Source organism: Bacteroidales bacterium (genome assembly GCA_014860585.1).
Lineage (GTDB): Bacteria > Bacteroidota > Bacteroidia > Bacteroidales > 4484-276 > RZYY01.
Genome location: JACZJL010000010.1, coordinates 1 through 57,671 on the forward strand (window position 1 = coordinate 1; position 57,671 = coordinate 57,671).

Here is a 57,671-nt window from a genome sequence, read left to right on the forward strand (position 1 = left end):
TTTGCTTTTCCGGCGAGAAGCAAAAAGAACCAACCTGGTCATTTTGAATTCAAACCTTGATAATCGAAACACAGGCAGGAGCCTGCAGAAATAGATGCAACTTAGGCTGGAGCCTAAGCTGAACGCGGGTTCGGACGAGGCTCTGCCTCGTCCGGTCTATCATGGCAGGCTCCAGCCTGCCAGGGAAAAACAATTCCAGCAATTTCCTGTGTTCAAAAATGTCTGAGACCTGACAGGTTTCAAAAACCTGTCAGGTCTGCCGACAACCTTAGTAGAGCTGGCCGACCCCAAAAGTTATCAAACCTTATTACCTTATTTTCAATGGATTGAGCCCTGACAGGACTATTCAATTGGTCAAGCCGCCGCGTAAGTCCGAACCGATTATTAACTTTGCGTCCCGCTGCAAACCACTCATGTGGTGACTTTTTCACTACATCCTGTCTTTCAGTGTCTTTGGGTTTCGTTTATGGTGTAAAACGCCGAGAATATGAACATGAAAGGTGGTGAGATCAATGCGATAATAAATACTGTAAGGAAACTTCCTCATCACCAATCTGAAAGTATTCTCGAAATTCTTTTCTGCTGCCAGGGGGAATTGACTGATGCGCAAGAATGTTTTTTCAACTTCAAGGATAAATTCAACGCCAAGTCCTTGTTTGTGCAACTCATACCAGATAAAGGTCTCGTCGAGATCATCCTCCGCCGAATCGAGCAGAACGTATTCGAATTGGCTCATGCCTGAATGTATTTCGATCTGATTTCTTCCCACCTTTTAAATTTAGCATCTCCACGATCAATTCGATCAAGTCTCTGCCTGAGGATTTTTTTATGATCTTCAGGTATATCCAACCTTTCGTTTTCACTGGCGATATCAGTCCATAATAATTGGATCAGATCAAACTTTTCAGCCCATGTCAACTTTTGGAGTGATTCAATTTGTTGTTTTTCCATAGGGTCATCAATTGATTTTGCAAAAGCAAAAATACAAAAACTGGATAATCCGTGTTTAAACCTTCTGTAAATACTCACCATAAGCGCGACCACATAAAGATAATATTTGAAAATGAATCAAACTGCAGATGTTTCACCGGGTTGCTAATCTTAAGACATTCATCAGCCAGCCCGAGGATTTCACTGATCAGGGATAGTGAATTTCAATGTATTACCATTTCTACTAAGGTTTGGGTAGGGGATAAGGTTTTGCTTTTCCGGTGGGAAACAAAAAGAATCAGCCAGGTCATTTTGAATTCAAACCCCTTGATAATCAGAAACGCAGGCTGGAGCCTGCAGAAATAGATGCAGCTTAGGCTGGAGCCTAAGCTGAACGTGTGTTCGGACGAGGCTCTGCCTCGTCCGGTCTATCATGGCAGGCTCCAGCCTGCCAGGGAAAAGCAATTCCGGCAATTTCCAGTTTTCAAAAATGGCTGCATAGGTTCAGAAAACCTTATCCCTAAAAAACAACCTTAGTAGATCAGCCCGATCCCAAAAGATTAAAACCTTATTACCTTATTTTCAACGGGTTAAGCCCTGACAGTCCCGCACGTGCCGGACTGTCAGGGCTTTCCAACTCCACCAGATAATCAGAAACGCAGGCATGAGCTTAAGCTGAACACGGAGCGCAAAAGTAACAGATTTGCAACTTCAGGAAAAAATGGAAAGAAAATGGGATTGATTAATAAGTCCAGAATTTGCGAATCGAATCGCAAAAAAAGGGTTATTTTTGCGAATGAAATCGCAAAACCTGGAGTTTTATGATAAAACGAATATTAAAAATTAGCATCGAAAAGGAGCTATTTGGAGGAAAAGCGCTGATAATAATGGGCGCACGACAAACAGGGAAAACAACGCTATTGAACGAAATTTTCGCAAATCGTGAAAAAGTTATCTGGTTCAATGCTGATGAGCCCGATGTAGTCGCGCTGTTTGAAAATCCAAATTCGGTAAGGTTGAAGTCAATATTTGGAGATAACAGAATCGTAGTCATTGATGAAGCTCAGAGAATAGAAAATGTTGGGCTGAAATTCAAACTGATAACCGATACCTTGCAGGACATTCAGTTAGTAGCCACAGGCTCTTCATCATTTGATCTGTCAAACAAGATAAATGAACCCCTAACCGGGCGAAAGTGGGAACACAAACTATTTCCTGTTTCCACGCAGGAGATGATCAATCATCACGGACTTCTCGATGAGATGAGAAAACTGCCTGATCGTCTTATTTATGGTTTCTATCCGGAGGTGCTCACCTCACCGGGAAAAGAGCGCAAAGTATTGAAAGAAATAACGGATAGCTACCTCTACAAGGACCTCCTTAAACTTGATGGGATAAACAAATCCGATAAGTTGATCAAGTTACTTCAGGCATTGGCTTATCAGGTTGGTAGTGAGGTTTCTTACAATGAACTGGGCAGTATAATCAACCTGGACAATGAGACCGTAGAAAAGTACATCACTATTCTTGAAAAAGCATATGTGATCTTCCGGCTGGGTGTATTCTCGCGAAATTTGCGCAGTGAGCTCAAGCGTACCCGGAAAGTTTATTTTTATGACAATGGAATAAGGAACGCGATCATTGCCAACTTTGCCTTGCCCGAGCTTCGACAGGACATTGGCGCACTGTGGGAAAATTTCATCATCAGCGAGAGAATGAAATATCTGCATTACAACGAGGTTTGGAGCAACTGCTATTTCTGGCGCACACAGGATCAACAGGAAATTGATTTTATTGAAGAACGGGATGGGGTGCTTCATGCAGCCGAATTCAAATGGAATGCAAAGAAAATCCCACGTTTGTCGAAGACCTTTACCAATGCTTATCCCAATCACACTTTCAGGGTCATCACACCGGAGAATTACGAAAGTTTTGTCAGCAATGTTGGCTATGATCAGTGATTTTGAAAATTGAAGATGTACGCACTCCTTTTACTGATTACACGAAAGGATAAGAGACGAGGCGCTGCCTCATTTGATTGATCGGGTTACCCGTGAGTTCTGTCTGAAGATCACCGGATTTTCAGTTTTAGTTTTTGTGCGCAAGCTATTCACGGGGTGACTTCCGGAATTAAATTGAGATCTGACTAAAGCACATTCAGCCGGTCGGCATCCAATTTCAGAAAGATAAACAGCAGGATGGTGAAAGACCAGAGTGATGAACCCCCATAACTGAAAAAGGGCAAAGGAATCCCAATGACCGGGAATAGACCGAGGGTCATGGCAATGTTAACCACAAAATGAAAAAAGAGAATGGAGAAAACGCTGTAGCCATATATTTTACTGAAGACCGAACGCTGTCGCTCAGCCAGCCTGATCAGCCGGATGAGCAATACCGCAAATAAAACCACTACAGCAAGACTGCCAATAAAGCCCCACTCTTCGCCAACAGTACAAAAGATAAAGTCGGTACTTTGCTCAGGCACAAAATTATATTTGGTTTGGGTTCCTTTTAGAAATCCTTTGCCCCAAAAACCCCCCGAACCAATTGCAATCAGCGATTGGTGAACATTATAGCCGGCGCCAAGTAAATCAGTTTCGAGGCCAATAAGCACTTTCACGCGGGTTTGCTGATGGGGTTTCATTAACTGATGAAAACCGTAATCCACACTCAAAACAAATGCTGTGGATGCCAGAAACATCAAAATGATCATCACAATATTTTTCGGTGTGCGGTTGATCAGGAAAAGTGCCACGATCATCAAAACTGCCAGTAATCCGATCAGGATCAGGTTTTGAATTAATAAGGTCAGGAAAAACAATACCAGCACTCCAACCCCTATAAACAGGAAAGTTCCCGGCATCCCCTGCCGGTAAAAAACCAGGAAAAAGGCAACAAAAACCAGGGCGGTTCCTGTGTCATTCTGCAATTCGATCATCAGCAAAGGAATGGCAATGATGACAAAGGCTTTGAGTAACTGCCTGAACTCTTTAAGGTCAAGGCTTAATGTGCTCAGGTATTTTGCCAATGCCAGGCCGGTGGCAAATTTCATAAACTCGGCAGGTTGCAGACCAATACTGCCAATTTGTAACCAGGATTTTGAACCGGCGACCTCCTTCCCAAAAACCAGCACTGCAACCAATACAAGTAAAATAAATCCATAGATGGCATAAGAGAACACCGAGTAGAATTTTGCATCAATAATCAGGATGATCATGGCCAGCAAGATCGAAGTGGCTATCCAGATCATCTGCTTGCCATAGCTTTGAGAAATGTCGAGGATGCTTTGGTGCTCTTCGTTGTAAACTGCAGCATAGATATTTAACCAACCGAAGATGATCATCACAAGATAGATCGTCACTGTTGGCCAGTCAAGGTTCTGTATTAAGTTATTTCTTGATCTCACCTGTACAATAGATTTGCTTCAATTATCCGGGCTTCATAAGGAGGCTTTTCAAAATCACGTTGAATGTACTTTTTCATCATCAGCGTAGCAATCGGAGCGGCAAAAGTAGCTCCAAAACCGCCATTCTCGACCACGACGGCAATAGCAATCTTGGGATTGTCAACCGGGGCAAATGCCATAAACAACGAGTGGTTCTCTCCATGAGGATTTTGCACAGTACCGGTTTTCCCGCACATCGATAAATTCTCATCTGCATACCATCTGCCTGTTCCGTGGTCCCCGGCATAAACGCGACGCATACCTTCAACTACGATGTCATAATGCCTCGGGTCGACCATGGTGATCCGCTTTTCGGGTTTAAGAATTTCAGACACTCCATTTCTTTTTATTGTTTTGACCAGGTGGGGGTCGCAGTAATAACCCCGATTGGCAATAATGGCTGCCATGTTGGCCAATTGAAGCGGAGTAACCAGGATTTCACCCTGCCCGATGGATAATGATCGTATGGTCATCGAACGCCACCTGTTTTTCCCGAAATATTTGTCATAGTATTCAGAACTGGGAACATTCCCTGAGCGCTCAACAAGCAGGTCGCTCTGAAATGTTCTTCCCAGGTTAAAACTCAGCAGGTATTCACGCCATTTTTCAAAGGCTTTTTGTGTTGAGCCAAATTTGGGATTGTCAATTACAGCTTTAAAAACACTCCAAAAATAGGGATTACAGGATTGTTCTATGGCTTCAAGTAACGAAAGCGGTGAATAATGATTATGGCTGCACTTAATGGGCACGGCGCCAACGCCACCGCAGGGAAATCTTGAATTTACGTTAATAACCCCTTCCTGAAGAGCGATAAGAGTTCCTGTTGGTTTGAATGTTGAACCGGGAGGATATTGCGCCAGCAGTGCGCGGTTGAAGAGTGGTTTTAATGTGTCCGCTTCGAGCAGGGGGTAGTTTTGATTTCGAATACGGCCAACCAGCAGGTTGGGATCGTAGGAGGGGCTGGAAATTAAGGCGAGGATTTCACCTGTTGCCGGTTCGATGGCAACAATGCTTCCCCGTTTGTTTTTCATCAGCAGCTCTCCATATTCCTGCAAGACAAGGTCAACAGTCATGACAAGGTCATTACCCGAAATGGCGGATGTATCGTAACGTCCTTCAAGGTAGCTCCCTTTTTCACGGTTAAAAACATCCACCATCTTTATTTTTAGCCCCTTTTGTCCCCGTAACTCCGTCTCATAAGCTTTTTCTATCCCGCTCTTCCCTATGTAGTCCCCAATTTTGTAGTAAGGATTCTTTTCAATTTCCCAGGGACTTACCTCGCCAATGTAACCCAGGGAATGCGCGGCCGTGGAGTGCGGATATTTCCTCAAGGTTCGTGATTGTACATAAAAACCGGAATATTTGTAAAGCTTTTCCTCGATATAGCCGTAGCTCTCCTTTGGAATTTGAGGTTCAAAAACGGATGATTTATGGGTGGAGAAGTTGCGTGCACGATCCATTTTAAATATGAAATCTTCCTTAGAAATGCCTACAAGACGGCAAAACTCAAGCGTATCAATTTTCCTTACCAGTCGGGGAATTACCATCAGATCGTAGGCGGCTTCGTTGTAGATCAGCAACTCACCATTGCGGTCATAAACCAGTCCACGGGCAGGATATTGGGTCATATAACGCAACACATTGTTATTGGCCGACAACACATATTTTTCGTCGATCAACTGTACATAAAACAGCCTGATGATAAATAGTATGCTGACCACCAATACAATGCCTGTTAATATGATTTTCCTGTTCTCGTAGGATTTATATTTCATCGCCTGATTATAGAAAACGTTGCAAAATTAGGTAATCCCGTGGATTATTGCGGTTACAGGAGAAGGATAATTATCAACAACCGGAGGATAAATTAATCCGGGTTTTTAACAATGATTAGCGGCGTTTCGACGGTATTGCTGTAATTGCCGGCACGGTCAACCATGTAAATTTTGTATTGTACCGTATCAAACGTTTTGGTTGAGCGGGGATCGTAAAGCGGTTTGATGGTATCTTCGATTTCACCTTTTATCCAGCCGGTATAGCCTGGGGGGGCAAGTCTGTAAAACCGGTTGTTGAAAAAGATGGTATCATACTGTCCCGTTACCGCGTTATAGCGGGTGCCGGGCTTCAGCACACCATTTTCCATCTGGTAATATGTTACAAAGAAATTGTAGGAAGATGTATCCAAACCTGCTATACCCAGGTCACCGTCTCCATCGGTATAGCTCAGCAATAAAACACCGGCGGAGTCATATCCCGAAGGATGCACCAACGTTGTAAACCGCTCGTATTTTAACGAAGGAATGTCAGGATATTCCTGCTTTTGGAGACACGAAACCATCATAGCAAAGATAAGCAGTGGCAATATCAACCTGCTGGTTGTCGTTTTCAACCAGCGATCTGGGTTTCTTAATGTATTAAAATGAATATTCAACATCTGAGCACGAAGATTTTTTCGATTACTTCTCCCGGGAGTTTCAACGAAACCGCGCTTGAATTATTTCGTTATCAGTATCAAACCAACAAGGTTTACCGTACTTTTACTGACCAATTGCGCATTCGCCCCGGGGATGTAAAAACGGTTGAACAGATTCCTTTTTTGCCGGTAGAATTTTTTAAAACCCAGGTAGTTTATTCCGGAAACAAAATGCCACAACATTGGTTCGAAAGCAGCGGCACCAGTGGGATGATACCCAGTAAGCATTATTATAGCGATTTGTCTCTTTACGAAGAAAGTTTCATGGGGGCTTTCCGTGAGTTTTATGGAAATGCAGATGAATATTGCATCCTGGCGCTGCTTCCTTCGTATCTCGAACGACAAGGTTCCTCATTGGTTTATATGGCCGGAAAACTGATTGAAAGCAGCCGACACCCTGAAAGTGGCTTTTATTTGGAAAATAGGGATGAATTGGCCAAGACTATTGTTCGCCTTGACAATGAAGGACAAAAAATCATGCTGATCGGAGTGAGTTATGCTTTACTCGATTTAATCGAAAATCATAAATTTCATCTCAAAAATACAATTATTGTTGAAACGGGTGGAATGAAAGGCCGAAAACGAGAGCTAGTCCGTGAAGAATTACACCAGCTTTTATGTTCCGGTTTTGGTGTCGGGAAAATTCATGCTGAATACGGGATGACAGAACTTTTTTCGCAGGCCTGGTCAAAGGGTGAAGGCAGTTTTGTCGGCCCGTCATGGCTCAGGGTGCTCATTCGTGATGTGAATGATCCGCTAACCATCATTGGAAAAAATGCAGTCGGTGGAATCAATATCATTGACCTGGCTAATCTTGGTTCCTGCTGTTTTATTGCCACACAGGACCTGGGGCGCCTCCACGAGGATGGCTCCTTTGAAGTGCTCGGTCGGTTCGATCAGGCCGAATTACGTGGATGCAACCTGCTCGTTGCTCATTAACTTCTTACGCTGCCTATCTAAAAAAACTTTGAACAAAACAAACGATATTCTGCTGATTTACTATTGGTTTTATTAATTTTGCCACCCAATCCTAAACGCTTTATGAGCAATACTGAAAAACCACGCAACACTGGTGGTGAAAAGAAAAACAAACACGGCGACTTTTCGAAATTTGTGAAAAAAAAAGTTGCTCCGTCACGGTCGAAAACTACCGGTAAACTCATCAGTAAGCGCTTCCGGGATGATGAAGAAGAACGCAAATCAGCTGTCAAAGGGAAGGTTAAAAGAACTACCCGTCCAGGGCAGGTCGAGAAAAGATCGGAGGTGCGAAAACCAAAAACTGCACAACCTGCCGAAAGTGGCATGGTAAGATTGAATAAGTTTATTGCCAACGCAGGTGTTTGCTCACGTCGCGAGGCCGACAACCTGATCATCTCCGGGGCAGTGAAAGTAAATGATAAGGTGGTTTCTGAAGTAGGAACCAAGGTAAGCCTGAGCGACAAAGTGCAAATTGGCGAACAAACCCTTAAATCGGAAAAACTGCGCTATGTATTGCTGAATAAACCAAAAGGTTACATCACAACTACCGACGATCCGGATAAGCGAAATACAGTGATGATGCTGGTTGAAAAAGCCTGCAAAGAACGTATTTACCCGGTTGGCCGCCTCGACCGAAACACTACCGGGCTATTGCTTTTTACCAATGATGGGGATCTGGCGAAAAAATTGACCCATCCACGAAGTAAAATAAGTAAAACCTACCACGTTTACCTTGATAAATCGCTTACGAGAAATGACATGAAGAAACTCGAAGAAGGTATTGAGCTCGAAGATGGTTTTATAAAAGCAGATGGCGTTAGTTACGTTGGCAATGGCGCTGATAAAAAAGACATCGGCGTAGAATTGCATTCTGGTAAAAACAGGATCGTAAGACGTATGTTTGAGTCTTTGGGCTACGAAGTGACGAAACTCGACCGGGTGCTTTTTGCCGGGCTTACAAAAAAAGATATTCCCCGCGGTCGTTACAGGTTACTTACACCTCAGGAAATCGGGTTTCTTAAAATGTTGTAAATAATAAAATAAATCCCTGAAAATTGCTTTAACTTATATCAAAGTATTTATTAATGAAAAAAGAAATTTACCAGATTCAGGTATCATTAATAGGTTCAAAGCCAAAGATTTGGAGGCGTTTGCTTGTTCCATCCAACATTTTATTATCCGATCTCCACAAGGTGATTCAAACGGCAATGGGCTGGGAAAACGCCCATTTGCACCAATTTATGCAAGGTAAAAAGCACTACACCGCACCCATCAAAGACGACCCTTTTTGGGATAACCTGGATACTGTTGATTATAAAAAAGTAAGGCTGCACGACCTTTTGCAGGTTGAAAAAGATGCTATTGTGTATGAATACGATTTTGGCGACAGCTGGGAGCACAGCGTTTTGCTCGAGAAAACCTTACCAATGGATCAGGTACTCAAGCACCCTGTATGTTTAGCAGGAAAAATGCGCTGCCCCCCCGAAGATTCTGGTGGCATTTTTGGTTATACTGATTTAATCGAAAAACTTAAAGATCCTAAAAGTGACGGTTATAAAAATGCTGCGGACTGGTTGGGTACCGAATATGATCCGGATTATTTCGATAAAGATGAAGTAAACCTGTTGCTCAAAAGTAAAAACTACGGGTGCTACTAAAAAAAACGGCAGAGACCATTCCCTGCCGTTTTTATTCAATTGACCTCTAATTTATTCTGATGATTTTCCCGATCACATCGAGATTGTTTCCGGAAACCTTAAGGAAGTAGATACCGGTATTTTGCCTTGTACCACTATCATTGGTACCATTCCACCTGAATACATAATCACCACGCTCAAGATGGCTTTGATGGACATTTTTCACCAGGCGACCACCCAGATCAAAAATTGAAATCGAGTAAATCCCCGGGTTTTCGACCGTAAAAGAGATGGTTGTATTCCCTGATGTCGGATTTGGAAACACATGGAGTTGGACAGCATCAACAATTTCTGTAACCCCTGTAGTAACATCAAAAACCATGTTTGCCGAAGGTTCAGACTCCTGCCCTGCTTTATCTATAGTGGTTACATAGAAAAGCGTATAATCAGTGTTTTCGGTCAGGTAGAAAACCTGGGTACCAATGGTTTCGGTGAGCAGTTCAAAACCACTTCCCTCGTTGATATACACCCTGAAATGATCAAAGTCATTGATATCAGGCTGGTTCCACTCCATGTTGATCAGGATTGGTGCAGTCGGGCTGTTCCAGTGAATACTCAGTTCGTCCGGTGGCGGAGGTACATTATTATCAGCGCCAAACGTAATGGGTCCGTATGTTAATGGATAGAATATCTGCTGATTAAGTGCAGGCCAGTACCCGTCGAATCCTGTTGTAAATAAAAATAAACCACTTTGGTCCATTTCATTGGGATTCAATTTCCACACTTCGTCATCACCCATCGGAATTACGAGTTCCATCACAACGTAACCGGTTGCATCGGAGGCAGCAACCTGCGGGTCAGTTAGATTCAAATTCTGGCCAACACCGCCAGTGTTATAAATTGGCCGGTAAGTGATTACGTTTCCTGCGGCAAAATACCTTGCCCAGTAGTTTCCTTCAGTATCATCTCCGGTTGGAGGATAAGTACCATCATTATTATCATCAATATAAAGAGCTACAGTGAAGTTGTCAAGCAAAACTGGTTTGTTTTCATCCATACAGGCAACATACAATTCGGTCATTTCCTCATTTGCTTTGAAAAACATGGTGACGCTGCCCATTGGGTTGGGATTATTATCATAAGTACCAAAAAAGTCGGAGGCATCCATCATAAACGCATCGTCCCATTCACCTGTCGATAATGTGCCGTCAATGGTGGGTGTAGAACCGGTGTAGGCACTGATTTCATTAACCACAAATCCTGAAGCCATCCAGCCTTCTGCTATGTTGGAGTAGGGGCTTTGCGCTCCCTGATCAAGCATTGCTGTGACTGCATAATAATACGTAGTGAGCGGTTTAACATCCACATCTTCAAATTCCAGCAGGTTGTTGCCAACAGTTGCGAGAGGTGTTTCGGGGAACTGAACCTCCGGATTGGATTTCCGGTAAATATTGAACCCGGATGTGCCAGAAGGGTTTTCGTGATTCCAGCTCAGTGTAACACTGTAGCTTTCACCGTGTGTGGCATACAGGCTTGTTGGCGGATTTCCGGTGGGTAAAAGTGTGAAATCCAAATCGGTAGTGCCCCCTTCTGTAACTGCAACATTGGTTTGCTCAACAGGGTAGTAACCTACTTTTGAAGCTACGACAGTATAATTGCCGGCAGGCACAAACCTGATTTCATAATTTCCATCAACATCAGTGTAGCCAAAGTAATCTTCGATCCCCTGAACCTGGATCTTGACATTTTCAGAGGTTGTTGCCCCATTAAGTACAACTGTCCCGGCTATGGTTCCTCCACCCGGGTCTGTGTTAATATTGTAAAGCAATCCGCCGCTGCCCATCACACGGGCATGAACTGCCTTGCCGGTAACACTGCAATAAGTTCCATCGGGCGAAAGATCAACGGAATTTAAAGACCCGGGGGTGGTTATTGTAAAGAGCGGATTGCTGCTCTCTTTGCGAAATAAAAAAAAGTCTGGTTTTGCATTGTTCAAAGGTCCCCATCCGGCGGCGGCAATCAGCGAACCATCACCAGAAACAGAAATAGAAGAAATTTCGTCCCCGGTGTGCTCGTAAACCCATAAAGGAATATTCGAATAGGTATTAAAAAGATACATTTCGCCATCGAAATCAGAAGCAAGAAAAACCAATGTGCCAACGGCAACCGTTGAACCATCAGCCGAAACATCCACACCAATAACCCATGCTGAGGTGCCTCCGCCGCCAACTTTGAAATTCCATTTTTCGTAGTATGATCCTGTGTTTTCATCAAATTCGTGCAAATAGGCATATCCGCCGTAATCCCCCGAAATAATTATTTTTCCGTCATGACTGAAAGCCGGAGGATTTTGGTTGCGATAAAATGCATCGAAAATGATTTCCCCGTTGGCGCCATTTAGAATCCACATTCGATTGGCGCCAGGGTACTGGCAGAAAGCCAGTTTTGAGCAGTCCCCTGAAATGGCAAAAGCAACACCGGTTCCGATGAAATCGGTTGACCAAATGGGATCATTTTCTCCCACATTGTATGCACTTACGCTGGCTTTGTCCTGCCCTGCGGGTGCGTTTTCAGCAACAAAAACCTGTGAACCATCTGCTTTGATTTTGACATGGGTTACCGAACCCGGGCTGGTTTTTTCCCAAACAAGGGCTTGTGTTGCAGTAGCATAAACCCTTACCAGGTTGCTGAAACCAACCACCAAAAATGCACCATCCGGCGTCATATCAATGGGGAATTCAAAGTCTGCCGTGACGGGGGATTCCCACACAGGTGCTGAGGAATTGCCATACAGCGATACCCGTATATTGTTGAGCCACCAGGCCACATAAGTCAATTCCTCGTCTTTCGAAACCTTCACCGCCGAACCAATAGAAGCCGGATCGGTGAATTGCCAGTTGATGCCCGGCGCTTTTGCATTTCCCCCGACGATAAACGAATGGTCAACGTCCGGTAACTTTGTGACTGTTTCCGTTTGAACCTGTTGGCCAAACTGTGGATCAGTCGTTGTTTTTTGTAAAGTGTAGCTCTGCGAATAGCCTTCGAATGCTATCAGTATCATTGCTACCATTAAACCTCTGTAAATTTTACGCATGATAATTATAGATTAAGTAGTTAAAGAAAAAGTGTTTATCAGTTTATTGTTTAACGATTTTTCCGTGAACTGTTTGTCCGGAATCAGCAACAATTTGGTAAAAGTATAACCCGCTGGATAGAAATGAGGTTTCAATATTTATAGCTGAATTGTGAAAACCTGAGGATAAAACCAAATTTCCTTTACTGTCATAAATGCTAATTGTCGCAATTTCAATTTCAGCTGAGAAGTTCACGTAATCATTAAAAGGATTCGGATAAACTTCAACCGGACCTGCATGATTCGGATTCCCGGAATGAATGGCTGTGGTAACCGCACCCAGCGTTCCATCAGGCTGAATATTCTGGGCAAAAATATCTCCGCTATCATTGCGCCTGTCTTCCCAAACGGTTACCCATTGGCCCCAGAAATAACCTGTCATTACATTGTGGAGTTTTTCACTTTGATAAGTTGATAAGTTGATAAACTGAGCCGGCCACACATAATCTCCTGCAGCGTCAAGCATCACGGCCTGCATTTTTGAGTCAACGCTGTTGCCAAAGTCGGCAGCCTGATAAATGCAAATGGCTTTATCGTTATGTCCGTCTGCCATAAAAAGCCCATAATCATTATTGCCCAGGGGAATCAACTGTTTACCTTCATCCGTCCAAAGCCGGTTTCCTGCAAGATCAAATTTTTGGGCATAGAATCCCCTATCATTTTGATTCAAATCCTGTTCGCTGAAAAAGCAAATTATTTCCTGAGTCTGATTAAGAAATGCCGGAACCGGGTAAAAATGGTTGCGGTTTGTCGAAACTGACATCAATGCTCCGGCGGGAGGCATGGTGATCTGTCCGTCGAAGGTCATGCGTTGAATATAACAGTGAAAGTGTGTTCCGCTGTGATTCCTGTACCACGTAAAAATAATCCCGCCTTCATCGTCCCGGCAGGTTTCAAGATAATACACAGGTCCTGAAGCTACAGGAGCATAGATTACAGTTTCCGATGCCCACATAAAACTTCCGTCAACATCCAGCTTTTGAGCATAAAGCCCACGGTTGGGTGCGTAAAAAGGGCCGGTTTCCCTGTACCAGGTAAAAAATACATGGTCACCATCGGCCGGGAAAACGTTGGGCGAAGTATAACTGACGCCGGATTGCAAAAGGATAATACCCTCATCACCCCATAATTTTTGGCCATCTGGTGAAATTTTCTGCAGTCGAACTTCAGATGGCCCGGAAGGCGCACTTTGCCAGGCAAATACAGCATTTCCTTCTTCGGTGACACACACTTTCGGGCTTGGGTCAAAATTGCTGTTGTTAGCCAGTAAAATGCCGCTTGCGCCCCACATGTGTTCCCCTTCCGGCGAAATTCGGTAAGCAACCGGATTGGGGTTGCCCGTGCGTATGTCCATAAAAGTTATGATCGCATGACCTGTTGGGTCAATGGCCATATCATAATCAGTGATCCATGTTTCCTGAGGCTCGCTACTTACCAGGATGCCATTATCTCCCCATAATGCGTTTCCTGTATCATCAAGGCATTGAAGCCTTACGTTATAGCTTCCGGTCTCGGTTGTGAACCAGCAAATGTAAACAGAGCCGTCAGTATGCGTTACGATTTTTGGCAAAGCCTGCTCACCTGTCTTTGATGCTATACTGTTATTCTCTAACGGGTTGGAAGTCCATTGGGCTTTGCTGGGGCTGATAAAGAGATGTACCAGCAGTGTTAGGGTCAGGGTTAACTGTTTCATAATTTCAAATGATTTGTGATTGATAACTCCTTAAATTAAAGGGTTAAAGATACAATTCTTTTAAAAAATGGCAATGTCTTAATTAATTTGTCAGAAATTTTATTTAGCCTTCTTTATTCATAAACTTAGTGAATCTTTGTGTCTTTGATCCTTTGTGGCAACTTTTTCTTTTTGCCACTAAGACACCAAGACTCTAAGAATCAAAAAATTAAAGAATTTCATGAATTTTCCATGTTAAAACTATCGACTACTTTTGCACCAGAAAATAAATCAGCAAACAGTGATCATAGTATTTCAAAAAGCCAGGAACACAATGTTAATCCTGGCATTTCTTTGTTTTTCAAATTTCGTGTTCACCCAGCAGTCGGTTACTCTGATGACCTACAACCTGCTTAAGTTTAGCGAAAACAGTTCGGATAGGTTACCCTGCTTTAAAACAGTGCTCGACAGCCTTCAACCAGATATTCTCATTGTACAGGAAATCTTTTCACAGGGCGCCATTGATCTTTTTCATTCTAATGCGCTGGATACATCCTATCAAAAAGGTATTTTTATCGACGGTCCTGACAGTGATAATGGTGTTTTTTACAAACACGACCGGTTTACTTTCGTAAGCAATACACCAATCCCAACGGCACTGCGCAACATCAGCGAGTTCAAATTGGTTTTTCAGCCCACGGGGGATACCCTTCGTATTTATTCGGTTCACCTCAAAGCGAGTTCAGGATCAGCCAGCGAAACACAGCGATTGCAGGAAGTTATGGCACTCAGAAACATCACCAACTCGCTCCCGGCCGGCAGCAATTTTGTTGTCTGTGGTGACTTTAACATGTATAAATCTTCAGAACCAGCCTACCAGGCACTGATCTACAATAACCAGGAGTCTGAAGGGCATTTCATTGATCCCATCAGCCTGACCGGAACATGGAATAAAGCAGAACATGCCCGTTTTCACACACAAAGCACACGAACACGTCAATTTGGAGGCGGTGCTTCTGGTGGTCTCGATGATCGGTTCGATATGATTCTTTTCTCAAGTGCTATCGAACAACCTGGTGGGGTTCATTATATGCCTAATTCCACATGGGCTGTTGGAAACGATGGTTTTCATTACAACGACAGCGTTAACAAACAGCCAAACAGCAGCGTTTCACAGGTCCTTGCCGATGCGTTGCACTGCGCTTCAGACCATCTTCCGGTGATTGCCAGGTTTTTTTTTGGAGGCACTGTAATTAATTTATCTGTTTCGCTTGAAGAAGGGTGGAATTCCATTTCAACATTTTTCGAGCCTTACAACACTGAGATCCCGTTCATTGTTGCCCCTTTGGGCGCCAACTTTATTGCTCTCCATGATATTGAAGGGCTGGTTTATCCTGAAGGAGGTACGAATTCAATAGAAAATTGGAATTACCATCTTGGTTATGCTTTGAAAGTGAGTGAATCAGCTACATTGATCATTCAGGGCTATCTGCCTGATAATGCATGGGTACAAATTAATGAAGGATGGAACATGATCCCCGTATTGTCTGACAGCGCAAAGCAAATTGAAGATGTTTTTGGTCAAAACCTGGTACATGTTGAAATGATCAAAGAAGTGGCAGGAACAAACGTATTCTGGCCGGCGATGGGAATTTTCAGTCTTGAATACCTCAACCCAAAGGCTGCCTATTATCTGAAAAGCAGCCGGGTATTTACTGCAGATTTTCAATCAGTCAAATAGTAGATTTAACCGCACAACCCCCTTTTTACCTCTAAAAATTCAGCCATCATTTCACGAATAATATCTCCGGCTGGCTTTATTTCATTGATCAATACCGAAACCTGGCCAATTTCCAATTCCCCTTCGTCGGCGTTTCCCTCAAACATGCCCAACTTCGCCCGACCTCGTCCGAGATGAGTTTTTATTTCATCCACCGATGCTCCGGAATTTTGCATTTGCTCGATTTCATCAAAAAACTTATTCCGGATTAATCTTACAGGAACCACCTGTTTCAACGTCAGTTTTGTATCGCCTTCATTGGCGCAGATAACCTTTTGTTTAAAAATCGGATGTGCCGACGACTCCTCAGAGGCCACAAACCGGCTTCCCACCTGCACACCGTCAGCCCCCAGCGCAAAGGCAGCCAGCATCTGGCGGCCTGTTCCAATCCCGCCTGCTGCAATTAGTGGCAGGTCAACAATTTTCTGGATTAAGGGGATGAGGACCATCGTCGTGGTTTCATCAATCCCATTGTGACCCCCAGCTTCAAAACCTTCGGCAACGATGGCATCCACCCCGGCCTCCCGGGCTTTGATGGCAAATTTGGAACCTGCAACGACATGAACCACCGTTATTCCATGATCTTTGAACACCGGGGTCCATTTCTTCGGATTACCCGCTGAGGTAAAAACGATCTTCACCTTTTCGCGAAGTACGATTTCAACGATTTCGTCCATTTGCGGATAAAGCAGCGGGAGGTTCACACCAAAAGGCTTAGTGGTGGCCACTTTGATTTTCTTCAGGTGTTCCACAAACACATCGGGGTACATCGAGCCGGCGCCGATCAGCCCCAGCCCGCCCGCCTCCGAAACAGCGGCAGCCAACCGCCACCCCGAGCACCAGATCATCCCCGCCTGGATGATGGGGTATTTTATCCTGAAAAGTTCTGTGATTCTTGTGATCATTTTGAAATAAAAATTTGTTGAATGGTTATTTCCTCAATCGTAATGATACCGGCATTTTAGGATGATGGTCTCGTCGTGCTTTTGCCTGGTAACGGTCAATTATAAGCGAAGTGCGGGATTAGAAGCACTTCACCTTCGGTTTAACCATATGTTATTTAATATTCAATTCGTTCAAATTTAGTATTTTAGCCCGCATTACTATTATACAGTGATTAATGGTCGTTATTATTCTTCTTTCCTCCAATCTTCGATGATTTCTTGATTATTTTCATTATATGTAAAAGTTGTCAGGTTATCTGAAATTTGAAACTCATAAGATTTTTGAGAATTATCGTAATTAAAATAAATAATACTATTTGAAGGGTTTAATTCAAATACACCGTTTGTTTCATATCCAACTCCAGAAGCCGTGAATTCTCCCTTTAGGTTATCAGGTTCACTATCTGGTTTGAAGATAATATAATCGCAACATTGAATTGATAAATCTGTAATTCCATTTATTGTTCTTGTTTCAAGTTTCCATTTTCCAAGAATACCAAATTGTTCTAAGTTGTCAGAAGTCTCAATTTCGACTTTTTTTTCGACTTTTTCACAACTTGAAAAAACGGTTAATATAGATAAAATTAGAACAAGAAAAAATTTCAAATGTCTCATTTTCTTTTATTTTTTAAGATTCATAGCAAAGTTAATTTTTAATACTTGGGACTTCCTGTTTCATAGATTATTTTTTGGTTAACTTTTACGGTCATTTGTTTTTTAATGCCATACAACACGCTGTTATAGGGCGTTTTTCTTTATTTTTTGTCTTATTATCAGTATTGTAAGTGCAAATGGAATTGTCACTCCGGAAATTAATGAAACCATTTTTATCAAACCTACAATTGCATAAAATCCAAATCCCCAATCTGTTCTAAACCTGTCAGCTTTTTTCAATAAGGCACTCAAGTCCTGAGAATTATCCATATAAAAGAACAGTCCCAAGCACAATAGTCCAATAATACATAGTCCAATTATTTTAAAAGCCCTTTTCAATTGGTTGCTATTTTGAAGGGTCAAATCCATACATAAAGTTATTCAAATGTCCACCTGAACTTTCAAGTCCTACAATGTCCATTAGTTCTTCAAAGTAACTACAAACTCTTTCTCGGTCTTCTGTGTCAAGTTGCAAGTAAAGGTCAGCGAATCTTTCAAGTCCGATTTTAATTGCGTTTTGATAATCCTTATCTGTTGAGTTTCCTTTGTCCGCAAGTTTTTTAAAGTCGTCTGCGACAAGATTGATTTTCTCTGTCAAAATAGGTTTCAGTTTCGGGTCGCCAATTCCTGGATAAAAAAGTTTGTCATCTTGTAAAAATTTTTCTTTGTTTTTGAACTCTTCAAACTTTGTCATTGCATTGTCTGGTGTTTTCAATTGTCCTTGTCCACAAGATGTGAAAAGAAGCAAAGTCAGTCCTAATATTAAGTTTGTTATTTGTTTCACTGTCGTCTTTTAAAATGCCCTATAACGGTTCGCGGCTATGGTGCATGCCGCTTTTCTTGTACTGTTTTTATAAAAATGCACCATTTTCATTTTTACTATTATCTTTATTATTTTTCATTACCTTCGGCATGCACTATGAGTCGCTGTTCTATGCAGTTATCATGTTACATTTAATTGGTCTTCTCTACCTCAAAATCAAAATTCGTTTACTTATTTGTACACCACCAGCCAATTCGATTTGCAGTAAATACACCCCTTCTTTTAGTGCAGATATATTAATTCGATCAGCTTTTCGGGATTGAGTAAGTACCTGACCATGAATCGAAACTATTCGTAAGCTCTCTATTTGTTTATTACCTCCTGTAAAATCAATATAGATTTCTGTCGAAGCAGGATTAGGGTATATTCTAAGTCCCTCCGCTTCTTCATCGGTTAAACTTGTTAATATGAATTGAGCAGTAGATTCACATCCATCGAAATCCACAACGGCTACAGTCATAACATTTCCAGTTGTGTCAATGGAAATATCATAGGGTGGTACGCCTCCCGTCACGATAATGACTTCATTAACCATGTAGATATTCATGGTGTCAAGCAAGCAGCAAACGTCTGGATTACCATTGCCCGCAGGTTCACCATCCGGATAATAGAGTTCTATGATGGATTGAAGGATATCAGTTCGGATCTGGGCTTCGGCTGCATCGTAAGTCAATGATTTCTGGTAATGCCATCCTACCCCATAATCAGGATCTTCTATCGGGCCATTCGTGTACAGGTCAGGGTAAACCGACAGGGCGTAATTGACGAATGCCGCGTTGTCCTCAGGAATCAGGTCGAAATAGTCTTGCAGTCTGTTGTAGACCGTGAGGGATTGCGGTACACCGATCTGGGCCAACGTGTCTTGTACCGCAATTGAATCTTGTGGAAGAATTCCAAAAACATGGAACAAAGGACGCAGATCGGCCTGCGCCGCAACCGACATCCTGATGATCCTGCTGTCAATCTCCTGGTCGTTGCCGCCATGGATGATTCCATTCTCAAAGTCCATGAATTCCTGCTTCCAGAAATTTCTGAGCGGACACCACCCAAACATATTAACGATCTCAAAATAGTGTCCGTACCCTCTGTGCTGGTATCGTACTTCGTCGGTTGTAGTATTGGAAATATCTCTTTCTGAACCAAAAGTATTAGAGACTATTCTATGGGTGGCGGTCTTGTCGATGTCAAACGTATTCGGAACGAAGCTGTAATTCACCGCTACATTCAGGTCGACATCGAGGCCATAATTCATAGCCATGATGTATGGTACATTGACCAGGGCCTCCTCCTCACCCGGAAATTTAGATATCGCCAATGCATGCCCGGTTTCATGAAAGTTTGTCTCATCATCAGGTCCGGGACCGTTTATAAAATAAGCCGGGCCGGGGACATTGGTATAGTTCAGCGGTGTGTTAGACATCGGATAGCCGATTGAATAAGAGCCAGTTCTGATATCTATATCAGCAATCATATACATATTGTGTTTGTCGGGAATGATCTGTCTGGCTAAAATGGAATTGACACCCCGTACAGCCGACTCCCAGTCCAGCATGGCTTGCATGAGATCATACTGAAAAGGGGCAATAGAATGCTTAGGAATGGTGAACATGACATTTTCTGTCTCAAAGACAGCCCAGGGACCAGGCTTGCTGAATTCGGCGTTGAAGTCTGGGGTTTCATAAAATGACTTCAGCGAAAAGAAGGGGGCTTCCACACCGTTGCTCACACTGATCCCGACAATACCATCATTGGCGCCGTAGGGAACAAGAACCGAAATCGCTCCTCCAAACGGATTGAAAACCTCTGTTGTCGTTGAAGTGATTGGAAATTTCCGCGATATCCTGTCAAATCGTCTGAAATAGGTTCTGTCGGTCAAATCCCATTCATGAGACCCTACTCTGATATAATAGCCCTGGCCAACCAAACTATCAGGCACAGTAACACTGGCTATACTTCCGGGAGATAAATACAGACCCGTAGGTCGAAGGGCATGATCGGTTCCATCTCCATTAATATCGAAGTAGGGGTTCATCCCATCCGGGTCTTCAAAATTTGCCAGGATGAGTGCGGAATTACTTGCGGATGAATCTGCCGGCGGGTCAACAAATCCGGGGAAAACGGAGCACGAATTGAACTTCCAGCCATTTATGTGTTGTGGATAATCTGCATAAATTTCTGGGGTGAATACACAATCGAATATTCCCTGCTGAAGGGCAAACATGGCCCGTTCCAGTTCCATACCCGGTGCTGCTGCAGGGTCCTTGGGAAAGCCGTTTTCGGTGGTGGGAGTGGTAAAAAGTGCCCCTATTTCATTATCATAATCTTCAACCACACTTTTTGATAGCAATATGTTAGATTCGCTGCCGGCCAGACATTCCGGGAATAACGTGAAAACATTTCTGATCAGTGTGAGTTCCTCGGCGTCAAGCGTGATTGCTCCATTGATGTGTGCCTGAAGATCATTAAGCGCAGTAAGAATCATACCACATGAATCCCAGCAATTCACAACGGTCATGGCGTAAGATCCAATGTCATTGGAAGCACTGTAAACAAGCATTTCATCCAGATAAACCTTACACCCGCCGGGAGCATAAATGCCATCTCCCCATGTATCATAAATCTCAAAAAACAAGCACTCATTAGAAAGAACGCAGATGCTATCAGAATAGCTCGTGTTGTTTTGGTAAACTCCATTCTGGCCACCTTGCATGACTATAGTGCCCAATAGATCGGACAAGGTCCAGGAAGTTTCATAACCCCAATCATCTGTCATTATTTCTACTCTCACTTCAACTTCATTTTCGTCGCATTGAGCGAAGCTGTAACCTGTAAAAAGGGTCAGAAGGGAACTGATTAATAAAATTTTTTTCATTTTGTTTAATGTTAGCTGTTTATTGCATAAAACGGGTCGCAGCTAAGAAAAGTGGGGCTTTTCGAAGCACTTTCCTGTCCGCCGTGACATAGGAAGCCACAAAGAACGAACCTTGCGGAAACCACTGTCCGCCCCATGTTTTCTTAGGTGCTGTTGTATGCCGTTTTTATTTTTTCAATTTTATAATTTTTTGTGTCAGGACGTAACTTCCGTCTCCTTCCTGATTTGGATTAATAATTATGTAATCAAGTCGTTTGATTTTTTCATACTCGTTAATGTCAATCGTATAAGTATCATCAGCGATGAAAAAACGTTTTTCAAAGATTTCGTAATCGTCATCAAATTCTTCCATCCCTTTATATTCCGCAACTGAGAGAAGGTTGTCAATACGGGTTATTTTTCCAAGAGTAATATTTGAACCGTTATTTAATCTCCAAGCTTTGTATGAACCTGATTCAAATTCCATTCTATTTGTCTTGATTCCAAATTCAAATGTGCTGGAAGAATCAATTATTGGAAATCGGTAAAACTCTCCGACCTTTTCACCCTTGATTTTAGTTCCATCCACAACTATCCAAACTTCTGACACCTTGATATTCTTTTCTTTATCGTTCTTGAAGAACTCAATTGAATGCATAGAATAGTCAGTTTGACCAAAAGTCAAATTAGCTGAGATTGAGAATAATATTGTCAGCAATATGGTTTTCATAAATGGCATACAACTCATTTATTGTTAAGCTAAAACTGTACACTGATTTGATACTGGAAGAAAATATTGTACGGTTTTCACCCATTTTTATTTTTATCGTTGACTCAATGAACTGAAAATGTCAAGCCAAAAATAGTGTTATTACCAAACAACAAGTTGTCAAACTAATATCAGCAAGAAAGTTCTTTGCATTTGTATTTCAACGATTTTATTACACTAACCTTCTCATGTGGAGCTTTTTTGCTACTTCAAATTAGTTTACAAAAAATTGTGTCAATCGTAATGAAACCTACATTTCGCGATCAGAATTTCGTCATTTTTAACCTGGTAAATCAACCGGTGTTCTCCATCAATTCTCCTCGACCAGAAGCCCTTGTATTTATGTCGGAGTGGTTCAGGTTTTCCAAGGCCGGTAAAGGGATGCCGTGAAATATCTTTTAGCAGTTCATTGATTTTCTTATCGGTCGTTTGCCAGTAAAGATAATCCTCCCATGATTCTTCGACAAATATGTACTTCATGACTCAATCAGCTCTTTTTCGAAGGTTTCTCCTTTTTTTAGCTTTTCAATGGCGGCATCCAGTCGCAGTTCGTTTGCCCGTGAGGACAGTTCGTGCTGCGTGGCTTTCAGCGCGTTGTACTCGTCGAGCGAGATGACAACAACACCGGTATCTTTACCTCTATTGATGACAAGCGTTTCAAAATTGGAGGTGACCTCATCAAGGTACCTTTTGATGTCTTTTCTAAAATCCGAAATCGTTGTGGTTAACATTTTCGTCTCCTTTCTGTACAAAAATAAGTACAAAAATCGAAATAAGGATTTAAGGATAAAAAATTAGACCAATCCTACTCCACCACCACCATTTCTTCGATCAGATGCCCGGCGCCGGCATATTTGTCGATGATGAAAAGGCAGTACCGCATGTCGAGCATGATATTGCGGCATTGGTCAGGGTCAAACATCAGATCGCTCATGGTGCCTTCCCACACCCTGTCGAAGTTGAGCCCGATCAGCTGACCATCAGCATTGAAAGCCGGGCTGCCGGAGTTGCCGCCGGTTGTGTGGTTGGTGGCAATGAAGCAAACCGGTAAAGTTCCGTTCAACCCATATTTCCCGTAGTCCTTTGTTGTGTAAAGCTGCTTCAGCTTATCATCCACCAGGTAATCTTCCACATTGGGGTCTTCTTTTTCGATGATGCCTTCGATGGTGGTTTGTTTCTGATAGAAAACAGCATCGCGCGGATAGTAAGGTTTGACATTTCCATAGGATACCCTTAGCGTGGAATTGGCATCAGGATAGAAGCGGCGCTCCGGTTCAAACTCCAACTGGGCTTTCATGTATAACCGCATCAGGCTGTCGTTTTGGTTTGTAATGCGGGAAACTTCCGGAAATATTTTTTCCTGGTAGTGCTTCACTAATCCGCCGGCAAGCTGATAACCCGGGTCTTTCAGCAATTTCTTGTATTGGTTCTTCCTGAAACCTTCGAGAAAGTCCATCGCTTTTGCCTGGTCCGCAAACATCGATTTTTCAAAAACAAAATCAGCATATTGCCTGATGTTACCATCAAATTTCTGATCGATGAGATCAAATACCGGGGGTAATTTTTCTTTTGCAACGGCTTCCCGGTAGGACGCAAGCATCGCTATAAACACCTCCCTGTCAACCGGCTGATGGTAATCCTTGTAAAAGGTCCGGAGCGAAGTGGTTGCTTTTTCAACTTCTGCATCCACCTCTTCATCTGTTGCTTCCTTGTTTCGGGCAATGTTCTCAAGTGCTGAAAGCGCCCTGGCTGCCCTGACGATCTCTATGCCAAGTCCTGCTTCCTGCATGTAAACCATCTCCAGCTGAAGCCCGGTTAATTGAGCATAATTTTCCTTGAAATGAGACAGTAAACTTCCGTAATTTTTTTCTTTTTCCTGCGACGACTCAATCCAGCGTTGAATAGCAGACTCGTGCTGTTCTTTTTTTTCAATCCCGTTCAATTTGCGAATCCCATTATTTTCGCCTATCCATTTTTTCCAGGCATTCGATAAACCTTTGTGCTTATTGGAGTATTGTAATTTCACCAGGGCATCCCGACTCATGAACGATTCATAGATATCGAGTTTCTGGCGGCGAAGGTCAATGCGTGCCGGGTTTTGCACCTGGGTAATCATTTCGATAGCGTAGGAGGGGAGGTATTGTTCAGTGCGACCGGGAAATCCAAAAACAAAAGTAAAGTCATCCTCCTGAATCCCTTTCAGTGAAACGGGAAGCACATAATGGGGTTTGTAGGGGACGTTATCGGGCGAGTATTCTGCCGGTTCGTTCTTCTCATTAACATAGATCCTGAAAAGGGAAAAATCACCGGTATGCCGCGGCCACATCCAGTTATCGGTATCGCCACCAAAATTGCCTATACCCGAAGGTGGCGCCCCTACTAACCGGACATCTTTAAACACTTCGTTTACAAAAAGATAATACTCATTTCCGTAGTAGAATGGCCTGATGAAAGCAGTATAATGCGTGCCTTCTTTGGCTTGATTTACCAGCTCTTCACCGTTCTTTTTGATGATCTCGCTCCGTTCTTTTTCGGTCATCCCATCACTCACACCTTTAAGCACCTGATCAGTCACATTTTCCATCCTTACCAGCCTTGTAACCGTAAGTCCGGGGCTGGGCAATTCTTCCTGACGATTCATTGCCCAAAAACCATTGGTCAGCATGTCGTTTTCGATGGTGCTCAACCGTTGAATTGCGCCGTAACCGCAATGATGGTTGGTAAGCAATAATCCATCAGCCGAGATAGCCGATGCGGTGCAGCCTCCTCCAAAAAGAAAAATGGCGTCCTTCATCGAACCGTTGTTGATGTCATAGATGTCTTTTGCCGACAGGCGCATGCCCATGTCCTGCATTTGTTTCTCGTTGAGTTGCTCAAGGAGCATTGGTATCCACATTCCTTCGTCTGCCTGAGATAAAGCAGGCAGCAGGAGGAACAATGTAACCATTGATCTTAAAAAATAATTTTTCATGACTAATGTGTTAAGTTATTCAATTTCAGTATTTAAATTCAATTAAAAAGGTTAAAGGATTGATTTTGGAAATGCTACTGTTTGATGTTCTTTTCATAAATTTCAATCCATTTAGCGACACTCATTTTTCCTGCCAGCTCACCGATCAATTCGTAAGGAATCTGATCTGGCTTTTTGAACCGAATGCAACTTTTACCCAAATCCAATCTGGCGGCAGTGTGTTTTGGATAGTTAGCAATAAACCAATCTAATAGCTCTTTTTCTGCATACATGCCCATGTGGTAAATTGCCACATAATTTTTTTGTGAAGCTATACTCATAAAAGGTAATGGCAACTTCGTATCGCAATGATAACCCGGTTGATACACTGAATGTGGAACAACATATCCAATCATTCCATAACTCATGGTCTCCACAAAGCCATCAGGAAGGTTTTGGAGAATTATCTTTCTCAACCGGGTAAAAGCCGCTTTTCGGTCTTCGGGCAATTGTTCAATGTATTGCCCGGGTGTGTTTGCAATGATTTTCATTTTGCTTTCGGGATAATGAACTACTTCATCGCAATGGTTTCAATTTCTACCATCACGCCCAGGGGCAATCTTACAACGCCATAAGCAGCGCGGGCTGGTGGATTGTTTGGATAGAACCTGGCATAAACTTCATTCATAGCTGCAAAATTATCCATGTCGTCCAATAAGCAGGTTGATTTTACAACGTCATCGTAGGAATAGCCGGCTTCTTGCAGGATCGCCCCTATGTTTTTCATAACCTGCTCGGTTTGTTCTTTAATGCCTCCTTCCACTACTTTCCCGACGGCAGGATCAATGGGGATTTGCCCCGAGATAAACAGATGTCCGTCTTTTTCGATGGCCTGGCTGTAAGGTCCTACTGCCTTAGGCGCTTTGTCGGTGTGAATTACTTTTTTCATAACAGATTAATTTTAAGTATATTAAATAAAAGATAATATCCTTTTTCCATTGTTTAGTTTCAATCATTTTTTAGGGCTGTATTTAACTAAAATCCATCTCTGAAATCTTTTTTCCGGTCGTATTTCAAATCCTGCAATATGGAAGCTTTCACGTTGATCCCAAATGACCAGCTCTTGCGGAATCCCAATGGCGTCCAGCTGAAACGCATCTCCCAGCAGTGAAGATCGCGGTAAAAATCTAATGTTGTGTAAGTAAAATCCTGGAGTTCAAAATCGTAACCGGTTCTAAAACCCATTTTCCATTTTGGGGTAATGTTCACATCGCCGGTCAGTCCGATGGCTTGCACCTTGGTACGGTTGTCTTTCCATCCGAAAGCAACATACCTCGGGTTGTTGGAAAATCGGAGGTTATAAGTCAAATTCAAACTCCAGGGATTGTTCCAGTTGACGTAATTATCAGGATAATCAAGCACATCGCTGATCTCCTGCTCGGTGTATTTGTCGAGTAATTCAAGTTCTTCAGTATTTGATGCTACATCCGGTGGCTGTGATTGTTTTTCACCTTTATCAAAATCACTTGAACTGATCCTGTAGCTAATGCCGAAATTCCATGTTGTGCTCTTCATATGAAACAACTTCCTGTTCACCTCCCATTCCGACTTATTGATCGGGTTACCCGTCGCATCAACTGCATAAGGGTCCCAGGTGCTCGAGTAGTTGATGCTCAGCTTTTTAAAAAGAGTAGTTCTTCCACTCACGGTAAGTGGCGACCAATTCAATGAGTCTTTTGCAATATCGTATCCCATCGATAAGGAAAAGTTTTCGATTAAAATAACCTTCTTCAACCCCGAAATCGTATCTTTTTTTGACCGCACCTTAGCTTCCAGGTTATTGGCAATTGAAAAAGCAAGGTTGCCGGATTTCCCGTCGGGTGGTCCGCCGTAAAGCAATCCTTCGAAGTGAGAATACCTGAGAGAATCTCCTTTTTGGTTCACCTGTACTTCGTCCCAATAGCCCCAGGCTTCTGAACCGAAATCCGGCCGAAGTGAAAAGCTAACCGAAGGTGTCAACACATGGCGGATGGCAGCCACAGGCCCTGAAGAAAACTGGTACATGCCGTAGAGCCTTGTATTGAGCGAGGCTGAGTAGGAAAAATCTCTTGCCGCAGCAAAAGTCATTACAGTGTCGGTTTCAACTTTGCCATAAATGGTGTCGTTTGGAGTAAAAATCGTATCGTTATTCCAGGTTTTTCTTATCGTGTAGGGGTACCAGCGCTCATTATAGTCAATAGAGTTAGTCAATGTAAAGAATTTCAATACTTTAACTGAGCTGCTGATAGGGATATTATGCTTGACACCGGTTTTGAAATCGTCTTCCCATCCTGGCTTAAAAAGCAGTGAATCAACGGTTTGTATCCTGTTTTCGGCAGTCATGGAGTATTTCATCGTGATGTTCTCGTACCAGCGCACCTGCCCAAGTTGTTCTTTCTTTCGGAAAGGATAAAACTGCTTGGTATTAAATGCCAGTGTAGGCAGGGTAATGTTTACCGAACCGTCGATCGTATTTTGCTGATGCGAAGCATTTAGCGTGAGAAAAAGATTGTTGTTGAAATTGGTCTGGTAAGCAATACTCGATTGAAAAGTATTGCTGAGATAAGCATCGGTGCTGGTGAGGTTATATTGATTAAAACTCCGGCTGACAATATTCACATTGGCTGAAAATCGTGAGTTTGGACGTGCTTTAGGATCCTGAGCATGTGACCACCTTACTGTAAAGTCGGTACTTAATTGACTATCAGGAGAGTCTCGGTCGCCCGTGAAATTTTTCGCATAACTAAAATCAAAGGTTCCATTGTACTGGTAACGGTTATTGTATCTGAAAGTAGGTCTGATTGCCCAGCTTCCGTTTGTGAAAATATCACCGGTCAGTGTAAAATCCATATAATCGTTGATCCCCCAGTAATAACCCCCTCGTTCGAGATAAAATCCCCGGTTTTCCGCCTCGCCATAGCGTGGTATAATGATCCCTGAACGCTGTCCGCTTTTATTGGGAAACAAACCAAATGGTATGGCCAGCGGCACGGGAACGCCCTCAATAACCAGCCAGGCCGGACCGGATACAATTTTGTTGTTTGGAATAACCTGTGCTTTTGAGTAACGAAACTCAAAATGCGGATGATCCAGATTGCAGGTAGTGTAGCTTCCACGCTGAACATTGATGCGCTCATCATCCAACTTCTTGATGCGTTCGCCATGAATATACCCTTCGCCTTCCTGGGTGATTACACGCTGGATCACACCCTTTTTCGTGTCAAAATTATAGGTCATTTCCTCCGCTTCAAACTCCGTGGCGCCTTCCGAAAATACAGGAGTTCCCTTCAATACTCCAAGGCTGTCAGGTACCCCGCGGGCATAAACCTGGTTTTTGGCAAAATCAATTTCCACATAATCAGCTTTTAACCTGATGGTTCCGTAAGTGATGTCTGCGTTTCTGTAGAGAAAGACTTTTTTATTGATTACATCAAAATGAATTTTCTCAAAAGAGTTGTAAACCACCTTGTTTTCAAGGCCAAAAGATTCAGAAGGTTTTTTGAGGAGGGTATCATTTCCTGCGTCTTCACCAAAGAGTTGAAACGCCAACGTATCGGCAGCCTCTGTTTTGCCGGTTTCGAGCAGTTGATCCAGCATCTGAGTCGGAATTGAATCGGAGACTGGCGAGTTGATTGTGTCCTGAGCTATAAGCGGGCTTTGCAGCACAACTAATCCAAAAAACAAGTAACACACGAAAGAGGTACCATAGAGCACCAAATGGTTCGTTTGCCGTAAATCAGCTTTTATTAAGTTAAAGAGTTGGATACTTATCAATTTCAGAATTTTCAAGCCGTAATCGGATTAGCAGCAAAAAATTATTTGTTTGCAAAGTAAAAGAATTTGTAGGTCTAAAGCGTACTGAAAATCATCAAAGCGTTCTATTTTTGTTAACGAAAAAATAAATCATCCGTCAAATGGTTTTTATCAGCAAGTGAATGATCGTAACTTATTCAGAATGATGAAACGCCTGCAAAAGATTTTTCTTGTTTTTATCGCAGTGTTGACAGCAATTCCTTTCCATCAAAGTCTGGCAACATTGCCCCTCAGGCAACCCAGGGCGTTCAGGGTGATTATTGATGCCGGGCATGGTGGGCGAGACCCGGGCGCTTTGGGACCCAATTCTGTAGAAAAAGAAATCACACTTGAAATTGCTAAAAAAGTTGCTGATATAGCCAGATCAGAACTGCCGGATGTTGACGTTATACTCACCCGCACCGTTGACACTTTTGTGGCTTTGCACCAGCGCGCTGCCATTGCCAACGAAAATAACGCTGATCTTTTCATTTCTATCCACTGCAATTCTAATCCCAAAACATCCTTTCAGGGCGCCGAAACCTATGTAATGGGTTTGCACAAAAGTGCTGAAAACCTGGAAGTAGCAAAAACTGAAAATGCTGCTATTCTTGCCGAGGACAATTATTTTGAACAATACGGTGGTTTCAACCCCGATGCCGACGAAGATTATATTATGCTCAATATGATGCAGGCGGCTAACATCAGCCAAAGTATTGATTTTGCACAATCTGTGCAAAACAAACTTTTTGAAATGGCCGGTCTCAGCAATCGCGGTGTTAAACAGGCTGGTTTTGTGGTTTTATACCTCACCACAATGCCAGGAGTGCTCATCGAAACCGGCTTCTTGTCAAACGCTGACGAGGAGAACTATTTGTTACAAAAAACTAATCAGCAAAAAATCGCCTTTTCAATTGTAGAGGCCATTTCCGAATTCAAAAAAGCCACCGAAAGTACGACACTGGCAGCCATCTCCACACAAAATATTATTGTGCCCAATGAAGAACAACCATCTGCAAACCGCACATACCGGCTTTGGTTTACATCCCACAATAAACCCATTTCAACTGATGACCGAAAATTCAGAGATTTGCCTGAGATCTGGGCTTTTACTGATAAGAACGGGTATCATTTTACTTTTGAAAAAGCAAACACAAAAGAAGAAATCAGCGTCAAATTAAACGATCATCGGGAATCGGGGAAAATTAAAAATCGTTACTTGAAAAACATAAGAATCATTGAATTAGAAGAGGATAAAATCATTTCGGTGTCCGATCCCGATTAATGATTAAAATAATTTGAGTAGATTTGTAAATCCTAAAACTGAAAGCATAGTGAAAAAAGTACCAATAGAGTTTAAGGTCGGCTTCCTGTTCCTGGCTGCAGTTGGCCTTTTCATTTGGGGGCTCAACTTCCTTAAAGGGACGGACATTTTCGGGCAAAAGCGGATTTTTTATGCTGTTTACGACCATGTAGAGGGTCTTGAACCAGCAAACAAGGTCAAGGTGAGCGGACTTAACATCGGCCAGGTTAAAACGCTTGGTTTTATCCCCGGCACTTCCCTCATATTTGCTGAGTTGTACATTAAAAATGAGATCCCAATTCCAAAAAACTCCATTGCCCGCGTTTACAGTACAGACCTGCTGGGTGGCAAAGCGATCGAAATTATTCTGGGTGATGCTGAAGAACTAGCAAAGCCCGGTGACACGCTGATTTCGGAAATGGAGCAATCCATTCGCGAGCAGGTGAATGAACAAGTGGAGCCTATCCGCAAAAAAGCGCTGGCTCTTATCAATACGGTGGATTCGTTGCTGATGAATATTCAATCTGTTTTCACCGAAGACAATCAAAATAATCTTGCGACCAGTTTCGAAAACATCAGGTATACTATCCAAAGTATAAAAAGCGCTACTTCTACATTGGACACCATACTTACCAGCGAAAAATCGAGAATTGATAACATCATGGGAAATATTGAGCGGATCTCTTACAACCTGAAAGAAAACAATCAGCAGATTACCAATATCCTACGGAATGTTTCCACAATCAGTGATTCACTTGCTGTATCCGAACTTCCTCAAACCCTCCGCGATGCCCAGGCGGCAATGGCTAACCTAAAGGAGATCAGCGATAAACTCAACCGTGGAGAAGGTTCGATGGGGCAACTGCTCACCAATGATACACTCTATTTCAATCTTCAGCAATCTACCGAAAACCTGAACAAATTGCTTGAAGACCTCAGGCTTAATCCAAAGCGGTATGTGAAGTTTTCGATGTTTTAACAAGGGTTTTTTCCTCCAACAATTTTCCTCCAAATTTTTTTTAACCGGCTGCTTATCTCAGACTCAGGCGCCCATTCGGGGATACTTTTAAGATTGACCATGGCATCCACAACGATGGGGTCAAAAGGCAACTTTCCGGCAATTTTTAATCCTGATTTCCGGCAATAATTTTCTATTACGACAGTCATTTCAGTGTTCAGGTCAAATTTGTTGATCAACACCCAGGGATTCAGGTTGAACTTTTGGGTGACTTCCACAGCTCTTTTCAAATCGTGCAATCCTGACATCGACGGTTCAGTAACGATTACTACCTGATTCACTCCGGAAATAGCAGAAATCACAGCACAGCCAATCCCTGGCGGGCCATCAATGATTATATGGCTGAAGTTTCCTTCCTTTGCCAACTCCTTCGCTTTTGCTCTGACCATATTGACAAGTTTACCTGAATTTTCCTCGCCTGGCGCCAACCGTCCATACACCATTTTCCCTCCCCTGAAATTTCCGGAAAACATGCGGCTGAGATTATTCTCAACCATGCTGATGGCGTCAAACGGACAAACGCGGGCGCACAACTTACACCCATCGCACGATACTTCCGAAATCTCCACTTTTCCATCAATCGTATGAATGGCGTGAAATCGGCAATAATCAACACACAAACCACAATTTGTGCATAAATCGTAATCAATCACCGCTTTTTTCCCTCCTACATAAACCCGCTCTTCTTCCTTTTCGGGATCGAAAAGGATATAAAGATTGGCAGCGTCCACATCGCAATCGGCCAGCACTACCTCTCCGGCAATCATTGCAAATGCAGCACTGATGCTGCTTTTTCCCGTTCCGCCCTTACCACTGATGATGGCTGTTTCCATAATTCATTTTTATAGTTGAAAAAACCTGTAAGAATTGCTCTTCAAGTGCAGGTACTGCTTCAGTGGCCATTTTCCCGCTACTGTAAGCAGTAGCAATCTCCCGGCTGAATGGGATTTCGAGTAGCAAAGGGATATTTTCTTGGTCCAGATATTTGTAAACGTCTCTGTTGCCAAGGCTGGCTTTGTTGATAATAACTCCGCAGGGTTTGTCTATTTGCCGGAGTGTTTCGACGCTTTGGCGAAGGTCGCTCAAACCGAAAGGAGTAGGCTCGGTGACCAGAACAATAAAATCGGCACGGGCCGCTGTTTGAATAAATGGGCATGAAGTGCCCGGTGGTGAATCGAATAATGCAATAGCTATCCCAGGCTCAATTTTACTTATGGCTGCTTTGATCAGCGGCACCGGCGACATCACACCAATATTAATTCTTGACTCGATCAAAGTCGAATTTTCATTTATCAAAAATCCGGATACGACCCCCAAAGAGACAGGTTTTTCGGCGATAGCACCAAACTCACACGCGTAACTACACGCACCACAGCCATGACAAAGCTCCTCCATTACCTGAATAACCTTCATAGTGGGGAGATAGAAAATGGCCTTGTACTCACAGTATTCATGGCACTTACCGCAGAATACACATTTCTCCGTATCAATTACAGGTACCTGATGAGAAACCTCCTCTTCCCAAATTTTCCCGGAATTAAAAAACTCAAGCACATTCGGCGCTTCAGCATCACAATCCACCAGAGTAACCTGGAGTCCTCTTTTAATGAGTGTGTGAAAAAGGGTTGTCGCAACAAAAGTTTTTCCGGTTCCCCCTTTTCCACTGGCGATGGCTATTTTCAGCGGTTCCCCGTTAGTCATAATTCAATCTGGTCGTTTGATCAGTCATGGTATCGCTGATCGCCCGCTGAAGAAAGGGGGTATTCCATGTGTTCAGTTTGCTGTGTGTTTTTAGGTATTTTTCAGGGATTGGGTGTGTTCCAAAAATAACCTCCATTCCATACTTGCTTTTGATAAATTGTTCGAAATGCTCCATGTGAGGGCAGGGTGGGTAACCCACCAGAAATCCGGTAGCAAAATGGATGTGTGTCACACCGTTCTTCTTCATCTCTTCGGGAGCATATTCAATATTACCTCCCGGGCAACCGCTGCAGGTTGTGTATCCGGCCAGCTCCACCTCCATACCTTTGTACCTTGCAAAGGCACCTTCGCGATTGGTCAAAGAGCGTAAGCATTTTCCACCGGCACAGGTGGAATAACGATCGCAAATGATGATCCCGATTTTAATTTTTTCCATGATTCAATTTTTAAGGTCTTGCTAATGTGTGCAATTTCCATGATGATGATCGCTACCATGATCGCAATAATTCGCTGAAAGGGGTAGCTTATTCTGTAAGAACTCAGTGACCAGTTCTTTGGCAGGTAATTGCGGTGCTCCCACAAAAACATTTATCATTTGTTGGTTAAAAATCATGATTGCGCGCTGCCCCATTCCTCCGGCAATCACATCGGTTACCCCTTTTTCGGCGAGCCATGGAGGCAACAATCCCGGTTCGTGGGGTGGCGGTGTCAGCCTGGTTTCGTTCACAATTTTTCCGTCTTCTGTTTCGATGATGGCAAACTGCTCGCAGTGCCCGAAATGTGCACATAAAACACCATCTGCCATTGGAATGGCAATTCTTTTCTTCATAAATTTCTGCTTAAATTGTTAGTACTAATTCTAGATTGCATTGGATTAAATCACCAGTTACCGCCACCTCTGAAGCGATTCTGCCGACCCAATCCACGACTCCGACCACCTTGGCCAAAACCGAATCCTCTGCCCCTGACATCATCATGAGCAAAATCATCGGCATTGCCCGAGCTGTCTGATTTTTTTCCTTTCAGACCGGCGCCGAAATTTGTGCACCTGCCCATTTTACGACCGGTCATAGGGCCTTCGCCCATTGGACCACGTTGATTTAAATTTGGCATAACATTAAATATTAATGGTTTAACATGTTGATCACATCCTCCACGGTTTTCTTTTCGTCTTTCAACACAATCATTTGAATTTTCAAACTGTCGAGTAAAGATTTGATCTTTATTCCAAATTCGCCGGAAACAATCTTTTGAACTTTTCGCGATGCAATCAGCTGAACGGAAGCCGGACCGGCTCCGTTTAATGCCTCTTTGTTGGGATTGGGAAGAAACTCAACGCTTCCTGTTTCCCGGTCATAAATCACAAAATAGGCACAGCGTCCAAAACGCTCATCCAACTTACTTTCTAACTTGTTTCCAATACTTGTGATGGCAACTTTCATTTTATTAGTTATTCTGGTTTATTTTTGATTGACTTTTTCTGACAAGGTTCACATCACACTCAGGACAAACCTCACTGCGACAGGGTTTTCCGAATTGATGCTCTTTTTCGAAACCACACTTCGGACAAACACAAAGGTCTGTACATCGGGGATTTGGTTCGTGTATCTCTTCATTGATGGCATCATAATTTTCGAATTGGTCGCTTCCGCATAAAGGGCATCTATCCAATGGTTTGTCCTTTTCGGGGTGGTTAAAGTAGCAACCACATGAATTACAGGCATACCAGTTACTGTCAAAGTAAACTTTGCCACCTTCGATGATCAGCGGTTTACCTTCAACCAGCGCCCATGCAATTTTTTGTCGTGCCCGGGAATAGATTCTTGTAAGGGTCGGCCTTGAAACATTCATAGCTTCAGCTGCCTGGTGATGATTCATCAGTTCATAATCGCATAACCTAAGCGCTTCGTATTCTTCGAAATGCAGGAAAACATCACCGCTCGAAGGCTCCCCACCATAGGGCTTAAACCCCGAAACTACAGGAGGATTACTGATTTTTCGCAAACGTTTTGGACGTGGTGACATTTGTTATGAGCATTTATACACTGCAAAGATAGTGAACATATGTTCATAATGAACAAATTTTTATAATTTTTTTGAAAATTTCTAGTGGAATAAAAACGAGTGTATTTTTATTCACGGTAATTAGAAAAACAAGATCTAATCAGCTCTTACGCTAATCAATGGGCATGTAGAAAGATTTAGGGGGGATGAGGCTATCTCAAAAGTCTTTCGTTTGGATTTTCCGTTTTTAAACCTTTGATCCCTAAAGAGAAAAAGTTGAAAATCAGGCTCCCTTTAGGGACGGGGTACTCCTGATTTTCAGCGGTTCGGGTTAAATCCAGACTTTTGAGATAGCCTCTTTTTCAGATCGTTTTTTTAAAGTAATCGATTGTATTCTTAAGGCCTTCTTCAAGTGGGATGGTGGGTTGCCAGTTGAGTATTTGCCTGGCTTTAGTGATGTCGGGTTTGCGTTGCATCGGATCGTCGGTGGGTAGTGGCCGGTAAACAATCTTCGATTTTGAGCCGGTCATTTTAATCACCAGTTCGGCCAATTGTAAAATGGTGAATTCACCGGGATTACCAACATTTATCGGTCCGGTAATCTCATCATTCGTATTCATCATGCTGATCATCCCTTCAATCAGATCGTCAACATAGCAGAAACTGCGGGTTTGCATTCCATCGCCATAGATTGTGATGTCTCTGTTTTGTAATGCCTGGACAATGAAGTTTGAAACAACACGTCCGTCATTGGGGTGCATACGTGGTCCATAAGTATTAAAAATTCTGATGATTTTAATCCTTACGTCGTTTTGTTTATGATAGTTTACAAAAAGAGTTTCTGCGGCGCGTTTTCCTTCGTCGTAGCAGGCACGTTCTCCGATAGGATTAACATGTCCCCAGTATTCTTCCTGTTGAGGGTGAACTTCCGGGTCTCCATACACCTCGCTGGTAGATGCCTGAAGCACCTTTGCCCGGATGCGCTTGGCCAGCCCCAGCATATTGATGGCGCCCATCACCGATGTTTTGACGGTTTTAATCGGGTTGTACTGGTAGTGGATGGGAGATGCGGGGCATGCCAGGTTGTAAATCTCGTCCACTTCTACAAAGTAAGGCATGGTTACATCGTGGCGCACCAATTCAAAATAGGGATGATTAAGCAGGTGAACAACATTTTGTTTTTGCCCGGTAAAGTAGTTGTCGAGACACACCACATCATGGCCCTGACCGAGCAGCCGTTCGCAAAGGTGTGAACCCAGGAATCCGGCGCCCCCTGTAACAAGGATACGTTTTCTCATTATTTTTAATTTAAGCTATAATCCGGTGTTAACTCCGATACAGAAATAATCAAAGCAGGCTTCTTTCATTTCGTTGCGGTCATAAATATTGCGACCGTCAAAAATCACATGTTTAGCCATCAGCTTTTGCATCACTTTGTAGTTGGGGAAGCGGAACTCGATCCACTCGGTGACAAGCAGTAAAGCATCAGCATCGAGCAAAGCATCGAGTGGATCCTTGGCGTACTCGATCACATCACCGATGCGACGGTGAGCCTCCTCCATGGCCGCCGGATCATAAGCTTTAACTTTACATCCGGCTTTGATAAGCTTTTCGATCAAGACAAGTGAAGGGGCTTCGCGCATATCATCAGTTTGTGGTTTGAACGACAACCCCCACATAGCAATGTTTAATCCTTTTAAACGGCCATCGAAATAGTTCTCCAGCTTATGAAACAACACTGATTTCTGATCTTCGTTCACATCTTCAACAGCCTGGATTATCCTGAGTTTGTGGTTGTATTCCTCTCCGGTTTTCATCAGCGCTTTAACATCTTTTGGGAAGCATGAACCACCATATCCGATTCCTGAATAGAGGAATTTACTGCCAATCCGTGAGTCGCTGCCGATACCTTTGCGAACCATATTGACATCGGCACCAACCAGTTCGCAAAGGTTTGCAATATCGTTCATAAAGCTGATACGTGTGGCAAGCATGGCGTTTGCGGCGTACTTGGTCATTTCTGCTGAAGGAACGTCCATGAAAATCACCGGGTGATTATTTAGTGTGAAGGGCCGGTATAGTTTGCTCATTACATCGCGGGCAAAATCTGTTTCGACTCCTACCACAATGCGATCAGGTCTCATGAAGTCCTCAATGGCAGCTCCTTCTTTGAGGAATTCAGGGTTTGAAACGACATCGAAAGAGATTTGTTCGCCACGTTTGTCTAACTCTTCCTGAATGGCTTTCCTGACTTTTTTGGCCGTTCCAACTGGAACAGTACTTTTTGTGACGATGATTAAATGTTTGGTCATTTGTTGTCCAACTGTGCGGGCCACGTCAAGCACATATTTCAGGTCGGCGCTCCCATCCTCATCCGGTGGGGTTCCAACAGCTGAAAAGATCACTTCAGCATCGTTGATACATGAAGCTAAATCAGTAGTGAACCGAAGCTTTTCGCGTGAAATATTTCGTACCAACATATCATCGAGGCCGGGTTCATAAATCGGCGAAATCCCGTTCTTCAGCTTTTCAATCTTAGCCACATCAATGTCAACGCAGGTTACATCAATCCCTACTTCGGCAAAACAAGCGCCGGTTACCAGTCCGACATAACCCGATCCTACAATTACAATTTTCATTATTTATTAGTTTATAATATTATTCTGAGAAATGAAATCTATCGCTCATCTACTGCCCGGTTTAGAAACCGGATAAAGGGCATCATGGTGCGAAATGCTTCTGCCGCCTGCGACAAAAGTCTGCTGCTCCTTACCGTTTCATCGGTCAGATTCATTCCAACGACGTAACTCTTATACTTAAGCAGATCAACATCTGCAAACTCTGGCGGGAAGTCTTTTGGTGGCTTTTTCAGCTTATCACCGTTCATGACTCCGAATTTGCTGACAAAATCAGGATGGTTAATGATGCTTTTAAACTCTCCGGGGAAATGGTAAATCTCCAACCTGATCAGTTTGAGGATATCAGCCGGAGGCATCCATTTTCCGCCCCCAATGAACGAACTGCCCGGCTCGATATGCAGGTAATAACCGGAGAAATGGCTGTTCTTTCCGCCACGGCTCATGTAGGCGCCCATGTTGGTTTTGAAAGGATCTTTGTCCTTGCTGAACCTGACATCGCGATAAATCCTGAAAATGCAATCTTTTGGCATCAGGAAACCGATATCACCGTCAAAGGCAGCAATCTCTTTTATCAGTTGCGCGGTAAATTCTTCATGTTGGTTTTTCACTTCCTGGTACCAGTCCTTGCTTGCGGTAAACCATTCGCGGGAATTGTTCTTTTTAAGTTCAGTAAGAAAATTGAGTATTAGTTCCATTCAATCCTGAATTTTTATTGGTCATTTGCAAAAGTACTTTGTTTTGGATAATTGAATACCTTTGGCGCAAAACATCACGAACTTCGGGCGGCAGACATTGAAAAAATTAAGCACTTCTACCGGAACTATGCTAAAGCTAACATTGCTGTTGACCGGCAGTATGACCGTATTGGCCGGGGCAGGTATCACCGCTGCCATCCCTGAGATACAACTTCAATTTCGGGATGTACCCAATGCCGGGCTTCTGAGCAAGCTTGTTTTGACCATCCCGGCATTAGTGATTGCCCTGCTGGCTCCTTTTGCGGGGCAAATCGTTGACAGGTCGGGACGCAAAAAGCCTTTAATGATTTCGCTTACCCTTTACGCTTTGGCCGGCACATCAGGATTTTATCTGAACGGTCTTTATTTTATACTTGCAGGACGCGCCCTCCTTGGGTTGGCGGTGGCGGGGTTAATGACCGTAAACACTACTTTGATAGGTGATTATTTTGATGGAACAGAGCGAAGCCGTTTTATGGGTTTACAGGGGGCATTTATGTCGTTTGGTGGGGTGACTTTTGTAATGGCCGGAGGTATTTTGGCTGACATTTCGTGGAGGGCGCCTTTCCTGGTTTACGCTTTTTCCATTATTATTCTGTTTCTGACCATATTCTACATCTACGAACCGGAAATATTTACTCAACAAATCAGGAATAAACCCCCTCGGGACCAGGATCATCAAATAAATAATTACCTGTTGGTTTATGGTGTTGCGTTTCTTGGTATGTTGTTTTTCTATGTAATTCCCACGCAAGTGCCTTTTTTGCTTCATCAAACCGGTAAGTTGTCAAACGCTGCCATCGGTTATTCTATCAGTGCAGCCATTCTTGCCGGCGCGCTGGCTTCATTACAATACGGCAGACTTAAATCGCGATTCAGCTTTTACCAGATTTATGCACTTACTTTTACGTTGATGGGCGCCGGTTATTTCATCATCATGTTTGTGAACGATTTCTGGCCAATTCTTGCCGGATTAATTCTTGCCGGGCTTGGTACAGGTTTGCTGATGCCCAATACCAATCTGTGGCTCATCACTCTTGCACCCGCTGAACGACGTGGCAGGATGGTCGGGTTGCTCAATATGGCTGTGTATGCGGGGCAATTTCTTTCACCGGTTATCCTGTATCCATTGGTGCAATGGCACTCCTTACATTTTTCAATTGGCATTTGCGGGATTATCATGTTAGTCATGGCTTTGGCTTTTCTACTCAAAACCAGAAAGAAAACACTCATCGTTGAAAATCACTCTGGTTAGTTTTCTTGCTGGCTCCCCCGAAGTAAAAATATTAGAACCGGGTTTTATGAAAAAAAATGATTCTGTAAGCTCAATAAGATTGAAACAGCATTACTTTCGCATTCGTTTTTGTAAATCAAACAATCAATACCATCATGCATCCGCTTTTACTTATGGTTCTGGTTTTTGGCGGCTATATTTTAATGTACCGCTTTTATGGAAGATTTATCAGCCGAAAGATCTTTAAGATTGATGTAAAAGTCAAAGTTCCATCCGAAACAATGAATGACGGATTTGACTATGTTCCTACCAAAAAGGAGATTATTTTCGGTCACCATTTCACTTCCATTGCCGGTACAGGGCCAATTGTCGGGCCTGCCATTGCAATCATCTGGGGTTGGGTGCCGGCAGTGTTGTGGGTTTTCTTTGGAAGTATTTTTATCGGCGCCGTGCATGATTTTGGTGTTTTGATAGCCTCAATGCGCAACCGCGGCCATTCCATAGCTGAGATTACCGGTATTTATCTGAATAAGCGCACGAAGGTGTTTTTTTACATCATCGGGTTGTTGGAACTTTGGATTTTCATTGCCATTCTTGGACTTATAATGGCTATCATTTTCGACATGTACCCAGGTTCTGTGGTTCCAATATGGCTTGAGATTCCAATTGCAGTCTGGCTTGGTTTCCAGGTGTACCGCAGGGGAAAAGATTTTCTTAAACTTAGCATCATTGCGGTGATAATTATGTACGTAACTGTAATCCTTGGCAATTATATTCCGTTGAGAATTACTGAAATTTTTGGAATTCCTGCCACCGGTATCTGGACCATTCTCTTACTTATTTATGCTTTTATAGCTTCAATTTTACCGGTTACTACTTTACTCCAACCGCGCGATTTCATCAATTCACACCAGTTGATACTTGCAATGGGATTGCTTGTAGTTGGGATCGTTTTCTCGTCATTTAATGCAGAGTTTGGTTTTGTTGCTCCGGCTTACAATCCTGTTCCGGTTGATGCGCCTCCGCTTTGGCCATTTATCTTCATTATTATAGCGTGCGGCGCTGTTTCCGGGTTTCATGCCATTGTTTCGTCCGGCACCTCATCCAAGCAGGTGGCCAGCGAAAAGGATGCGTTGTTTGTAGGTTATGGAAGTATGCTTATCGAAGGGGCACTTGCACTTTTGGTTATTATCGCAGTGGGAGCGGGAATTGGGTTAGGGTTCACAACAGAAAACGGTGCAGTAATAACTGGCATTTCAGCCTGGGGGAGTAATTATGGTTCATGGGCAGCAGCCTCAGGAATGGCTTCAAAAATCAACGTTTTTGTTGAAGGATCGGCCAACATGATCACAGCCGCCGGCATCCCAAAAACAATCGCAGTAATTATTATGGGTGTGTTTGTTGCCTCTTTTGCCGGAACCAGCCTTGACACTTCAGCCCGAATGCAGCGTTTTTTCCTTCAGGAACTTTTTGGGAAGGGTATGAATAGTCCTTTTCGAAACAACTATTTCGCTACTGCCATTGTAATCATTTCCGCTGCAATTCTGGCTTTTGTCACCGGCACCGATGGAAAAGGCGCGCTTATGCTCTGGCCTTTGTTTGGGATTATTAACCAGGTGCTTGCTGCCCTCGCATTAGTCGTGCTTACGGTTTACCTTAAAAAGAAAGGAGGACTTCGGTGGATCATTACCGCCATACCTGCTGTTTTCATGGGGTTCAACACTTTGTGGGCAGCTTTACTGAACCAGATTTCATGGGACAAGCAACACAATTGGCTCCTGCTGGCAGTCAATGCTGTAATCATTATCCTTTCATTTTGGGTAATTATCGAAGGCGTGCTCATCTTTTTCAAAACCAAAACCGAAAGTGCAAAAGTTTGATCTTTTATATTGACTATTTTCAAACCGGTTTGAATCAATCCAGGTATAATTTTATGATGAGTTGCACAAAATCGATCGAAAGTTGACCAGAAACGACCTGCAACGTTGCATCTTACTAAAGACGAATTTATCCGCAAAAGAGATTTCATATCTTATGGAGAACAGCCAGGAATCGGTCAAAACATGCAGCTATCGCTTCCGTAAAAAGCGCAACCATGGAGCAAAAATAGCACAGAATGCTTTTAACCGTTGGATATAGCACTGATGTTTAAAGTTGATTTCTTTTCGGGAAAAGCAGCGCTCTGCTTTGTACATACTAAATGGAAAATTCAAACTGACTTGCCCAAATTGCGTATCTTTGCACCCAAACCAACGTAATTATTTTCTACCGGGATTTCATGGAAATTCAAGCAATTAAACAACGATTCGGGATCATTGGAAATGATCCTAAACTAAACCGGGCGATCGACATTGCCAAACAGGTTGCAGCTACTGATCTCACGGTGCTGATTACCGGCGAAAGCGGAACCGGAAAAGAAGTTTTTCCACAAATTATTCATCAGCTCAGCGCCCGAAAACACAAATCATATATTGCCGTGAACTGTGGCGCTATCCCCGAAGGTACAATTGACTCCGAGTTATTTGGACACGAGAAGGGGTCGTTCACCGGTGCTCATGAGTCGAGAAAAGGATATTTTGAAGAAGTAAACGGTGGTACCATTTTCCTGGATGAAGTAGCAGAATTACCACTTTCAACCCAGGTAAGGCTGCTCAGGGTGCTCGAATCCGGTGAGTTCATGAGGGTTGGCTCTTCCAAAGTGATTAAAACTGACGTTCGGGTGATTGCTGCAACCAATGTGCAGATTACCGATGCCATCCAACGTGGAAAATTCAGGCAGGACCTGTATTACAGACTCAATTCCGTCCCCATTCAAATACCGCCTCTCCGTGAGCGAAAAGAAGATATTCATCTCCTTTTCAGGAAATTTGCAACTGATTTTGCCGAAAAATACCGTATGCCGGCACTCCAGCTAACTGAAGAAGCAGTTACTTTACTTTCGAACTATCGATGGGACGGGAACATCAGGCAATTAAAAAATATTACCGAACAAATTTCAATCATCGAAAGCGAGCGGATTATCTCTAATGCTACCTTGTTGAAATATCTTCCCAAAGCGACAACTTCTACATTACCGGTGCTTTATTCAAAGGAAGAATTCAATCACGACCTTACAGATCGCGACATTCTTTATAAAGTGTTATGGGATATGCGCGGCGACATCAATGAACTGAAACGCACGATCAGAGAGATGTCGCAAAAAGGCGAAACGAAACATCTTCAGGAAAGCGACCCGGTTCTTATTAAGAAGTTTTACCATGACATTAGCAACGAGGTGAAAGATTATGAAGAAGGTGTGCTGACCGACGATGACTATGAGCAACTTGCCGAGGATGCTGACAATGGTAAGATTGAGGAGTCGCTATCGATACAGGATAAAGAAATTGATCTGATCAGAAAAGCGCTGGCCAAACACAACGGCAAACGAAAAGTGGCAGCCAGGGAGCTTGGTATCTCGGAGCGGACGCTGTACAGAAAAATTAAGGAATTCAATATCAACTAAATGAACACTGTTTTTAAACCCGGATTTTATTTTACACTGGTATTTATCCTTCTTTCAGCACCTGCCTGCAAGATGAATTATTCCTTTACAGGCGCCTCCATTCCACCGGGTGTAAAAACTATCCAAATTGAAAATTTTCCGAATAATGCTTTACTTATTAACCCAACATTGAGCCAGGACCTTACCGATGCATTACGAAACAAATTCCTCTCGCAAACAAACCTTTCTTTGGTAAACCAGGGTGGAGATCTTGTAATTACCGGAGAAATTACCGACTTTAACACCCGTCCGACCGCTATCCAGGCCAATGATATTGCAGCCCTGAACAGACTGACCATTACCATTAAGGTTTCATTCGTAAATAACATTGATAAAACACAGAGTTTTCAAAACCAGTCTTTCTCGAGATTCGAAGAATACCCCAGCACACAGGACTTGCTCACTGTTCAGGATGTGCTGGTTAAACAAATCAACGAACAGCTTGTTGAGGATATATTCAACAAAACCGTTGTGAACTGGTAGCTCTGTTTGATTGCAGAATGGATTTTAACTTACAAATAGAATTATCCCTGAAATCATGGCACTCATCCGACCTTTGAATGGTATTTCCCCCAAATTCGGTATTAACTGCTTTGTGGCCGAAACAGCAGTAATTATTGGCGATGTTGTGATTGGCGACAATTGCAGCATCTGGTACAATGCTGTGCTGCGTGGTGATGTTCATTACATCAGGATCGGCAACCAGGTGAACATTCAGGACGGTGCAATTATCCATTGCACTTACAAAGTTGCACCTGTCAATATCGGGAACTATGTTTCTATAGCTCATAATGCTATTGTACATGGTTGCACAATACAGGATCATGTGCTGATTGGTATGGGCGCCATTGTTATGGATGGCGCAGTTATTGAAAGCAACTCCATCATTGCCGCAGGTGCAGTGGTTGCTAAGAATACTACCGTAAAATCAGGCTCCGTTTTTGCCGGAATCCCTGCGGTTAAAATTAAAGACATTGATACGAATCTGTCTGAAGGTGAAATTCATCGTATCGCCGAAAGCTATACTAAATACGCAGCATGGTATGATGAGAAATGAGAGAATTATCGGGTCGGGAAAACGACCTTGAAGTAAAATGAAAAAGCGCTTAAACTCAGGTGTTACGTTGAGTTTAAGCGCTTTCCGGTGGTAACCTGATTGTTTACAGGCAGATTACAGAATTTTCGGCATCACCATAGCCACTTGGGAGAAACTTATCAGCATCTGGCTCATTCAGCCAGATCTGACCGTCTGCCAGGTAACGGAAGTGATGATCTTGTCCGGTGGGAAGGTCAGTTGTAAATGTGAATGATCCATCTTTGTTGGCTTTCATTTCACCGGCAGCTTCATCCCAATGGTTAAAATCGCCCAGTACACTAACTGTAACAGCGTTGTTTGCCTGTTCTTTTTCTACTTTAAACGTAACCTTACATAAAGGTTTTGATTTCAAAATTTGCTTCTTAATACTCATGTTTTCAATGTTTAGTTTTAAAATGATAGCAAAAAGGGATGTTATTCCCAAAATAATTTCCGGCGGCAAAGAAAACACTTTTATTTAAAATGATTATTGAGAGGAGATTTCACGAGTCCGCAAGGCTGATAGATTAATAGAAATATTATTGCTAAAATCATCTAATTCAATTACATACGTGTAATTTTTCTGTTAAGAAAACGAATAATCAATCTCTGCCTTTTCAACCCTCAGCTCATACAATCAGCACCTAAACGGATCCTTCTTTCAGTATTTTTACCGCCTGGTTGAATACATTGTCGCGTTGGTGAAAAATAGGATAAAAACCCTGATTGTCGAGTATGTTGCGCCCAATGAGCGCTTTTAACAAGATTTTAATGTCTTCTTTCATCGCCATGATACCTTCATGATCCCTTTCAAGTTCTTTTTTTTCGGCAAAAGCAATGAGTTGTTCAAAAATACTTTCTGTAATGTTGAACTTGAGGTTAAAGCTTTTATAATCGGTAAACCTGCTAAGCACTTGGCGATTTGCATCGGTGTATTCAAAAGCGAAATCATAAATGATTCCGCGATTGATTAGCCGGTTGTAATAGGCCATGTGGTCACCGGTTTCGATGGGTATGAAAATATCCGGCATGATACCTCCACCGCCGTAAACGACCTTTCCACCTGGTGTGATAAACTTCAGTGTATCATCGAAGTGGATACTGTCGGCATGAAATACTTCGCCATTTTCAAATCGCTTGTGGAATTCCTTGTAATAATCTTCTCTGCCGTTCTCGTAAGGTTTCTGAATGGATCGCCCTGTTGGGGTGTAATATCTCGCTGTGGTAAGCCTGATGGCCGAGCCGTCCATCAGGTTAACCTGTTCCTGTACCAGTCCTTTTCCAAATGAGCGTCTGCCTATAATGGTGCCGCGGTCGTTGTCCTGTATAGCTCCTGCTACGATTTCACTGGCCGATGCAGATCCCTCATCAATCAGAACGACGATCTCTTCATTCTGGAAGCTGCCGCGCCTTGTGGCATAAGCATAATTCCTGGGTCTGTTTTTCCCTTCGGTGTAAACAATTAATTGCTTATCGGCCAAAAACTCATCGCAGACGCTGATTGCGGCCTGTAAATATCCACCTGAGTTATTCCGAAGATCAAGGATGAGTTTATTCATTCCCTCACGTTTTAAGTCTGTCAGGGCGTTGGTGAATTCTTCGTAAGTGGTTGCCGAAAACTTGTTAAGTTTTACGTACCCAATTGTTTCATCCACCATATATGCAATATCAAGGCTGTAAGTAGGAATGACGCCCCTTGTAATTGTAAAATCAAGTAGTTCTGCCTCGCCTCTCCTGAAAATTTTCACATTGACTTTGGTGTTTTTCGGGCCTTTCAGCCTTTTCATAACTTCCTGGTTGTTGGTGTTAACTCCGGCAATGGTGTCGCCATCAACAATCACAATCCGGTCGCCGGCTTTTATTCCTACTTTTTCTGAAGGACCACCGGCAATTGGAATAATTACCATTGCAGTGTCTTTTTCTATTCGGAATTGAACCCCGATTCCTTCAAAATTACCTTCGAGATGTTCATTTACCTCATTAAATTCGGATGCAGGAATGTACTGTGAATGAGGATCAAGATTTTCGAGGATCTGAATAATGGCATCATCCTCCAGGGACTCAAGATTGACTGTATCCACCCAATCACGCATAATGTATCCCAGGACATCACTCACTTTGCTGTATTTGGATAAATCAACTGAAAAAATATTCCCTCTGTTTGTCTGCCTGGGCGCCAGGCGAATGCCAAGCAGAATACCCCCCATCAGCACAATGGCAAAAAGAAGGGGCAGATAAATGGTAATTTTGTATCTGAAGTTGCTCATAGTTTGTTTTTCTTTGCAAAAAAGTAGCGGAGATGATCTTCCGTAAATTTTCTTGTAAACGCTTTTGTAGTTATTATCTTATTTAATCCCAAACAATCACCATGTCGAAGCTGTTCATTGTTCCAACCCCGATCGGAAATCTTGAAGACATCACCCTGAGAGCGCTCAGGGTCTTGGCTGAAGTGGATTTTATTCTTGCCGAAGACACCCGGACGACTTCCGTTTTACTCAGGCATTACAACATCAGTAAACCTGTCCTGCCTTATCACCAAAACAACGAGCACAAGGTGTTTGAGCGTTATTGCCAGCGCATCGGGCAAGGTGAGCAAGCCGCTTTGGTGAGCGATGCCGGAACACCTGCGATTTCCGATCCCGGCTATTTAATTGTTAGAGAATGTTTGAGAAATGATATCACTGTAGAATGCCTGCCCGGTGCTACAGCGTTTGTACCTGCGCTGGTCAACTCAGGATTGCCAGCCGACCGCTTTGTATTTGAAGGATTTCTTCCTCATAAAAAAGGACGCATGACACGGCTTCAGTATCTCAGCGACATACCCTATTCAGTAATTTTGTATGAATCTCCCCACCGGCTGATTAAAACCCTCGAGCAAATGGCAGAAGTATTCGGCGCTGACCGGCAGGCATCCGTTTCACGCGAACTAACCAAAATTTATGAAGAGACTTTCCGCGGATCAATCACTCAAATCCTGGCTCATTTCAGCGAAAAACCTGTCAAAGGCGAATTCGTGATCGTTGTTGAAGGGAAAAAGTAACAGCCGATATTTACAAAATCAGAAAAACCCGTTTCACTCAACCTCAACCTTAACCTCAACCTCAACCTTATGCTCTACACCTATGAATACCCCCGCGCTTCGGTAACAGTTGACATTGTTGTTTTTTGCAAATTTGATGACATCTTGAAGGTCTTGCTCATTCAGCGAGGCAACGAGCCATTCCGGGATCAGTGGGCTTTTCCCGGTGGTTTTATCGAAATGGAGGAAACCCTTCTAAACACAGCCCAACGCGAACTTGAAGAAGAAACCGGACTGAAGGGGATCGACCTCCGGCAGTTTAAAACCTACGGTGATCCCGGGCGTGATCCCCGCGGAAGAACTGTTACCATCATTTTCTACGGTTTTGCTGAACCGAAAAATTCTTCGGTTACTGGTGCTGACGATGCCAAAAATGCCGGATGGTTTGCTGTGGACAAAATTCCAATCCTTGCTTTTGATCACCAAAAAATTCTGGATGATCTTCTTGATATGATTAATACCGCAGAATAGCTGGTTTTCCATGAACTGCCAATTCACCTGTTCTCAAAAGATTATATTTATCACAAGGCAGTCAGTTTTAAGTTGCTTTGCATCGAAATTTAAATATATTTGCAGACTTTTTCAAACGAACAGTTTAACTAATTACAAATTATTCACTAAATTCTACACTTATGCTTAAAGATCATCCAAAAGGTTTACTGGTGGCCTTCTTCACCAATATGGGAGAGCGCTTTGGGTTTTATACCATGATGGCCATCCTGGTTATGTTCCTTCAGGCGCGCTATGGACTTGATGCCGATGCCGCAGGAAGTATTTATTCATGGTTCTACTTTGCAATCTATGCCCTGGCGCTGGTTGGAGGTATGGTTGCCGATTGGACAAAAAAGTATAAGACGGTTATTTTAGTAGGACAAGTCATTATGTTTGCAGGGTATTTATTAATTGCAATACCTGGTCTGGAACTTTGGGTTTCTGTTTCTGCATTGTTAATTATTGCCCTTGGCAACGGATTATTCAAAGGCAACCTGCAAGCGGTTGTCGGGCAGATGTACGATGAGGAAAAGTACAGGAAATTCCGCGACAGCGCCTTTATGATCTTCTACATGGGGATTAACATCGGAGCTTTCTTTGCACCATTTGTTGCAAAAGGGATTAAGGAATTCTGGCTTAAATACAATGGTTACTACGAAAATGCCAATCTTCCTTTGCTCAGTCATCAGTATCTGGCCGGAACGTTGAAAGATGTTGAACAGTTTCAAACGCTGGCCAATGCGGCCATCAGGTCCGATGGAGGACGGTCAGCAGCCAACCTAACAACTTTTGCCAATGAATACATCGGCGTTTTCTCTGCAGGGTTCAACTATGCTTTTGCCATTGCAGCCGGTGCGATGATCGTTTCATTAATCATCTACGTCAGTTTCAACAAACTGCTGCCTTCTAAGTATAAACTAGCATTGGCCGACAAGAAAAATAATGTCAATCAGACAACAAAACCGGCACTTGACCTAGGAAGTAATCTGAAATACATCATCATTTCTTTGGGATTGGTTGCCGTAATCGCCGTTTTATTCCACATCGCTGATGGTTACACTGACATAAAGGACATTGATTACAAATTAGGATTAGCGGTTGGATTGTTTGTTGGATTTGTAACATTCATTTTCCAGATATCAACCAAAGAAGAGAAACCGCGTGTTGTGGCATTGACGCTGGTATTTATAGTGGTCATTTTCTTCTGGATGTCATTCCATCAAAATGGACTTACACTCACCATGTTTGCCCGCGACTACACCACCCAATTTGTTGGGCCGTTTACTAACCTGTTTTTCAATATCTGGTCCATCTTATCAGTGATTGCCGCAATTGCAGGGGCTGCTATGGTATTCTTCACCAAAAAAGTTAACAGCCGGTTGGTTGGTGCAGCACTTTTCCTCGTGGGAGGCGCCCTGAGCTACTATTTTACATCTTCCAATGCTGCATTGAACAGCATTTCACCTGAGGTATTCCAATCATTCAACCCATTGTTCATCGTAGCATTGACCCCTCCTGTAATGGCAATTTTTGCCTGGTTAGGGAAAAAGAAAAAAGAACCCTCATCACCACGAAAAATTGGTATCGGGATGATTATTGCCTCCTTCGGATTTGTGCTGGTGCTGATTGCATCACTTGGATTGGTTTCACCAAAAGACATGGCAGGGGTTGCCGTTGAAGAAATTAACCGGGTATCTCCTTACTGGCTGATGAGTTCTTATCTCATCTTAACCATTGCTGAGCTCTTCTTAAGCCCGATTGGTTTATCCTTCGTGGCCAAGGTTGCTCCTCCACGCTTCCAGGGACTCATGCAAGGTGGTTGGTTACTGGCAACAGCAATCGGAAACAAATTCCTGTTTGTTGGCAGTTTATTGTGGGGTAAAGTGGAACTTTACATGCTTTGGGGAATCTTCATTATTTGTTGTATCCTCGCAGCAGTGTTCATCTTCTCGATTATGAGAAGGCTTGAAAACGCTACTAAATAAACAAATTGCCATCTGATAGAAAAAGGCTGCAACGTTGGTTTGCAGCCTTTTTCTTTATGATCAGTGCGGTTCCGCATCCTTTTTGCAACAAGCAGGTAGTTTGTTGTAGGCTTTTTCATCGGCCACCAGGTCGTCGGCATCATAACCGATTTTGGTAATGGATTTTTTGATTTTTTCCACATCAGTGCGGCCAGGTTTGTACTCCACCGTGATGAGTTTCTCTTTCAAATCTACCTGAATATCGGTTACCCCTTTCTCATAAGCCAGTTCCTTCTTCACTCGTGCATCGCACATCCCGCAAACGACTGATGATTTGATGACCACAGTTTCCGTCTTGTTCTTGTCCTGTGCCTGAACCGGAGTAATTGAAAACGCTGTGATGGCAAAGATCGCCATCAATACAAAAATGATTTTTACAGTTTTCATGATTAAAATGTTTAAAATTAATAAATAGTGACTTTCAGAAAACACCCTGAATATGATTTTCAACATTAAGAGTTTTCTGGCTGTCAATAACTAAGTTACTTTGTCACCCGCCCTATAGCGCAGCTGACATAAGAAACCACCTCTGATTTCAGGCTATTATGCCCTTGTTCCGGATAGCCCAGTTTGGTGAGTTTCTTGGCAATGTTCTCTCTGTTTTGCAGTGCCTCGTCGTAATCCACCGAAACGGAAGATTCTTCGACGTTCACATTTACCTGGTTAACGCCTTCCATCCCAGAAATCCCTTTCGTGATGGTATTTGCGCAACCGTGGCATTTTAAATTCTCGATTATGATTTTTTCTGTTGTCATGATATTTTGTTTATTATTCAATTGCAAATCGAAGGCCTACATAATATTTACTACCCATGATCGGACCCCAAACCATGGATGCGTCGAAATAATCTCCGAAAGGGTCATTAGCGGCCACAATCGGGTGGTGCTGGGTATAATTCAGGAGGTTTTCACCTCCGGCATAAATGCTCCATTTTCTAAAATAGCGTGTTATTTGAGCGTTCAGGTTTGTATAGGCAGGAAAGTTTTCTTCAAGCCTGTATTCCGGGGGATTTCCAGATGTGTTTGGTAATCTGCCGCCGCCATTAAACTGGCTTGTAAAATCAAACTGCCATCGGTTCATATTGGTGGCATACGAAAGTGTAACCAACCCTTTATATTTGCTCACCAAAGGCTTACGCTGCAATTCTTCGTTGACGGTCATTTTCACATCGTTGATACGATAGGCTGCCACAAGATCAAGCCCTTTAATTAACTCATAGCTAATCTCCAGTTGCGCACTGTTGGAGTAAGATTTACCATTGAGGTTATACAACCTGATTTGTCTGACATCTGCGTCAATGTCAACAATCACCTGGTTTTGAAACTCAGTCCGGTAATAATCTGCGCTGATGGTCATCTCCTTTCCAAACAAATCAACATATTGCGTGATATGTGTTCCAAAATTCCAGGCCTCCTCCTGCTTCAACAGTTCAAGTGTGTTTAAGTCGCGGCTGCTGGCAAGAAAAGAAATATTTTCGGCAATCACATTCGGAGTCCGGTAACCTTTCCCTGCCGATGCCCTTACAACAGTTTTCGGTGTCAGGGCATAGCGGGCATGAACTCTTGGCGTGTAAAAAGTCCCGTAAATGTTATGGAAATCAGCTCTCATTCCGGCAATGAATGTGAATTTCTCCGGGTTGTTATAGGTATATTGAAAATAAACACCCGGCACACTTTCACTCATTGCAAATGCACTGTCGCTCAATACTTCATCATAATCGTTGTAAATGTAGCTGATCCCGGTGGTGAAGCTGTGTTGCGTGTTTCCGATGTACGACTGGAAGATCAGGTTGTTGTAAAAACTGTTCTGTCGTGCCGTGTAATCCCGTAATCCAAAAAATGTTTCCTGATCGTGCCAGGTGTAAGAACTAATCATAGCGATGCTGGTTTCAGGACGGTTGAGTAAAAATCCGTTTTTAGCAAAAAACTGCCAGCGTTTATTGTGAATACCTATGCCATAAGGGTTATCAGCATTCCGGTCATCAGATTGATTAAAATTCATCTGGCCCCCGGTTCGGTCTTCGTCAAGAAATTGAACCCCAAACTGGGCCTCATAGTGTTTCCCGAAATACTCCCAACGATTAAAAAAATTGTATTGGGTGTAAAGCGGATGATCAAGAAAGCCATCACCATTGTGGTCGTCCCTTGAACTATTGTTACTTACATGACCATATATCATAGTAGCCCAATTTGGATCTAATTTGGTTGCGGCGTTGATGTTGCTTTCAATCCGGCCATCGCTGTCGCCAAAAAGGTTGAGGAAAAGCTTCTCGCTATTGTTGGGCTTTTTATACTCGACATTAATCTGGCCTGCGATGGATTCATACCCGTTAATCACCGCTGCAGTTCCTTTTGAAACCTGTATGGATTCCATCCACGTACCCGGAACCCACATCAGGCCGTAACTGTTGGCCAGCCCGTAATAATTTGGTATATTCTCGATCATCAACTGGCTGTAAATACCTGCCAGCCCCAGCAATTGAATCTGTTTGGCGCCAGTGACGGCATCGCTGTAATTTACATCCACAGAGGCATTGGTCTCGAAACTTTCTGAAAGATTGCAACAGGCCGCTTTTCTGAGTTCAGTACTGTTAATCTGCTGTGTAACTATTGGATTTACCCTTGAGATGTGCGAACCGGATTGTCTGGCACTCACTTCGACACCCTCCAGTTCACTGATGGTTGACAACACAATTTCAAGATTTCGGTTGTCCTGATGAATGTGAATGGTGTCGCTGACATAACCCACAAAGCTGAAAACCAATAAGTGCCCGTCATGATTATCTTCGTTCGAATCTCCATGATTATGCTCTTCCTGTTCGATGGCGAAAAAACCTTTGGAATCAGTTGTAGTCCCCTGCAAGTTATGCGCCCAGTAAACATTCACACCGGTCAAAGGCGTCTTCCTGTTTTTCTCATCCAGCCCATAAACCTTTCCGGCTACGTTTTGAGCCAACGAACCGAAGGAGAGCAAGATGAATATTCCTGATAAAAATAATATCCTTTTCATTTAAAATTTCCTTTTGATAATGAATAGACTGTAAACCCGTATTGACAAAAGATAAAAAGATCAAAAATTCAATCTGATTTGTCTTCTGCAGAGGCAGTTCCTGTAAAAGGTGGCTAAGGTTGCAAGTAGAAAAACCTTTTTCAGGCGGAAAAAATAAATGAAGGGGCAATTTTGAAGGAATGGGTAAAGATCACAAAAGCTTTACCCGCCGACAGAGGTGGTGGTAATGAATGATTTACAATGAAATCTGATTCAATTTCCTTGCACTGGTCAAAGTCATTTAAATATAATTCGGTAATAGCAACGATTTGATCGAAATACTGAACTGAAATTTGAACCGGCTTGTTGAATTTCTCCGATATCTTTAGAAACATGTGTTCGTATTGGCAGCAACCATTCTGGCTGCATACATGGTCTGAATTGCTATGCCGGGCGGGCTCTTCGCAACAAGCCGGTTGGCCTTCTTCGTGCATTTCGCAGGTTTGGGTTTCACTTTGATCGCAACACTCGTCGAATGCAGTGACTGAGACATCAAAACTCTGGCAACAACCACATGAGTGGGTGTAAATATTTAACCCGCTGGTAGTTATAATTACTACAAGCGATAATATGATTGCCAATGATTTTTGAAATATCTTTGTCACACCTTTGTTTTCAAATTAAAACGCAAAGATACCAGGTTTGGTTTAATCGTTTTTTGCTATTATTGAAAAAAATTTCTTTAAAAAGTACAATTATGGAATTTGAAATTTTGAATTTATCCGTTGAAGAGGGCATTGCATTGGTTACGATCAACCGTCCAAAAGCATTAAATGCACTGAATACCAGGTTTTTTAACGAAATGGATGCGATGGTCGAAAAAATCAGTAACATGCCTGAGGTCAAAGTGATGATCATTACCGGCGAAGGAAAAGCTTTTGTTGCCGGAGCTGACATTGCCGAAATGGTGGACAAAGATCAGCAGCAGGGCAGTGATTTTTCAAGGCTTGGCCAAAATACATTCAGAAGCCTTGGAAATATGGAAATACCCGTAATAGCGGCTATTAATGGTTTTTCGCTTGGCGGCGGACTCGAACTGGCCATGGGCTGCGATTTCAGGATTGCCAGCACCAAAGCCAAATTTGGTCAGCCGGAAGTTAATTTAGGTTTAATACCCGGATACGCAGGGACTCAACGACTTCCACGCCTTGTTGGTCTTGCCGACGCACTTTACCTGCTGATGACCGCCGAGATGATTGGCGCGGAGGATGCACTCCGTATCGGGCTGGTGCAAAAAGTGGTTGAGCCTGAGCATCTGATGGAAGAAACCATGAAAATTGCCAGGCTGATCGCTTCCAAAGGACCAAGAGCAGTTAAACTTATCAAGAAGGTTGTAAGAAAAGGACTGGCAGGCAGTTTTGAGGATGGTTCGGAACTGGAAGCAATCAATTTCGGCTCACTTTTCGGCAAAGGTAATGAAGGAGAGATTGGAATGAAAGCATTCTTGAATAAAGAGCAACCTAAGTGGGAGTAAGAAAGTCGGCAGTCTGCAGTCGGCAGTCTGCAGTCGGCAGTCAGCAAGTGGGATATTGACCGGGAAATGATATTGTGTAATTAAAATTATCTGAAAAATTGAAAACGATTAAGAAGGGCTTCAGGGCGTTACTTGCTTATCAGAAAGGATTTGACCTTGCGTTGGAGATATTTGAAGTTTCAAAGTTGTTTCCGAATGAAGAAAAATACAGTCTGACAGATCAAATACGCAGGTCATCAAGATCGGTTTGCGCTAATATCGGAGAAGGCTATCGTAAACGACAATACCCGGCGCATTTTGTTAGCAAAATTTCCGACTCAGATATGGAAAATACTGAATCCCAGGTGTGGCTTGACTTTGCATTAGCTTCTAAATATATTGATGAATCACTTTATAATGATCTGATTGAAAAATCAGAAGAAGTTGGGAGGCTACTTTCTTTTATGATTCAAAATCCGGATAAATTTCGGTAATTTTTAACCATTGAATAAAATTAACTAGTTTGAACCAATTACAAGAGATCTGCCGCCTGCCTACTGGAGACTACCATCTGCCGACTGCCGACTGCCGACTGGGGACTGCCGACTGGGGACTGCCAACTGCTGGCTGCCGACTGGGGACTGCCAACTGGGGACTGCCAACTACAAACTTCCAAAACAACATTGGAATACCAACATCATTTGATAATTTTAAATAACAAAAACATGAACTACGACGAAAGATTACAAAAAGTGAGTGTGCTGGGTGCTGCCGGAAAGATGGGCAGTGGCATTCTGCTTTTAACGGCCGTGGAGATGGCCAATCTCAGCCTTAAGCCCGAAAACAAAGGGAAAACATTTGTGCTCAATGCCATTGACCTTTCCGAGGAAGGGCTGGCCGGTCTGATGAAATACCTCAAAGTGCAGGTGAGGAAAATTGCTGAAAAGAAAATGGTGTGGCTGCGCGAAGCATATGCCAGCCGTCAGGATTTGATCGAAAATGGTGAGATCCTTGACGAATACATCTTTGACGTGATGAACATCGTGAGGCCGGTAACTGCAATGGAGGTTGCTTATGGCTCCAACCTCATCTTTGAGGCCATTGCCGAAAACCAGGCACTAAAGGTTAAAATCTTCAAACAGATTGATCAGAACAACCCCAACAAACCCTGGTTCTTCACTAACACCTCCTCCATTCCGATTCACATGTTGAATAACGAAGCTGGATTAGGCGGGCGCATTCTCGGATTCCATTTTTACAATCCACCCGCAATACAACGCCTGGTTGAGTTGATTACCATCAGCGAAAACAGTGCGGAGATGAATGACTTTGCCAACGCTTACGCAAAGAGTCTGAAAAAGGTGGTAGTGCCATCAAACGACTTTGCGGGCTTTATTGGTAACGGCCACTTCATGCGTGATGCGCTGCATGGCATTGCCGAAGCGGAAATCCTGATGAAAGATTTCTCCTTTGCTGAATCGGTTTATATGGTCAACCGGATTACACAGGATTACCTGGTTCGTCCGATGGGTATCTTCCAATTGATTGATTACGTTGGTGTTGATGTGGTGCGTTTCATCATGGGAGTAATGAACCCTTACAATGAAAAGGAAACGCTACACAGTCCGCTGCTCGATCAGCTTTTTGATTTGGGTGTAAAAGGGGGACAAAACTCTGATGGCTCGCAAAAAGATGGTTTCCTCAAATATGAAAAAGGAAAACCGATTGCCATTTATGACTTGCAAAAAAGGGCATATGTTCCGGTTGTAAATTTTTCAGCAAAATGCGATGAACACCTTGGCCCATTGCCCACTGGTTATCAACCATGGAAATCAGTGAACTTCAGCAAAAATAAAGAAGACTTACTGAATGCTCATTTTGAAGGGATAGAGACCCTTAAAACCATTGGTGGTCAATTAGCCAGAAACTATCACCGTCGCTCATTCGACATAGGAAAACAACTGGTTAGTACTGGAGTTGCCAATAGCGATGAAGATGTGAACACTGTCATGCTCACTGGATTTTTCCATGCCTATGGCCCAATTAATAACTATTTAAATTAAGGAGGAAGCAAAAATGAAAAAGATGCAGAAGAAAGTATATATGGCTGCCGGTTACAACACGATTTCTATGGGTACCGGTCGAAATGAGTTTAACCCGAAAAAGGAGAGGCCAGGACTGGAACATTATATTTCGGAAGCCGGAAAAGGGACGCTGGCGCAAATCGGTGGAGCAAAAAATGTGGACGAGAGTGTGATAGGGAATTTTATGGCAGCACGCTTTAACAAGCAGGGTCATCTGGCAGGATTTATCCCAATGATTGACGAGGGATTGACTTTCAAACCCAGTATCAGGGTGGAAGCAGCATGTGCTTCGGGAGGTATGGCGCTGATCACCGGAATAAAAAATGTGCTGGCCGGAGCTGACACTGTTTTGGCTCTTGGCGTAGAGGTGCAAAATACCATGAAAGCCATTTATGGCGCCGATGTGCTGGCTGGCGCAGGATGGTTCGAAAGGCGTAAAAACGGGCACGCTTACTTTTTCCCCGGACAGTTCAGCGATCGTGCCGGAGCTTACTATGAAAAATATGGAAAAGAATATGCCCGCAAAGGCCTTTCGCGCTGGTATCGCAACGCCATCGAAAATGCACGCCTTTGTGCTACGGCACAAGAATTCCACAACACCAACCCCGATCCTGAAGGTACTTGCTTCAAAATGGAACCCAGCGGAAAAACTTTTGTTGATCATTTGAATGTGTTGGATTGTTCCAAAGTATCTGACGCTGCGTGCGCCATTGCCATACTTTCGGAAGAAGGGCTTGCCAAATGCGGGATTGAAAAGAAAAACGCCGTTGAAGTTGTAGGATTTGCCACCTCTGAAAGAGATATTACAAAAAATCCGACCGACCTCACGGTGATGGAAACCATCAGGGATGCAGCTCGCAAAGCACTGGCTCATGCCGGCATCACCATCCACGATCTGGCCACCATAGAGACCCACGACTGTTTTACAATTGCTGGCATTCTTGCCGTTGAAGCACTCGGATTTGCCAAACCCGGCGAAGGCGCCGATTTCGTTTATCAGGGTCACACTGCCCGCAACGGCAAAATCCCGATCAACACCACCGGTGGGCTGGTTGGGTGGGGGCATCCAACAGGAGGAACAGGTGTTCACCAGGCTGTAACCATCTGGGAGCAACTCACCGGAAGAACCGGCGATGCCCAGATCGAAATTCCTGCTGAAAAACCTTACGGAATGACCATCAACATGGGCGGCGACGACGTAAGTGCAGTGGCGATTGTGTACAGGAAGTTGGAATAGACCCTGGAGAATTAGATAATGCTTTTCGATTTGAATCACTCATTATTGTAATTAGTTGTGATTTGATGGCGGTGAAAAAAAGGCTTTTACAGGAATTGTGGCAGTAAATAAACAGGCTGGAGCCTAAGCTGAACA

The 57,671-nt window shown here is 43.1% G+C and carries 55 protein-coding genes; 20 read left to right on the forward strand and 35 right to left on the reverse strand.

The genetic code is table 11. From position 1 onward, the window contains the following. Positions 1-430: 430 nt before the first annotated feature. Together IH598_00980 and IH598_00985 are read right to left on the reverse strand one after the other, a co-directional pair. Entirely contained in the window at positions 431-736 is a 306-nt protein-coding gene (locus tag IH598_00980) for a type II toxin-antitoxin system RelE/ParE family toxin (protein ID MBE0637076.1), read from the reverse strand. Then, positions 733-951, reverse strand: coding sequence for an addiction module protein (locus tag IH598_00985; protein ID MBE0637077.1), 219 nt, complete (start codon positions 949-951; stop codon positions 733-735). Before IH598_00985 ends, IH598_00980 begins: the two co-directional genes overlap by 4 nt. A gap of 800 nt (positions 952-1,751) precedes the next feature. On the opposite strand from IH598_00985, the gene IH598_00990 reads away from it, so the two are divergent. Further along, positions 1,752-2,891, forward strand: a complete 1,140-nt coding sequence (locus IH598_00990; protein ID MBE0637078.1) for an ATP-binding protein — start codon at positions 1,752-1,754, stop codon at positions 2,889-2,891. A gap of 185 nt (positions 2,892-3,076) precedes the next feature. On the opposite strand, the gene rodA is transcribed toward IH598_00990, so the two are convergent. The 3 genes from rodA to IH598_01005 form a co-directional block, all read right to left on the reverse strand. After that, on the reverse strand, positions 3,077-4,336 hold the full coding sequence (rodA, locus tag IH598_00995) for a rod shape-determining protein RodA (GenBank protein ID MBE0637079.1): 1,260 nt from the start codon (positions 4,334-4,336) through the stop codon (positions 3,077-3,079). Continuing rightward, positions 4,333-6,150 (reverse strand): penicillin-binding protein 2, encoded by a 1,818-nt coding sequence (mrdA, locus tag IH598_01000; protein MBE0637080.1) that lies wholly within the window; start codon positions 6,148-6,150, stop codon positions 4,333-4,335. The genes rodA and mrdA overlap by 4 nt, the downstream gene beginning before the upstream one ends. Before the next feature lie 92 nt (positions 6,151-6,242). Beyond that, positions 6,243-6,764 carry a hypothetical protein gene (locus tag IH598_01005; protein ID MBE0637081.1) on the reverse strand — a complete coding sequence of 174 codons (522 nt, stop codon included), beginning with the start codon at positions 6,762-6,764 and terminating at the stop codon, positions 6,243-6,245. A gap of 30 nt (positions 6,765-6,794) precedes the next feature. Between IH598_01005 and IH598_01010 the strand changes: the two genes are divergently transcribed. From IH598_01010 to IH598_01020, 3 genes are all read left to right on the forward strand, one after another. Next, the gene (locus IH598_01010) at positions 6,795-7,787 is read left to right on the forward strand and encodes an acyl transferase (protein MBE0637082.1); all 993 of its coding nucleotides are present in this window, start codon (positions 6,795-6,797) and stop codon (positions 7,785-7,787) included. A 102-nt stretch (positions 7,788-7,889) separates the two neighbouring features. After that, the gene (locus IH598_01015; protein MBE0637083.1) at positions 7,890-8,858 is read left to right on the forward strand and encodes an rRNA pseudouridine synthase; all 969 of its coding nucleotides are present in this window, start codon (positions 7,890-7,892) and stop codon (positions 8,856-8,858) included. A gap of 53 nt (positions 8,859-8,911) precedes the next feature. Then, positions 8,912-9,484 carry a plasmid pRiA4b ORF-3 family protein gene (locus tag IH598_01020; GenBank protein MBE0637084.1) on the forward strand — a complete coding sequence of 191 codons (573 nt, stop codon included), beginning with the start codon at positions 8,912-8,914 and terminating at the stop codon, positions 9,482-9,484. Between the two features lie 46 nt (positions 9,485-9,530). On the opposite strand, the gene IH598_01025 is transcribed toward IH598_01020, so the two are convergent. Further along, complete coding sequence (locus IH598_01025; GenBank protein ID MBE0637085.1) at positions 9,531-12,557, reverse strand: carboxypeptidase regulatory-like domain-containing protein; 3,027 nt, start codon at positions 12,555-12,557, stop codon at positions 9,531-9,533. A 43-nt stretch (positions 12,558-12,600) separates the two neighbouring features. Continuing rightward, positions 12,601-14,289, reverse strand: coding sequence for a T9SS type A sorting domain-containing protein (locus tag IH598_01030; protein MBE0637086.1), 1,689 nt, complete (start codon positions 14,287-14,289; stop codon positions 12,601-12,603). 313 nt (positions 14,290-14,602) lie between these two features. Between IH598_01030 and IH598_01035 the strand changes: the two genes are divergently transcribed. Further along, a complete protein-coding gene (locus IH598_01035; protein ID MBE0637087.1) occupies positions 14,603-16,009 on the forward strand; it encodes an endonuclease/exonuclease/phosphatase family protein in 1,407 nt (468 codons plus the stop codon). A gap of 5 nt (positions 16,010-16,014) precedes the next feature. Here IH598_01035 and IH598_01040 read toward each other — a convergent pair whose 3' ends face one another. From IH598_01040 to IH598_01095, 12 genes are all read right to left on the reverse strand, one after another. Further along, entirely contained in the window at positions 16,015-16,953 is a 939-nt protein-coding gene (locus tag IH598_01040; GenBank protein ID MBE0637088.1) for a nitronate monooxygenase, read from the reverse strand. Positions 16,954-17,178: 225 nt separating this feature from the next. After that, the gene (locus IH598_01045; protein MBE0637089.1) at positions 17,179-17,607 is read right to left on the reverse strand and encodes a hypothetical protein; all 429 of its coding nucleotides are present in this window, start codon (positions 17,605-17,607) and stop codon (positions 17,179-17,181) included. Positions 17,608-17,730: 123 nt separating this feature from the next. Continuing rightward, on the reverse strand, positions 17,731-17,985 hold the full coding sequence (locus IH598_01050; protein ID MBE0637090.1) for a hypothetical protein: 255 nt from the start codon (positions 17,983-17,985) through the stop codon (positions 17,731-17,733). 7 nt (positions 17,986-17,992) lie between these two features. Then, positions 17,993-18,340 carry a DUF4844 domain-containing protein gene (locus tag IH598_01055; GenBank protein ID MBE0637091.1) on the reverse strand — a complete coding sequence of 116 codons (348 nt, stop codon included), beginning with the start codon at positions 18,338-18,340 and terminating at the stop codon, positions 17,993-17,995. A 274-nt stretch (positions 18,341-18,614) separates the two neighbouring features. Further along, positions 18,615-21,341 carry a T9SS type A sorting domain-containing protein gene (locus IH598_01060; protein ID MBE0637092.1) on the reverse strand — a complete coding sequence of 909 codons (2,727 nt, stop codon included), beginning with the start codon at positions 21,339-21,341 and terminating at the stop codon, positions 18,615-18,617. Between the two features lie 166 nt (positions 21,342-21,507). Then, a complete protein-coding gene (locus IH598_01065) occupies positions 21,508-21,978 on the reverse strand; it encodes a hypothetical protein (GenBank protein MBE0637093.1) in 471 nt (156 codons plus the stop codon). Between the two features lie 345 nt (positions 21,979-22,323). Then, on the reverse strand, positions 22,324-22,569 hold the full coding sequence (locus IH598_01070) for a Txe/YoeB family addiction module toxin (GenBank protein MBE0637094.1): 246 nt from the start codon (positions 22,567-22,569) through the stop codon (positions 22,324-22,326). Beyond that, the gene (locus IH598_01075; protein MBE0637095.1) at positions 22,566-22,820 is read right to left on the reverse strand and encodes a type II toxin-antitoxin system prevent-host-death family antitoxin; all 255 of its coding nucleotides are present in this window, start codon (positions 22,818-22,820) and stop codon (positions 22,566-22,568) included. The genes IH598_01070 and IH598_01075 overlap by 4 nt, the downstream gene beginning before the upstream one ends. A 74-nt stretch (positions 22,821-22,894) precedes the next feature. Beyond that, positions 22,895-25,060: a S46 family peptidase gene (locus IH598_01080; protein ID MBE0637096.1), complete on the reverse strand. Its 2,166-nt coding sequence runs from the start codon at positions 25,058-25,060 to the stop codon at positions 22,895-22,897. Between the two features lie 74 nt (positions 25,061-25,134). Next, on the reverse strand, positions 25,135-25,590 hold the full coding sequence (locus tag IH598_01085) for a DUF1801 domain-containing protein (protein MBE0637097.1): 456 nt from the start codon (positions 25,588-25,590) through the stop codon (positions 25,135-25,137). A gap of 20 nt (positions 25,591-25,610) precedes the next feature. Then, positions 25,611-25,988: a RidA family protein gene (locus tag IH598_01090; GenBank protein MBE0637098.1), complete on the reverse strand. Its 378-nt coding sequence runs from the start codon at positions 25,986-25,988 to the stop codon at positions 25,611-25,613. An 86-nt stretch (positions 25,989-26,074) separates the two neighbouring features. Next, a complete protein-coding gene (locus IH598_01095; protein ID MBE0637099.1) occupies positions 26,075-28,867 on the reverse strand; it encodes an LPS-assembly protein LptD in 2,793 nt (930 codons plus the stop codon). A gap of 169 nt (positions 28,868-29,036) precedes the next feature. On the opposite strand from IH598_01095, the gene IH598_01100 reads away from it, so the two are divergent. Further along, positions 29,037-30,155 carry an N-acetylmuramoyl-L-alanine amidase gene (locus tag IH598_01100; protein MBE0637100.1) on the forward strand — a complete coding sequence of 373 codons (1,119 nt, stop codon included), beginning with the start codon at positions 29,037-29,039 and terminating at the stop codon, positions 30,153-30,155. Between the two features lie 49 nt (positions 30,156-30,204). Beyond that, positions 30,205-31,152 (forward strand): MCE family protein, encoded by a 948-nt coding sequence (locus tag IH598_01105; protein MBE0637101.1) that lies wholly within the window; start codon positions 30,205-30,207, stop codon positions 31,150-31,152. On the opposite strand, the gene IH598_01110 is transcribed toward IH598_01105, so the two are convergent. From IH598_01110 to IH598_01155, 10 genes are all read right to left on the reverse strand, one after another. Then, positions 31,149-32,024, reverse strand: coding sequence for a 4Fe-4S binding protein (locus tag IH598_01110; GenBank protein ID MBE0637102.1), 876 nt, complete (start codon positions 32,022-32,024; stop codon positions 31,149-31,151). The genes IH598_01105 and IH598_01110 overlap by 4 nt on opposite strands. After that, on the reverse strand, positions 31,999-32,892 hold the full coding sequence (locus IH598_01115; GenBank protein ID MBE0637103.1) for an ATP-binding protein: 894 nt from the start codon (positions 32,890-32,892) through the stop codon (positions 31,999-32,001). Before IH598_01115 ends, IH598_01110 begins: the two co-directional genes overlap by 26 nt. Then, positions 32,885-33,331 carry a CGGC domain-containing protein gene (locus tag IH598_01120; protein MBE0637104.1) on the reverse strand — a complete coding sequence of 149 codons (447 nt, stop codon included), beginning with the start codon at positions 33,329-33,331 and terminating at the stop codon, positions 32,885-32,887. The genes IH598_01115 and IH598_01120 overlap by 8 nt, the downstream gene beginning before the upstream one ends. Positions 33,332-33,349: 18 nt before the next feature. Continuing rightward, positions 33,350-33,721: a NifB/NifX family molybdenum-iron cluster-binding protein gene (locus tag IH598_01125; GenBank protein ID MBE0637105.1), complete on the reverse strand. Its 372-nt coding sequence runs from the start codon at positions 33,719-33,721 to the stop codon at positions 33,350-33,352. 50 nt (positions 33,722-33,771) lie between these two features. Then, positions 33,772-34,005 (reverse strand): DUF5320 domain-containing protein, encoded by a 234-nt coding sequence (locus IH598_01130; protein MBE0637106.1) that lies wholly within the window; start codon positions 34,003-34,005, stop codon positions 33,772-33,774. An 11-nt stretch (positions 34,006-34,016) separates the two neighbouring features. Continuing rightward, entirely contained in the window at positions 34,017-34,334 is a 318-nt protein-coding gene (locus tag IH598_01135; GenBank protein ID MBE0637107.1) for a NifB/NifX family molybdenum-iron cluster-binding protein, read from the reverse strand. 4 nt (positions 34,335-34,338) lie between these two features. Next, on the reverse strand, positions 34,339-34,917 hold the full coding sequence (locus IH598_01140; GenBank protein MBE0637108.1) for a DUF134 domain-containing protein: 579 nt from the start codon (positions 34,915-34,917) through the stop codon (positions 34,339-34,341). Positions 34,918-35,258: 341 nt separating this feature from the next. After that, positions 35,259-36,194 carry an SDR family oxidoreductase gene (locus IH598_01145; protein MBE0637109.1) on the reverse strand — a complete coding sequence of 312 codons (936 nt, stop codon included), beginning with the start codon at positions 36,192-36,194 and terminating at the stop codon, positions 35,259-35,261. A gap of 15 nt (positions 36,195-36,209) precedes the next feature. Beyond that, the gene (locus tag IH598_01150; protein MBE0637110.1) at positions 36,210-37,535 is read right to left on the reverse strand and encodes a UDP-glucose/GDP-mannose dehydrogenase family protein; all 1,326 of its coding nucleotides are present in this window, start codon (positions 37,533-37,535) and stop codon (positions 36,210-36,212) included. Positions 37,536-37,573: 38 nt separating this feature from the next. After that, complete coding sequence (locus IH598_01155; GenBank protein ID MBE0637111.1) at positions 37,574-38,230, reverse strand: DUF2461 domain-containing protein; 657 nt, start codon at positions 38,228-38,230, stop codon at positions 37,574-37,576. Positions 38,231-38,327: 97 nt separating this feature from the next. Here IH598_01155 and IH598_01160 point away from each other — a divergent pair, with 97 nt between their 5' ends. From IH598_01160 to IH598_01180, 5 genes are all read left to right on the forward strand, one after another. Further along, positions 38,328-39,524, forward strand: a complete 1,197-nt coding sequence (locus tag IH598_01160; GenBank protein ID MBE0637112.1) for an MFS transporter — start codon at positions 38,328-38,330, stop codon at positions 39,522-39,524. Positions 39,525-39,658: 134 nt separating this feature from the next. Beyond that, positions 39,659-41,383, forward strand: a complete 1,725-nt coding sequence (locus IH598_01165; protein ID MBE0637113.1) for a carbon starvation protein A — start codon at positions 39,659-39,661, stop codon at positions 41,381-41,383. A 398-nt stretch (positions 41,384-41,781) separates the two neighbouring features. Further along, the gene (locus IH598_01170) at positions 41,782-43,005 is read left to right on the forward strand and encodes a sigma 54-interacting transcriptional regulator (GenBank protein ID MBE0637114.1); all 1,224 of its coding nucleotides are present in this window, start codon (positions 41,782-41,784) and stop codon (positions 43,003-43,005) included. Continuing rightward, complete coding sequence (locus IH598_01175; GenBank protein MBE0637115.1) at positions 43,006-43,527, forward strand: LptE family protein; 522 nt, start codon at positions 43,006-43,008, stop codon at positions 43,525-43,527. It abuts the gene before it with no gap. A gap of 55 nt (positions 43,528-43,582) precedes the next feature. After that, complete coding sequence (locus tag IH598_01180) at positions 43,583-44,101, forward strand: gamma carbonic anhydrase family protein (protein MBE0637116.1); 519 nt, start codon at positions 43,583-43,585, stop codon at positions 44,099-44,101. 103 nt (positions 44,102-44,204) lie between these two features. Here IH598_01180 and IH598_01185 read toward each other — a convergent pair whose 3' ends face one another. Next, positions 44,205-44,513, reverse strand: a complete 309-nt coding sequence (locus IH598_01185) for an isoamylase early set domain-containing protein (protein ID MBE0637117.1) — start codon at positions 44,511-44,513, stop codon at positions 44,205-44,207. Between the two features lie 250 nt (positions 44,514-44,763). Next, entirely contained in the window at positions 44,764-46,386 is a 1,623-nt protein-coding gene (locus IH598_01190) for a S41 family peptidase (protein MBE0637118.1), read from the reverse strand. 101 nt (positions 46,387-46,487) lie between these two features. Here IH598_01190 and rsmI point away from each other — a divergent pair, with 101 nt between their 5' ends. The 3 genes from rsmI to IH598_01205 all read left to right on the forward strand — a co-directional run bounded on the left by rsmI (position 46,488) and on the right by IH598_01205 (position 49,675). Continuing rightward, on the forward strand, positions 46,488-47,159 hold the full coding sequence (gene rsmI / locus IH598_01195) for a 16S rRNA (cytidine(1402)-2'-O)-methyltransferase (GenBank protein MBE0637119.1): 672 nt from the start codon (positions 46,488-46,490) through the stop codon (positions 47,157-47,159). A 69-nt stretch (positions 47,160-47,228) separates the two neighbouring features. Next, positions 47,229-47,669, forward strand: a complete 441-nt coding sequence (locus IH598_01200; protein MBE0637120.1) for an NUDIX hydrolase — start codon at positions 47,229-47,231, stop codon at positions 47,667-47,669. A 161-nt stretch (positions 47,670-47,830) separates the two neighbouring features. After that, entirely contained in the window at positions 47,831-49,675 is a 1,845-nt protein-coding gene (locus IH598_01205) for a peptide MFS transporter (protein MBE0637121.1), read from the forward strand. A gap of 60 nt (positions 49,676-49,735) precedes the next feature. Here IH598_01205 and IH598_01210 read toward each other — a convergent pair whose 3' ends face one another. The 4 genes from IH598_01210 to IH598_01225 form a co-directional block, all read right to left on the reverse strand. Beyond that, the gene (locus IH598_01210; GenBank protein ID MBE0637122.1) at positions 49,736-50,101 is read right to left on the reverse strand and encodes a heavy-metal-associated domain-containing protein; all 366 of its coding nucleotides are present in this window, start codon (positions 50,099-50,101) and stop codon (positions 49,736-49,738) included. A 95-nt stretch (positions 50,102-50,196) separates the two neighbouring features. After that, entirely contained in the window at positions 50,197-50,469 is a 273-nt protein-coding gene (locus IH598_01215; protein MBE0637123.1) for a heavy-metal-associated domain-containing protein, read from the reverse strand. A 13-nt stretch (positions 50,470-50,482) separates the two neighbouring features. Continuing rightward, the gene (locus IH598_01220; protein MBE0637124.1) at positions 50,483-52,723 is read right to left on the reverse strand and encodes a TonB-dependent receptor; all 2,241 of its coding nucleotides are present in this window, start codon (positions 52,721-52,723) and stop codon (positions 50,483-50,485) included. A 140-nt stretch (positions 52,724-52,863) separates the two neighbouring features. Next, positions 52,864-53,343, reverse strand: coding sequence for a hypothetical protein (locus tag IH598_01225; protein ID MBE0637125.1), 480 nt, complete (start codon positions 53,341-53,343; stop codon positions 52,864-52,866). A gap of 116 nt (positions 53,344-53,459) precedes the next feature. Between IH598_01225 and IH598_01230 the strand changes: the two genes are divergently transcribed. The 5 genes from IH598_01230 to IH598_01250 all read left to right on the forward strand — a co-directional run bounded on the left by IH598_01230 (position 53,460) and on the right by IH598_01250 (position 57,536). Further along, positions 53,460-54,236 (forward strand): enoyl-CoA hydratase/isomerase family protein, encoded by a 777-nt coding sequence (locus IH598_01230; protein ID MBE0637126.1) that lies wholly within the window; start codon positions 53,460-53,462, stop codon positions 54,234-54,236. 107 nt (positions 54,237-54,343) lie between these two features. Beyond that, positions 54,344-54,709 carry a four helix bundle protein gene (locus tag IH598_01235; protein MBE0637127.1) on the forward strand — a complete coding sequence of 122 codons (366 nt, stop codon included), beginning with the start codon at positions 54,344-54,346 and terminating at the stop codon, positions 54,707-54,709. Positions 54,710-54,738: 29 nt separating this feature from the next. Then, positions 54,739-54,933: a hypothetical protein gene (locus tag IH598_01240; GenBank protein ID MBE0637128.1), complete on the forward strand. Its 195-nt coding sequence runs from the start codon at positions 54,739-54,741 to the stop codon at positions 54,931-54,933. A gap of 7 nt (positions 54,934-54,940) precedes the next feature. After that, entirely contained in the window at positions 54,941-56,278 is a 1,338-nt protein-coding gene (locus tag IH598_01245; protein MBE0637129.1) for a 3-hydroxyacyl-CoA dehydrogenase family protein, read from the forward strand. A 13-nt stretch (positions 56,279-56,291) separates the two neighbouring features. Beyond that, positions 56,292-57,536: a 3-ketoacyl-CoA thiolase gene (locus IH598_01250; GenBank protein MBE0637130.1), complete on the forward strand. Its 1,245-nt coding sequence runs from the start codon at positions 56,292-56,294 to the stop codon at positions 57,534-57,536. The last annotated feature ends 135 nt before the right edge of the window (positions 57,537-57,671 follow it).

Bases quoted from the DNA above. Each gene is read 5' to 3' on its own strand.
- IH598_00980 (MBE0637076.1), bottom strand. From the start codon at position 736: ATGAGCCAATTCGAATACGTTCTGCTCGATTCGGCGGAGGATGATCTC.
- IH598_00985 (MBE0637077.1), bottom strand. From the start codon at position 951: ATGGAAAAACAACAAATTGAATCACTCCAAAAGTTGACATGGGCTGAA.
- IH598_00990 (MBE0637078.1), top strand. From the start codon at position 1,752: ATGATAAAACGAATATTAAAAATTAGCATCGAAAAGGAGCTATTTGGA.
- mrdA (MBE0637080.1), bottom strand. From the start codon at position 6,150: ATGAAATATAAATCCTACGAGAACAGGAAAATCATATTAACAGGCATT.
- IH598_01010 (MBE0637082.1), top strand. From the start codon at position 6,795: ATGAATATTCAACATCTGAGCACGAAGATTTTTTCGATTACTTCTCCC.
- IH598_01015 (MBE0637083.1), top strand. From the start codon at position 7,890: ATGAGCAATACTGAAAAACCACGCAACACTGGTGGTGAAAAGAAAAAC.
- IH598_01020 (MBE0637084.1), top strand. From the start codon at position 8,912: ATGAAAAAAGAAATTTACCAGATTCAGGTATCATTAATAGGTTCAAAG.
- IH598_01025 (MBE0637085.1), bottom strand. From the start codon at position 12,557: ATGCGTAAAATTTACAGAGGTTTAATGGTAGCAATGATACTGATAGCA.
- IH598_01030 (MBE0637086.1), bottom strand. From the start codon at position 14,289: ATGAAACAGTTAACCCTGACCCTAACACTGCTGGTACATCTCTTTATC.
- IH598_01035 (MBE0637087.1), top strand. From the start codon at position 14,603: ATGTTAATCCTGGCATTTCTTTGTTTTTCAAATTTCGTGTTCACCCAG.
- IH598_01040 (MBE0637088.1), bottom strand. From the start codon at position 16,953: ATGATCACAAGAATCACAGAACTTTTCAGGATAAAATACCCCATCATC.
- IH598_01045 (MBE0637089.1), bottom strand. From the start codon at position 17,607: ATGAGACATTTGAAATTTTTTCTTGTTCTAATTTTATCTATATTAACC.
- IH598_01055 (MBE0637091.1), bottom strand. From the start codon at position 18,340: ATGACAAAGTTTGAAGAGTTCAAAAACAAAGAAAAATTTTTACAAGAT.
- IH598_01060 (MBE0637092.1), bottom strand. From the start codon at position 21,341: ATGAAAAAAATTTTATTAATCAGTTCCCTTCTGACCCTTTTTACAGGT.
- IH598_01065 (MBE0637093.1), bottom strand. From the start codon at position 21,978: ATGCATTCAATTGAGTTCTTCAAGAACGATAAAGAAAAGAATATCAAG.
- IH598_01070 (MBE0637094.1), bottom strand. From the start codon at position 22,569: ATGAAGTACATATTTGTCGAAGAATCATGGGAGGATTATCTTTACTGG.
- IH598_01075 (MBE0637095.1), bottom strand. From the start codon at position 22,820: ATGTTAACCACAACGATTTCGGATTTTAGAAAAGACATCAAAAGGTAC.
- IH598_01080 (MBE0637096.1), bottom strand. From the start codon at position 25,060: ATGAAAAATTATTTTTTAAGATCAATGGTTACATTGTTCCTCCTGCTG.
- IH598_01085 (MBE0637097.1), bottom strand. From the start codon at position 25,590: ATGAAAATCATTGCAAACACACCCGGGCAATACATTGAACAATTGCCC.
- IH598_01090 (MBE0637098.1), bottom strand. From the start codon at position 25,988: ATGAAAAAAGTAATTCACACCGACAAAGCGCCTAAGGCAGTAGGACCT.
- IH598_01100 (MBE0637100.1), top strand. From the start codon at position 29,037: ATGAAACGCCTGCAAAAGATTTTTCTTGTTTTTATCGCAGTGTTGACA.
- IH598_01110 (MBE0637102.1), bottom strand. From the start codon at position 32,024: ATGGAAACAGCCATCATCAGTGGTAAGGGCGGAACGGGAAAAAGCAGC.
- IH598_01115 (MBE0637103.1), bottom strand. From the start codon at position 32,892: ATGACTAACGGGGAACCGCTGAAAATAGCCATCGCCAGTGGAAAAGGG.
- IH598_01125 (MBE0637105.1), bottom strand. From the start codon at position 33,721: ATGAAGAAAAGAATTGCCATTCCAATGGCAGATGGTGTTTTATGTGCA.
- IH598_01130 (MBE0637106.1), bottom strand. From the start codon at position 34,005: ATGCCAAATTTAAATCAACGTGGTCCAATGGGCGAAGGCCCTATGACC.
- IH598_01135 (MBE0637107.1), bottom strand. From the start codon at position 34,334: ATGAAAGTTGCCATCACAAGTATTGGAAACAAGTTAGAAAGTAAGTTG.
- IH598_01140 (MBE0637108.1), bottom strand. From the start codon at position 34,917: ATGTCACCACGTCCAAAACGTTTGCGAAAAATCAGTAATCCTCCTGTA.
- IH598_01145 (MBE0637109.1), bottom strand. From the start codon at position 36,194: ATGAGAAAACGTATCCTTGTTACAGGGGGCGCCGGATTCCTGGGTTCA.
- IH598_01150 (MBE0637110.1), bottom strand. From the start codon at position 37,535: ATGAAAATTGTAATTGTAGGATCGGGTTATGTCGGACTGGTAACCGGC.
- IH598_01155 (MBE0637111.1), bottom strand. From the start codon at position 38,230: ATGGAACTAATACTCAATTTTCTTACTGAACTTAAAAAGAACAATTCC.
- IH598_01165 (MBE0637113.1), top strand. From the start codon at position 39,659: ATGCATCCGCTTTTACTTATGGTTCTGGTTTTTGGCGGCTATATTTTA.
- IH598_01170 (MBE0637114.1), top strand. From the start codon at position 41,782: ATGGAAATTCAAGCAATTAAACAACGATTCGGGATCATTGGAAATGAT.
- IH598_01175 (MBE0637115.1), top strand. From the start codon at position 43,006: ATGAACACTGTTTTTAAACCCGGATTTTATTTTACACTGGTATTTATC.
- IH598_01180 (MBE0637116.1), top strand. From the start codon at position 43,583: ATGGCACTCATCCGACCTTTGAATGGTATTTCCCCCAAATTCGGTATT.
- IH598_01185 (MBE0637117.1), bottom strand. From the start codon at position 44,513: ATGAGTATTAAGAAGCAAATTTTGAAATCAAAACCTTTATGTAAGGTT.
- IH598_01190 (MBE0637118.1), bottom strand. From the start codon at position 46,386: ATGAGCAACTTCAGATACAAAATTACCATTTATCTGCCCCTTCTTTTT.
- rsmI (MBE0637119.1), top strand. From the start codon at position 46,488: ATGTCGAAGCTGTTCATTGTTCCAACCCCGATCGGAAATCTTGAAGAC.
- IH598_01200 (MBE0637120.1), top strand. From the start codon at position 47,229: ATGCTCTACACCTATGAATACCCCCGCGCTTCGGTAACAGTTGACATT.
- IH598_01205 (MBE0637121.1), top strand. From the start codon at position 47,831: ATGCTTAAAGATCATCCAAAAGGTTTACTGGTGGCCTTCTTCACCAAT.
- IH598_01210 (MBE0637122.1), bottom strand. From the start codon at position 50,101: ATGAAAACTGTAAAAATCATTTTTGTATTGATGGCGATCTTTGCCATC.
- IH598_01215 (MBE0637123.1), bottom strand. From the start codon at position 50,469: ATGACAACAGAAAAAATCATAATCGAGAATTTAAAATGCCACGGTTGC.
- IH598_01220 (MBE0637124.1), bottom strand. From the start codon at position 52,723: ATGAAAAGGATATTATTTTTATCAGGAATATTCATCTTGCTCTCCTTC.
- IH598_01230 (MBE0637126.1), top strand. From the start codon at position 53,460: ATGGAATTTGAAATTTTGAATTTATCCGTTGAAGAGGGCATTGCATTG.
- IH598_01245 (MBE0637129.1), top strand. From the start codon at position 54,941: ATGAACTACGACGAAAGATTACAAAAAGTGAGTGTGCTGGGTGCTGCC.
- IH598_01250 (MBE0637130.1), top strand. From the start codon at position 56,292: ATGAAAAAGATGCAGAAGAAAGTATATATGGCTGCCGGTTACAACACG.